The sequence below is a fragment of the Fodinicola feengrottensis genome (assembly GCF_010993775.1).
Lineage (GTDB): Bacteria > Actinomycetota > Actinomycetes > Mycobacteriales > HKI-0501 > Fodinicola > Fodinicola feengrottensis.
Map to the genome: position 1 here is coordinate 1 of NZ_WOTO01000075.1, position 40,660 is coordinate 40,660.

Sequence of the window (40,660 nt, forward strand, 5' to 3'; positions counted from 1 at the left end):
GGTGGACGGTACGGGTCCGATGCCCGGGTTTAAGGGCGGGGATATGGGCGGTACGGGGACGGAGCCCCTGGTAAGTGCGGTGAAGCGAGGGTGCGGGTATCGTCTAACAGCCATCGGAAAATCCCGCCCCGCCACCAAAGACCGGTGGACGGGGCGGGCTTTTCCGATGGTTTACTGCCGATCGGCCCTGTGTTTCTTCTGGCGCCTTCGGCGCGGGCGCGTCCGACTACGGCTACGAGAGTCCGCCTTTGTAGGCCCGCGAAGACCGCGGGCCTGCAAACGGACGCTCCGGCCGGAGGGGCGCAACATCGGGCCTGGCGGCCGATGGCGCCGGACGGGGCTGGGTCCCGTCTAAGTTGACCGACTTGGGTGTGAAGGTGACGGGTCCGCACGGGGTGGGGACAGCGGGGTTGGGTTTCGTCGAAGGTGACCAACTTGGTGGAGATGGTGACGGTTTCGCGCGGGGTGGGCACGCGGGGTTGGGTTTCGTCGAAGTTGACCGACTTGATGGGAATGGTGACGGTTTCGCGCGGGGTGGGCACGCGGGGTTGGGTTTCGTCGAAGTTGACCGACTTGATGGGAATGGTGACGGTCTCGCGCAGGGTGGGCACGCGGGGTTGGGTTTCGTCGAAGTTGACCAACTTGATGGAGATGGTGACGGTTCCGCGCGGGGTGGGCACGTGGGGTTGGGTTCCGTGCAAAGTTGGCCGACTGTGGTGTGAAGGTGACGGTCCCGCGCGGGTGGCGCGTCTGGGTGTGGAGGCGAGCGTCCTGGCGTTTTCGCGACCGAGCGGGCAGGGGTTACGGGTGTGCCAAGCCGACTAGGGTCGGGTAACCCTGCGCGAACTTGACGTTTTCGTTGTGACTCTCGGCGTGTTGACGACGAAAACGTCGGGTTCGCGGGCCGGCGGGACAGGAGCGGACGATGAGTGACTTGGGTGAGCGGCTGGAGCGGGCGCACCTGATGCCGGCTGGGCCGGCGCAGGTGGCGGCGATCGAGGAGGCGGTCCGCGAAGCCGACGCCGAGGGGCTGACCAACCTGCAGTATCGCGGCAGGTTACAGGCCACCGTCGCCTACCACCACAGCGCCGAGTCGGCGAAGGCGTTCGACACGTTCTCCTGGTGCCTCGCCGCGTACGACCGCGGTGACGGCGACCCCGAATACGACATGAACCTGTGCTGGCAGTTCAAGTGGATGGTCAGCTCGCTGACCAAGTTCCCTGACGTGCCCTTGGATCGTACGTACGCGGTGCTGGACGACATGGAGCGTCTTTATCGGCTCGCCGGCCAGTCGATGAACCCGGTGCACCAGCACCGAGAGTTGGTCGCCGAGCACATCGGCGATGTGGCCACCGCCGATGAGCAATATCAGCTGTGGTGCGCGGCGCGCGCGCGGCGACGTGTCCGACTGCGTTGGCTGCGAGCCCACCTCCCAGTTGTCCTACCTGGCTTGGCGAGGCCGCGACGAGGAAGCCGTGGTCCTTGCGCTGCCGGTGCTCAGTGGCGAGTTGACCTGCTCGGAGCAGCCGCAGGACATTCTCACTGAGCTGCTGCTTCCTTTTCTTCGTACCGGAAGAGTGCAGGAGGCCGCGCAGGCGCACCGGCGGGCATACCGGGCCATTCAAGGGAACCGGGCCAAGCTCGGCACGCTGGCCCAGCACCTGGAGTTCTGTGTGGCCAGTGGCAACGAGGATCGCGGGCTGGAGCTGCTGGAGCGGCATTTGCCGTGGCTGGACGAGCCGTCGACGCCGTCCGCCGAGATGCGGTTCTCGGCGGCCGGCGCGGCCGTCCTGCGCCAGGCCGTCGACGCCGGCTTTGCGGAGCTGGCTCTTGGGCGCGGCGACACCGAGATCACCGCTGGTGCCTTGTACGACGAACTGACTGAGCGCGCGCTCGCGCTGGCCGCCCAGTTCGACGCCCGAAACGGCACTGACGAGCAGGGCAACCAGATCCGGGCGCTGTTGGCCGCTGAGCAGTTGGTTGAGCGGGTGCCGCTGTCTGGTGCGGTACGCCAAGCGGCTCCTTCAGTCGTACCAGCGGCACCGCCGACACCCGACCTGCCGGCGTCCGCCCAGGAGCTGGCCGACCTGGCCGAGCGGGCTGGGGTGCTGTGGAACTTCGTCGAGGCGGAGGCGATCTGGGCGCGCTTTGACGAGGTGTGTCCAGAGCCGTCACCCGCCCTGCTTGGCCGGCGGTTGAACGCGCGCGCTGGAATGGAATCCCGCCGAGAGCCGGAGGCGGCTGAGCGCACCTGGCTGGCCTCGATCGAGGCCTTCGCGGCGGCCGGCGACGAGGTCGGCCGGCAGCTCGCGGTGGGCCGGCTGGCGTTGCTGCGCTGTCACCTCGGCCAGGCCGAGGAGGGCTTCGCCGAGCTGACCGCGAGCGTCGCGAGGATCGACGAGCTGGGGGATCCGAAGCAGCGAACCCGCGCGCACCTGCGGCTGCTGACTGGCCTGCAGGCGATCCACCGCCCGGACGATTTTCCGGCTGAGCTGGCCGAAATCCAGCGGCTGGCCGAGGCGGCGACGACGACGTGCCGCTGGCGGCGCAGGCGGCGATGGACTCGGCAGAGGTGACCGGGGAGCGGGCGAGCGCCGAGCGGGCCGTCGAGCTTTTCCGGAGCCTCGGGCCGAGCAACGTGCTGTGTGAGGCGCTGATCCTGGCCGCCCGGCTGCGGGCCAGCGACGGTGACCTCGAAGGCGCGTACGCGCTGCTGCCCGACGCGTTGACCGCCACTGAGCAGGCGATTCGCGGCCGGGCCTGGCACCTGCGCGGCCAGCTCGCGATGGATCTGGAACGGGAGGCGGAGGCGTACGAGTCGCTCGGTCGGAGCGGTCGCCGCGCTCGCCACCGCCGACCAGCCGGTGCCGGCCGCTTTCGCCCGCGTCGACCTCGCGTCCGCGTGTCTGGTGACCAGCCGGCCGGACGAGCTGGCCGACGCGGCCGAGGACGCGCTGCCGGTACTGGCCGAGATCGGCGCGGACGGTGAGCTGGCCCGGGCGAAGTTCCTGCTGGCTCGCGCGTACCGGGACCTCGGACAGCCCGAGCAGGCGCTGGAACTGCTTGATCAGGTGGCCGATTTCTGTGCTACCGAACGGAATCAGGGTGGTCTTGGGCAAATGCGCGAAGGCGCCGCAGAGATCCTTGACGAGCTCGACCGGGACGCCGAGGCGGCGCAGCGGTTCGCCGACGCGGCTGCTGCGTACGGCGCCGCCGACATGGTGTTGGAGCAGCTTGGCTGCCTGCGCCGAACCGCCCTGTCGTGGCTGTGGGCGGCCGAGGCCGAGCGGGCCGTCGGCGCGTTGAACGGCGCCGAGCAGCTGGCGTCGGTCATCCCGGACACCGAGCCGCCGGCGGTCTGGGCGCTGGCCATGCTCGGCTACGACGCGGCTCGGATCCTGGCCAACACCGGCTCGGCACCGGAGGCCCTCGTACGGGTGACCCCGGCGGCCGAGCGCTTCCGGCAGCTGGGCAAGACCATCGAGGCCGCCGTCGCCGACGTACTCCGCCGCGGCCGGCTCCTGCTGGACATGGGCCGCCACCTCGAAGCCCAGCGCGTCCTCACCGCCGCCCTCAAAACCGTCCCCGCCGAAGCCGACGGCCCCCGCGGCGAGCTCACCGAACTCCTTTCCCGAGTCGTCGTCTCCTGACCTCGCGAACTCGGCGTTTTCGCTGGCGACACGCCGGGGTTGAGGACGAAAACGTCGAGTTCGCGAGGGTCTGGTGGCGGAGATGACAGGTGGCGTACGCCCAGAAGTCAGAGATCTTTGGCAGTCTGGTGGCATGGGTGATCTTGCGGACGACCTGGAACTGGCGCTGCGACTGGCAGATGCGGCCGACGAGCTGACCCGGCGGCACTGGCGGGACCCGGCGCTGGACATCCAGCTGAAACCGGACAACAGCTTCGTCACCAACGCCGACAAAGAGGTCGAGGCACGGCTGCGCGAGGAGATCGCCGCCGCCCGCCCGACCGACGCGGTGCTCGGCGAGGAGGAAGGCCTGATCGGTGACCCGGCCGCCAGCCGGCGCTGGATCATCGACCCGGTCGACGGCACCGCCAACTTCGCCCGCGGCCGGCACGGCTTCGCGACCCTGATCGCGCTCGCGGTCGACGACGTGCCGGTGGTCGGCGTGATTTCCATGCCCGCGTACCACGAGCGCTGGTGGGGGGCCGTCGGCGTCACCGCCGACTCGACCGGCGGACCGCTGCATGTGTCCACCATGGACACCCTGACCGAGGCTCAGGTCGCGTACAGCGGCCCCTCTGTCTGGCGTCGCCGTGGCTTCGGTGACGGCATCGAACGCATCCGCGCCGCCTCGTACGAAATGTTCACCGCGTCCGACGCCAGCGTCTCCGGTGACGTCGCCGCCGGCCGGTACGAGGCCGCGCTTTGCCCCGCCGGCAAAATCTGGGACTTCGCCGCTTCGTACGCCGTGATGGTCGCCGCCGGCGCGAAGGTCACCGACATCACCGGCGCCGCCCGAGTGGACACCGGCACCATGGTCGCCGCCAATCCCACTCTGCATGCCGAGGTTCTCCGACTCCTTGGTACGGCTGACGGTTCCTAGCCCAGCGACCGCTCCAGGTGCCGTCGTCCGGGCGTAAGGTGCATCCGTGGCCATCAGAGATCTTCTCTACAAAGTTTACGAGCGGCGGCTGGCCACCTCGCTCAGCGGTAAGACCATGCCGCGGCACATCGGACTCATCATCGACGGCAACCGCCGGTGGGCCCGCGATGTAGGCCTGACCACGCCCAGTGGGCATCGGGCCGGCGCGGCCAAGGTCGAGCAGGTGATTGGCTGGAGCCACGACGCCGGCGTCGAGGCGGTCACCGTGTGGCTGCTTTCCACCGAGAACCTGTCGCGCCCGGCGGAGGAGCTGCGGCCGCTGCTGCAGATCATCGAGGGCCTCGCCACCGACCTCTCCGAAGACGGGCAGCCGTGGCGGCTCACCGTGCTGGGTGCTCTGGATCTGCTGCCCGACCAGACCGCGGCGATCCTCAAAGAGGCCGCGCGAGCCGTACGGACGAGCGCACCGGCATGCGGGTGAACATCGCGGTCGGGTACGGCGGCCGGCGGGAGATCGCGGACGCCGTCCGGTCGCTGCTGCTGGAGCACGCCAACCGGGGCAGCTCGATCGAGGAGCTGGCCGAGATCCTGTCCGCCGACCACATTGCCGAGCACCTCTACACCCGCGGCCAGCCGGACCTGGACCTGATCATTCGTACGTCCGGTGAGCAGCGCCTTTCCGGGTTCCTGCTGTGGCAGAGCGTCTACTCGGAGTTCTACTTCTGCGACGCGTACTGGCCGGCTTTTCGGCGCGCGCACTTCCTGCGCGCGATGCGGGACTACGCGAACCGGCACCGCCGCTACGGCGGCTGACCGGCTCGTACCGTAAGCGCCTTTTGTGCGGTTCGCTGAACCGCGGATGTCGGCCATGTGTCCAGTCGATGCCAGTGGTGTTTCGGCAGGTCGTCGACGCGTACCCGCACACCGCGGCACGGCGTGTCAAGGGCTTGATCTCTGCTGCGCACGGCGTAACTTCGGTAGTGGCGGACCGGGTCTTCCGGACCGCCCGGGTGGCCCCTTGTAAGGAGCCTTCTTGGTCCGACCGCTGCACGCCCTGGACGCAGGTTCATCCAGTGGCTGCGATAAGCGAGGGGGCCGGCACCCGGCCCCCTCATGGGGTCAGGTCCCGGCCGAATCCTCACCGCGGGTCTGGGGTGCAGACCTGCTGGAGCGGCGCCGTGACTACACAATCCGCGACATCCGCCCCGGAAATCCGGACGTTCGTCATCGACACGTCGGTTTTCCTCTCTGATCCGGGCGCGCTGGCTCGCTTCGCCGAGCACGAGGTCGTCCTCCCGCTGGTGGTGATCAGCGAGCTGGAGGGCAAACGACACCATCCCGAACTGGGCTGGTTCGCCCGCCAAACCCTGCGAACTCTCGACGAACTCCGCATCAAATACGGCCGATTGGACGCGCCGATCCCCGTCAACGACGAGCGGGACCGTACGAATCGAGCTCAACCACTCCGATCCCAAGGTGCTCCCGCCGGGCTTTCGGGCGGACGCCAACGACCACCGGATCCTCGCCGTCGCGCTCAACCTCGCGGCCGAGGGCAAGGACGTCGTGCTGGTCAGCAAGGACATGCCGCTGCGGGTGAAAGCGGGTTCGGTCGGCGTCGCCGCCGACGAATACCGGCACGAGATGACCTCCGGCGACGGCTGGTCCGGCATGGTCGAGCTGGACGTGACCGAAGAGCAGATGGCGACGCTGTACGGCGAGGTGTCGCTGGACCTGCCGGCGGCCGCCGGGCTGCCCTGCCACACCGGTCTGGTGCTGCTGTCCGGCCGTGGCTCGGCGCTGGCCCGCGTACAACCGGACAAGACCGTCCGGCTCGTACGAGGTGACCGCGAGGCCTTCGGGTTGCACGGCCGGTCCGCCGAGCAGCGGGTCGCCTTGGACCTGCTGATGGATGACGACATCGGCATCGTGTCGCTCGGAGGCCGGGCTGGTACGGGCAAGTCCGCGCTCGCGTTGTGCGCCGGCCTGGACGCGGTGATGGAGCGCCGCAAGCACAAGAAGGTCGTCGTTTTCCGGCCGCTCTACGCGGTTGGCGGCCAGGAACTCGGCTACTTGCCGGGCACTGAGGCGGAGAAGATGTCGCCGTGGGGCCAGGCGGTCTACGACACGCTCGGCGGACTCGTCAACGACACCGTGCTGGAGGAGATCCACGCCCGCGGGATGCTCGAAGTGATGCCGCTGACGCATATCCGTGGCCGAAGTCTCCATGACGCGTTCGTCATCGTCGACGAAGCCCAGTCGCTGGAGCGAAACGTGCTGCTCACAGTGCTTTCGCGGCTCGGCCAGCGGTCCCGCGTCGTGCTCACCCACGACGTCGCCCAGCGGGACAACCTCCGGGTTGGTCGGCACGACGGCGTCGCGGCGGTCATCGAGGCTCTCAAGGGCCACCCGCTGTTCGCCCACGTGACCCTCACCAGGTCCGAGCGTTCGCCGGTAGCCGCCCTGGTCACAGAGATGTTGGAGGGTCTGAACATCTAGTTCGCGGCCGCTTTCCAGAGGCCGGATTTCAGGGGTCGACACGCCCGTGTCGACCCCTGAAACGCGTCCGTACCAAAGCGGGTTAAAATACCTCAGTACGGACGAACGGGTGATGAGTTCGACCGTGGGTGTGACGTTTTGAGCCGGACGGACGATGGGTTAACGTACGACCGCCCAGGCGCTTGAAACGAGCTCGGCCATATTCTTCCCCGGGCCGAGTTGTCGACGCGGCGACAGTGACCGCGCCGGTGACAGGGTGGTGGAGCCGTTCGCGGGCTGCCTTTATGGGCGGCTTGGTGCGCACGACGAAGGGAAGTTCGCAGGTGAACCGGATCGTTGTCCGGGGGTCGAGCGTGGTGGTCCGCAGTTTCGCGGTCGCCGTCCTGATGCTCGGCGTCGGAGCCGCTTATTTCGCCGGCTCGATGAAACAGCCCGAGCAGATCACCGCGGTCAGCCAGCAGACCCGGCCGGTCGATGACGACCGCGCGGACCAGGCCGGAGCGCTCGCCGACGCCAAGCGCGCCGGCACGACCGCGCAGGTTCAGGCCCAAGTCCAGGCGGCGGCAGCCGCGGACGCGAAGGCGGCGGCAGCCAGAGCGGCCGCCGCGAAAGCCTCCCGATCCCAGGCTCGTACAGACGACGGCACCGGTGCAGGTCTGAGTGTGCCCCCGCCGTCAGTGGACTGCATAAAGAACTACAGCGGTAACCGCCGGATCGCCTGCGGCATGCTTCCTCAATGGGGATTCTCCACGGGCGAGATGACCTGCCTTAGCCCTATGTGGGATAAGGAGAGCGGCTGGTCAACGCACGCGACCAACAGTGCGGGTACTGCCTGGGGTATCCCGCAAGCCGTTCCGAAAGACCGTCTTGCTGAGGCAGGTCCCGGCTGGAGGGACGACCCGGCCACCCAGATCAAGTGGGGCCTCGACTACATCAAGAAGCGATACAGCACCCCTTGTAAGGCTTGGGCGATCTGGCAGACCCGAGGTTGGTACTGATCGTTCGTTGACGACGCCGTCTCCGCTACGCGGGGGCGGCGTTTTCGCGTTTCTGTCCCGTTGGGTGAGTAGTAGTACTCAGCGGGGTTGAGTATCAGGGCAGATTCGGCTGGGTACGGATTTCGGGACGCTTCACTCCAACGAGGAATCTCTCTTGGAGCTGAGTGATGGCGAGTCCCCTGCCGTTGGCGCGATGCCCGTTGTGTGCCGTCGAGAATCCCCAGGTGTTGCCGCATTGCCGAGGCTGCGGCCTGCGGTTGGTCGGCCCGGCGGCCGACGAGATCAGTTCATCGACCAGGAGCTGACCGGCGTCGACCAGCAGCTGCGGCGGCTGCGCGATGCCCGCCATAACTTCGTCCACCGCCGGCGGGTGCTGGTCGCGCAGCTGGAAGCCGAGCTGGCCGCGGCGGCGCTCGTGCCCGCCGGTCCGCCCGCGCCCACGGTCGTACGGCCGTCGATCCCGCCGGCTCCTTTGGGCGTACGCGGCCGACCTGCCGTCACGTCCTCACAGCCCATGCCGCCGGCCGCGCCACAGCCGTCGTCTACCCGTACCGAAGCGCGCGCGGTCGACGAGAACTCACCGTGGACCGTGCAAAACGTCTTGCTCAGCCTCGGCGGCCTGCTGCTCAGCGTTGCCGCGGTCGTCTTCACCGTCGTCGCGTGGGGACGAGTCGGCATTGGCGGCCGGGCCGCGATGCTGGCCGCGTTGACAATCGTCGTGCTGGCCGTGCCGGCGCTGCTGAACCGGCACGGCTTGCGTACGACCGCGCTGGCGGTCGCGAGCGTCGGGCTGGTGTTTCTTGGCCTTGACGCGTACGCGGCCCGGGCGTCCGGACTGCTGCCGGACAGTCTGGCCGCCAGCACGTACGCAGGCTTGGCCGTTGCCATAGTTGCGGCGATAGCGGCCACTTATCCGGCGCTGGTGCCGAACCGTTTCATGCGACCGCTCGCGGTGGTGCTGGCGCAGGCCGTGCTGCCGCTGCTGGTGGTCGCCGACCTGCGACCCGGCGCTACCGGCTGGGCGGCGGTCGCGCTGCTGGTCGCGGCGGCCGATGGCGCGCTCGGCTGGCGGCGCAAGGACGAAGTGATGATCGTGGCCTGCGGCTGCGGAGGGCTTGCTCTGGTGGCCGCGGGCGGGCGGCTCGCTGCTGGGGTTGGCGTTGGCTCGTACGGCCACGACGTCCGCGTTGGCGGCCGGCGTCCTGGCGCTTGGCGCGGCCGTTCTGCTGGCCAGCGGGCTGGTGTTCGGGCAGCGGACGGTCGCCGATCTCGGGGCGGGTGCGGTGACGGCCGCGGTGGCGATCGGGCTCGTCGTCATGCCCGCGCGAGTGGCCGTTCACCCGCCGGTCGCGGCCCGCGATCGCGATCGCGCGCGGTGGTGGTGGCGGCGCCGCGTCGGCGGCGCTGCCGGCCCGATGGCGGCGGTCGTCGATGCTGGGCGCTCTGCCCGTGGTGGTCATCGGCGCTGTGGTTCCGGCCGCGAACGCGCTGCTGGTGATGGTGGGCGACAGCGCGGCCGCGGCCGCGGTGTGGCTCGGACATTACGAGCTGTCAACCGCCGCTCGTACGGCCATCCGGCTGTTTGGTGGCATCGACGTGTGGACCGTGATTGCCGCCGTTTTCATCGCGGTGGCCGGCACCGCGCTGGCCTACCGCGCGCTCGCCGCCTGGACGGCCGCCGCGATCGGGGCCGGCGGCTTCGCGGTGGTCGTACTGCTGCTGCCCGCGGGCCTTCGGCTGGACTGGCCGGCCGCGCTCGCCGTCCAGCTGGTCGCGATCGGTGCCTTGGCCGGGGCTGCGCTAGCCCGCCGGAGTGCGCCGGCTGGGGCGAGCGAGCCGTCGACGGCTGCCCCGAGAAAGGACTGGCCGGGAGCTCGGCGGCTGTTCACGGCGACCGCGGTGATCAGCGCGTTAGCGCTGGTAGCGGACCTGGTCTGCTGGTCAGCGCAAGGGCAGCACGCGGCCATCGCCGCGCTGACCGCGCTGGCCTCCGGCGCCGTCGTGGTAGCCGTACCGGCCCATCAGCGGGAACTGAACTGGCTGCCGGTCGGGATCGCGGTCGCGGCTGCCGGCGCTGACAGCCTGACCATCCTTTCGGGCGTACCCACCTGGTGGGCGTCCCTTGGCCCGCTGGCCGTTGTCGTGATGACTCTTGGCGTCGCCGGCTTGCTGCGTGGCGGGCAGCGGTTGGCCGCTGAGCTCTCGGCGCTGCCCTGGGCCCTGGTCGCGCTCGGCCTGACCTCCGGCCATCCGTGGCAGTCCGGCCTGGTCCTGGCGATCTGCGGCGCCGGGGCCGGCGTGGTGGCGGTCCACCGCGATCGGCGGGCCGTCCTGGTCGCCGTCGGGGTGCTGGAAGTGGCGCCTCGCCTCGTGGTGCTGGCTGTTCGCCGCGGACGTACGAGTGCCGGAGGCGTACACACTGCCCGCGTCGTTGCTGCTCGCGGGGGCCGGGCGCCGTTCTCTGCGCCCGCGGCCTTCATCGCGATCCGGCTGGTGCCGCGGTCGGGTTCGGTCTCGCCGGGATGTTGCTGCCAAGTCTGGCGTGGTTGCCCGTCGAACCCGGCCAGGCGTGGATCCGGCTGACCGCGATCACGCTGGTCGCGGTGGCCGTGACCAGCGCCTTGCTGCTCGTACGGCGGCCGTGGGGGGAACTCGCGGGATGGCAGGCGGGTGGTGCGTTCGCGGCCGTACTCGCCATTGGCGGTGCGGCCGGCGACGCGATCGCGCTGGGCTACCGGCTCGGGTGGGAGCAGCGCTGGACCGCCTTCGCGGTCGTCGCCGTGGTGGCGGTCGCGGTGGGAGCCGCCGCCGCGATCGTCCACCGATCCGTCCCGATTTCGGTCGCGCTGGAGGTCACCGCGATCCCGGCCGCAATGGTCGCCATCGGGTTGACGGGCGGCCATCTGTGGCAGAGCGGTCAGATCTTTGCTCTTATAGCGGCGATTTCCGCGGTGGCTGCGCTGCGGGCGGACCGGCGCTTCCTGGGATATGTGGCCGCTGTCGCGCTGATGGTCGCGTCTTGGTACTGGCTCGACGCGGCGGCCGTCCACCTTCCGGAGGCGTACACACTGCCCGCCGTGCTGGCGCTGCTCGGTTTCCGGCTGGCCTGGGCGACCCGCCGGCCACCGTCGCTCAGCGCGACCCTGCAGGTGGCCGCCGCCGGGATTCTCGCGGTGCTGCCGAGTGTGCTGTGGCTCTCGGTCGCGCCGACCGAGGCGTGGATCCGGCTGACCGCGCTGGTCATTGCCGCTCTGCTGCTGGCGGTGGTGGGTGGTTTCGTACGGTTGCCGTGGCCGGTGCCTGGCACGCGGGTGAGCGGATGGCAGCTGATCGGTGAGCTCGCCGCCGGCGCGGCCGTACTCGCCGCCACCCTCGACGCGGTCGTCGCCGGCTTCCACTTCGGCTTCCCAGCGTCGGCGATCGCGTACGCCGTGCTGATGGTCGGCGGCGCGGTCGCCGTGGCTGTGGCGGCCTTGGTACGTCATCCGTGGTACTCCAGTGCCCGAGCCCCAGACTCCGGTGCCGTGGCTGCTTCGGCGCGGGTCCGGCTGGCTTTGGTGCTGGAGGCCGCCGCGCTGCCCGCGGGGCTCGCCGCTGTCGGGCTGACCGTCGGCCAGGCTTTCCACACCGGGTTGGTGCTGTTCCTCGCCGGGCTGGTGGTCGGGCTGCACGGCCTGCGGCCGGACCGCCGGATGGTCTGGTTCGTGGCCATCGGGTTGGAGCTGATGGCCACTTGGAGTTGGCTGGTGGCCGCTCGGATTGGTACGCCCGAGGCGTACACGCTGCCGGCCGCCGGGCTGGCGATCGCCGGCGGCTTCTGGATGAGCCGGCGGTGGCCGCAGCTGCTGTCGTGGGTGACCTTCGGGCCGGGCGTGACTGGGTTGCTGCTGCCCAGCCTCGCGATGACGTTCCTGGTGTCGACCGAGTCGTGGCGGCCCTTCGCGCTGGGAGCCGCCGCGCTGGCCGTCACTCTGCTCGGCGCGTACCGCCGCCGCCAGGCCCCTTTCCTGATCGCCGCCGCGATCCTCGCCGTACTAGCGGTCCACGAGCTGTCCCCCCGCTGGTCGCCGATGTCGTCACCGCCCTGCCGCGCTGGGTCCCGCTCGCCGTCGGCGGCGTGGTGCTGCTGGGCGTCGGCGCCCGCTACGAACACCGCCGGCGGGACGTCTTACGCCTCAGCCGAGCCGTCGCCCGCATGCGCTGACCCGGAGATCAGGCTGGGGAGGTGGGTTCGCGGGGTTCCTGGTCGTCGAGGAAGCGTTCGATCAGGCCGCGGACGACGGCGGCCATGGTGAAGTTGTGGCTGGAGCACCAGTCGCGCAGCCGGGCGTGCTGGTCGGTGGGCAGTCTCACGGTCACCAGCTGGCTGTTCTCGCCGCTGGGCAGCGTGCTGGTGAGCTGCCGTCGCCAGTCCGCCGGCATGCCGGTCCAAATCGACGCGCGGACGCATCCGCGGCGAGTCGAACTGGTGGGTTGGTGGGACGACGCTCGGCGGCTGGGCGACGGCCCGGGTGGTCTCCAGCAGCCAGGCGGTGACTTCCTGGCGGTCGGCGGGGGACAGCGATTCCAGCGCCGCGGCGAGCTTGCCGGCCGGGCTCGGTGACGGGCTCATGGACGTACGATAGCGCGCGCTATCGCCGCCACGATAGTGCTAGCTAGCCTTTGAGGGCGCTGACGATGTCGGCGGTGGTGGTCACGGTGGCGAAGTTGTGGTGCAGGTTCGCCGCGGTGATCCGGGCGAACTCGTCGGCGGTGACCGTGCTGCCGTCCGGGCCGACCTCGTCGAAGGTGTGCGTCGCGTCGAGCGCGAACAGCACTCGATAACCGAGGTCGCCGCCCATCCGTGCGGTGGTTTCGCAGCAGCGGTTGGTCTGGATGCCGCAGACCACGATCTCCCCGATGCCGGCCGCCGACAGCCAGGCGTGCAGCTCCGGCTTGCCCAGGAAAGCTGAATGCACGGACTTCTGCAGAGTCAGCTCGGCGGTGACATTTTCCAACAAGGGCTGGAAATCATTGCCTGGCTGACCGGGGCGCAGCGGAGAATCGGTCTTCGTGGAGTGGTGTCGTACGAGCACGATCGGGCGGCCGGTGCGGTGCCAGCCGGCCAGCAGCTCGGCAATGTTGGACTCGAAGTCGGGGTTGTTGCGGGTGCCCCAGGACGGGTCGGAGAATCCTTGCTGGACGTCGACGACGATGAGGGCCGCGTTGGGCGCGATGATTGTCATGCCTTCTATCGTTCGCCGCCGAACCGACGGGAACTAGTGGCAAGAATGTCACCATGGGGTAGATTCCAGCCATGCGGACGATCGCGCTTCTCCTGCAGCCGGGCAACAACGCTTTTGATGTCGGCGTCGCTATCGAGGTCTGGGGCCGAGACCGCACCGAGCACGGCGTGCCGCCGTTCGAGCTGCGGACCTGCGCTCGTACGCGCGAACCGGTGGCGTTGGAGAGAGCGGCCTGCAGGCGGTGCCCACCCACCCGCTGGCCGGGCTCGCCGGCGCTGACCTGGTGGTGGTGCCCGGCCGGAAGGACTGGTTCGCTCCAGTGGACGAGGAGGTGAGTCGCGCGCTGCGGTCCGCGGTGCGCCGCGGGGCGACGGTGGCCGCGCTGTGTTCGGGCGCCGCCGTGCTGGCCGAAGCCGGTCTGTTGGACGGCCACCGGGCCACCACACATTGGTTGCTAGCCGACCGGTTGGCCGTCGATTTTCCTGATATCAAAATGGAAACCGACGCACTGTTCATCGGCGACGGTCCACTGTGGACCTCGGCTGGCACGGCCGCCCGGCATCGATCTCTGCCTTCATCTCGTACGCCTCGCGCACGGCTCGGCGGTGGCCGGCACCATCGCCCGCCGGATGGTCACCCCGCCACACCGGGACGGCGGTCAGCGCCAGTATGTGGACGTGCCGGTCCCGCCCGTACGCCCGCCGGCACCGTCGATAGCGGCCCGTCCAAGACTGGGCCCGTGACCGGCTTGATTCCGCGCACACTGTCGCCGGTCTGGCTGGGAGAGTCGGTGTCAGCGAGCGTACTTTCGCGCGCCGGTTCGTCGCCGAGACCGGCGTCTCGCCGCTGCAGTGGCTGCTCGCCGAACGGGTTCGGCGGGCCGCGGAGTTGTTGGAGCGTACCGATCTTTCCGTCGATCGGGTGGCGACCCGCTGCGGTTTCGCGGACGCCGGTGTGCTGCGTACCCATTTTCGCCGGCAAATCGGCACCACGCCGGCCGCGTATCGCCGAACTTTCGCCCGGTCAGGCTGAAACTCAGCAGGGAGCCGGCTCCGGGTGCATGCGGAAGTCGTAGCGGTAGGGTAGTGGCTCGTCGGTACCGGCGGCTCGCTGGTAGTCGGACCAGAGCCGGCCGAGGCTGTCTTCGCCCTCCTTGAGGTCGCTGATTTCCCACGGACCGCGCAGAATCGCGCCGGCTCGCTGGGTGTCGCCAACGGCCAGCGCTGCCCGGCATTCGCACAGCCGGATCCGGCCGTGCGCTCGCTGCGCCGAATCGAGCCCGCTGATCAGGTCCAGCGCGTCCGAGGCCAACCCGGCTCGTAGCAGCGCGGCCAGGGTTTCGTTGGTGAGCTGCCAATTTCCGGGCAGCAGCGCATGCGCATGAGTCAGCAGCGCGGCCGCCGCGGTGGCGTCCTGCTCCACCACCGCCAGGTTGCGCAGGCTCCACGGGTTTTCCTTCAGCGCGGACGATTTCTGCCAGGCCGCGCGGGCGCCGGCGTGGTCGCCGGTGGAATGGCGCAGTAGACCCAGGTGCAGGAGGGCGTGCCAGTCGTCGCCCAGGGTCAGCAGTTTATCTGTCCACTGTGGACCAACGTTTGTGCTGACCGGCTGAGTTTGAGCAGGGAAGGCGCCAGTTTCCCAGAGCTGGAGCCACGGTTGCTGATCCGGGCCGAGGGTGTCGTCGGCGAACGCGGCGCGGCGGCCTCGGCGGGCAGGCCACCGTGTGCGTACCTCCAGCGCACCCCAACCGGACCCCACCGACAGTCGGTCAACTGGCGCTTGCGCCGCCCCACCGCGCGGCTTCGGTGTCCACAGTGGACAGGTCGGTGGCCGGGATCACCCGCGCGACCGCTTCGCCGGCGGCTTGGCTAGCGCGTGTCCAGTCGCCGTGGGCCACTTGGGCGTCCACCGCGATCGGGCCGTACGCCTCGGTCCAGGACCAGGTTTCGCCGGCGGGCATCGGCACGTGCTCCAGCTGCGTACGAGCCAGGCCCGCCTGGATTTCCAGATAGCGTCCGTCGCCCAGCCATTCCTGCCAACGCCGGCCACCCTGGCCAGTGCCCCAGAAGAAGAGTTTCCGGCCACGCATCGGACGCGTCGACGTCTGGAAAAATCCGTCGCCGTTCTCGTCGACGGCGGCGATCCAGCCGGCCCTGTCATCGGGAATATCGTAAAAATAGTCCGCCGCGGTGGCTGCCCGGGCCGGATATCCGTCGGTGGGACCGGGAACCGGAGTTTTCCTTAGCTCCGCCTCATAGCCGAACTGCCAGGCGGTGTCGGCCGGCGCCAGCACCCGGGTCGCGTCGGTTTCCGGTACGGCCACATTGGACCACCAGTAAACTGGAATTGTTTCCCGGTGCGGATTGTGCAGCCGCGGGCGTACGAACAGAACCCTGGAATCGGGCGGCAGCCACGCGTCCAGCTGGACGACCATCCGGCGCAGTCGCTCGTACTCCCACATGCGCAACACCGGCACGCCTTTTGGCCCGGACACCCAGCCAGCGCATGGGGCGCACACGTCAGCGGCCAGTGCCCGGTGGTGCCGAGGTTCCACTCCACCCCGCCGGCGAACCAGGCGTTGCGCAGCGCGAGGTTCGCGGTCTGCAGCACCGATGGCCGGTGCAGAAGTTCGCGGCCGTTCGTACGATCGACCAACGACCACAGCCGGCCGCCGAACTCCAGCAGGAAAGTCGCGGTGAGCCACTCGTTTTCCAGTACGGCAACCGAACCGAAAGTTCACGGTCGACTGGCTCGCGGCTGTAGTCGTCCTGGGCGTGGTACGGCAGCAGGTGGCTGATCCGCCCGTACTCGACGTCGAGTTCCCCGCCGCGAACGCTGGCGTGGATATCGGTGCCGCGCAGCATCGGCAGCGGGCTCTGGGCCTGCGGCGAGGCCACCGGCATGCGCAGCTTTTCCAGTCTCAGAGTGGAACTCACCGGACTCCTCCGTCGGGACCTGTTCTAGTGCTATAGGGCTACTCAAGCGGCGATAGCCGAGCCCAAGCGCCGCCTGACGGCACGGCGAAACCGCCCACGTGGCGCTGCCACGCCAGGCGGCCCCGCCGCACCGTCAGACGACACTTGGATCTCGACTCTCATCCGCATGAGTAGCCCTGTAGTACTAGCGGGTTCCGACGCTACCGGCGGGTGTACACCGAGACAGTGACGCAGGCCACTACTGGCCCACCGTGTGGCCTTTGACCGCCTGCAGGGTGTAGCTGTGCGGGAGAGCCGCCACGGCCGGTCGGTGAGCCGGTATTCGCCTTCGCCGACGTAGTCCATCTCGCCGGGCCGCGCCGGCCACGGCACGCTGTCGTGCTCTTCCAGCATCGTCAGCCGCAGGTCGTTGGCCAGCAACGCGGTGACGATCTCACCGAGGCCGTGGTTCCACTCGTGGGGGGTGGTGTTCGCGGTGAAGACCGCGTCGGTCTCCACGTACGTGCCGCCCCCAGTCCAAACTGTGGATTCTTCCCTTTCGAAATAGGGAAACTCGACCGCCAGTAGGCCATGGTCGCGGGGGTCGTCCAGCGCCCACAGCATCGGGTGCCCTTCCCGGATGAACAGTCGGCCGCCGGGCTTGAGCAGGCCCGCCACCACGTCAGCCCATCGGCGTATGTCCGGCAGCCAGCACAACGCGCCGATGCCGGTGAAAAAAACCAGGTCGAACTGGCCAGCGCCCAGCAGTTCGACCGCGTCGTACACGTTGCCCTGCACGAAATCCACGTCCGCCCCGAGACCGCCGGCAAGCTTGCGAGCCTGGTCGAGGGAGGCGGCCGAGAAGTCCAGCCCGGTCATCCGGGCGCCGAGCCGGGACAACGAAATCGTGTCGGTGCCAATGTGGCACTGCAGGTGTACGCCGCGCAGGCCCTCGATCGAGCCCAGCCGCGGCAGGTCGAACCGTACGACGCCGCTCAGGAACGCTGGATCGCTCTGGAACTTCTCCAATGAGTAGTCCGGCGAAGCCGCGTGTGCCGCCGCCCGGTCGTCCCAGTTGGCTTTGTTAACGGCGATATAGTCGTCCACGTCCGGCACGATCTCACGCCGCCGACCACCGCGCGACCCAATTTGCCCTTAAGAGAACCGGTACGGGTCGAAGGGATCGCCGTCCTCGACGATGGCGTAGGTCGCGATCTGTTCCACGAAGAAGCCAAAATGTGGTGCGATGACCCGAAAAAAACCAGCGCCTCGGCGTCGTCGGCCTGGTATGCGCCGTCGACGATCGGGGCCGCGGCAGCACCCAGACCGGGCCGTCCTCCGGCACCGGGATCGCGTAACGTACGCCGTTTCCGGTGGTCGCCACGATCATCACGTCGTGTAGTTTCCCGGCGTGCTTGACGAACTGCGGCCGGCGCGCCCGGTGGACGTCGGCGATCTGTTGGGGCGAGCCGATGAAATAGCCGTTCCAGAGGTCCGGAAGGTGCACTTCGTCGACAGCGCTGAAGAACTCGGTGACCTCAGGCGGCACCCGCTCCTGGAACTCGGCCCGCAGCCCGTCCAAAGTGGCGGGGCCGCTGGCCAGCGTGACCTCGTTTTTCCCACCCGCCTGCGCGGTCTCCTCCACCACCACCCGCGCGCGGCCTGCTGCAGCCGGCTGACGACACGGTCGATGTTCACAAGGCATCCCAACGGATTCCGGCCCGCGACTCGTGGGCCGAAATCACCTGTCGAATGAACAAAGGCTACGGATGGGTCATCGAGAGCAGGTCCAGGGCGGCGTCGAGCTGGGCTTCGGTGACGACACCTTCGCCCGGCTGGTCGGCCACGAAACCCAGATCGAAGACGGCTTCCCGGATCGTCTGCCCCTGCGCGATCGCGTGCTTGGCGACCTTGGCGGCGCTCTCGTACCCGATGTAGCGGTTCAGTGGAGTGACCACCGACGGCGACGAGCCGGCCAGCTGATGCGCGCGATCGACGTTCGCGGTGATGCCGTCGACGCACTTGTCCGCGAACAGCCGGGAAACGTTGGCCAGCAGCCGGATGGACTCCAGCAGGTTGGCCGCGATCACCGGCAGCATCACGTTCAGCTCGAAGTCACCGGTGGCGCCGCCGAACGCGACGGTCGCGTCGTTTCCGATCACCTGCGCGCACACCTGCCGCACGGCTTCGCAGATCACCGGGTTCACCTTGCCCGGCATGATCGACGAACCCGGCTGCAGGTCCGGCAGCGAGATTTCCCCAAGGCCGGTACGCGGACCCGAGCCGAGCCAGCGGATGTCGTTGGCGATCTTGAAAAGTCCGACCGCGATCGTACGCAGCTGGCCGGACGCCTCGACCAGGCCGTCGCGGGCGCCCTGCGCCTCGAAGTGGTCGACGGCCTCGGTCAGCGGCAGCTCGGTGGCCTCGGCGAGTTCGGCGATGACGGCCGCGGAGAAGCCGGGCGGGGTGTTGATGCCGGTGCCCACCGCCGTACCACCCAGCGGCAGCTCGGCGAGTCGGGGCAGCGACGCCGCCAGCCGCTCGACGCCCCGCTCGACCTGGGTGGCATAGCCGCCGAACTCCTGGCCGAGGGTCACCGGGGTCGCGTCCATCAGGTGCGTACGCCCCGGCTTGACGACGTCAGCGAACTTCTTTTCCTTGCCCCGCAACGACTTCGCCAAGTGCTGAAGGGCCGGGATGAGGTCCCGTACGACAGCGTCGGTGGCGGCGATGTGGATGGAGGACGGGAACACGTCGTTGGACGACTGGCTCGCGTTGACGTGGTCGTTCGGGTGCACCGCACGGCCCAGCTTCTGGCTCGCGAGGGTGGCCAGCACCTCGTTGGTGTTCATGTTGCTGGAGGTGCCCGAGCCGGTCTGGAAGATGTCGATCGGGAACTGGGCGTCCCACTCGCCGGCCGCCACCTCCGCCGCGGACTCCTGGATCGCCGCCGCCATGTCCGCGTCGATGACCTTGAGCTTGGCGTTCACCTTCGCCGCCGCGGCCTTGATCCGGGCGAGCGCGGCGATGTGCGCCGGCTCCAGGGTCCGCCCGGAAATCGGGAAGTTCTGCACCGCACGCTGCGTCTGGGCCCGCCAGCGCGCGCCGATGGGCACCCTGACCTCGCCCATCGTGTCGTGTTCGATCCGGTACTGCTGCTCGCCGTCCTCGGCGGAAGTGTTCGTCGCCATGTCCCCTAGCCAAGCACGAACGGCGCGGCCAAGGCAGACTGGGATGACCACAAGATGGACTCAAATCGGAGGCGCCGTGTCAGTGCTGGCCAAGAAGACGGACCACGTGCTGATGTCCTGCTGCTGCAGCGCGCGGTGGACGCCGGCATCGACGGCGTGGGGCCGTTCCGGGGGGCCCGTGACCTCGTCGACCCGTTGCAGCGCAAGGGAATGACCCCCAGCCAGATCGCCGACCGGCTGGTGCGTACGCAGTGCGGCCACGCGGCCGTGCAGGGCGCGGTCACCAGCGTCGGCGGCATCGCGACCGCGGCGGTCGGCGCCCCGGTCGGGCTCGCCGCCACCCTGCTCGTGCAGGCCCGGCTGACCGCGGCGATCGCGTACGCGCACGGCCATGACCTCGCTGACCTGGAAGTACGCAGCGCCGTCGAGGCGTGCGTGAGCGGCACCACAGAGGCCGCCGCGGCCAAGAGCACCGGCATCACCGCCGGCAAGAAGGCGGCCGGCGTGGTGCTGCCGCGGATCCAGGCCCGCGCCGCCGCCCGGGTGGCGACCCGGGTGGCCGCCGGCAAGACAGCCGGCGCGATCGCGTCCCGGGTGGCGGCCGTCGGTGCCAGCCGGGTGTGCCGGTGGTCGGCGCGTCGTCGTCGGCGGCGCCTTCGACCTCATCTCCACCAAACGCGTCGCCGACCGCGCCCGCCGGATGTTCGTACACACCCACCACACGCACGTCATCGACGGCGAAGTCGTCGAATAGAGGCTCAGCCCGAGTGTTCGCCGATGCAGAACTCGTTGCCCTCGGGGTCGACCAGCACCGACCACCGGAGCCCCGGCTGCCGATATTCGGTCTTGTAGGTGGCGCCGAGAGCCACCAGGCGCTCGGTCGCTCTCGGCGCGGGGTTCGCCGCCGAGATCGACATGGACGCGGTTCTTGCCCGTCCGCGGCTCGGGCACCTTCTGCAGGCCAAGGTTCACCGCGGCACCTTCGCGGCCCAGGAGCACGAACTCGCCGTAGTCGCCGAGCACCTGGAGATCCAGCGCCGGTGCCCAGAACCCGGCGAGCCGCTGCGGATCCTCGCAGTCAATGGTGACCATGCTGATATCAAGAGTCATAGCCGGACCGTACCGGCCACCTACGACATCGCAGCGGTGCCAGTGAGCGGGCGTTAGCGGCCGGTCCAGGTGGGGCGTTCCTTGGCGAGGAAGGAACGTACGCCGGTGGCGAAGTCGGCGCTGCCGTAGACGGTCGCGAGGATGTCCTCGTCGGCGGGCAGGTTCGCGTTGCGGATCCGGCGCAGCGACTCGCGGGTCGCCCACATGGTCAGCGGGGCGTGCGAGCTGACCGTGCGTACGAGGTCTGCTACCACCGCGTCGAGCTCGGCGGCCGGTCGCACCTCGGACAGGAAACCGGCCGCCTGCGCCTCGGCGGCGGAGATAAGCCGGGCCCGCACCACGATGTCCAGCAGCAGGCTCGCGCCGAACCGGGAGACCAGCAGCGCATACGTCTTGGCCGACAGGCAGTTGCCGAGTGTACGGGCGACCGGGATGCCGATCTTGGTGTCGTCGCTGGCGACCCGCAGGTCGCAGGCCGATGCGAGTGGCACGCCGGCGCCGACGCAGAAGCGGTGAGAACGGCGATGGTCGGCACTCGTACGGACTCGACCCGGTCGAGCACGTCGCCGACCTTTTTCTCGTACCCGATGCCGTCGGTGCCGTCGGAGGAAAAGCCAGCGAATTCCCCGATATCCGTGCCGGCGATGAAAGCCTCACCGCCGGCGCCGCGCAGCACGAGGACTTTCACGTCCTCGTCGCGGTCGGCCCGATCGCATGCCTCGACCAGGCCGTCGTACATTTTCGCGGTCATCGCGTTGCGTTGCCGCGGCCGGTCGAACGTGACGGTCAAGGCCGGACCGTCCCGCTCGACCCGCAGGTTTTCGGTCATGACTAACGGTTGCCGACGCCGACGTAGTCGCGCTCGCCGGGGCCGGTGTAGATCTGCCGGGGACGGCTGATCTTGAATGCCGGGTCCTGCATCATTTCCCGCCACTGGGCGATCCAGCCGGGCAGCCGGCCGAGCGCGAACAGCACGGTGAACATCCGGTTCGGGAAACCCAGTGCCTGTAAAATGAGACCGGTGTAGAAGTCCACGTTCGGGTAGAGCTTGCGTTCGATGAAGTAGTCGTCGGACAGCGCGTGCTGCTCGAGCTCCATCGCGATGTCCAGCAGCGGGTCCGAAACGCCGAGCTTGGTCAGCACGTCGTCGGCCATCTTCTTCACCAACGCGGCGCGCGGGTCGTAGTTTTTGTAGACGCGGTGGCCAAAACCCATCAGCCGGACGCCTTCTTCGCGGTTCTTCACCCGCTTCACGAAACCATCCACGTCGTCCGAGCTGCGGTGGATGTTCTCCAGCATTTCCAGCACCGCCTGGTTGGCGCCACCGTGCGACGGGCCGGACAGCGCGTTGATGCCGGCGGCGATCGACGCGAACATGTTGGCCTGGGCCGAACCGACCGTACGCACGGTTGACGTCGAACAGTTCTGCTCGTGGTCGGCGTGCAGGATCAGCAGCAGGTCAAGGGCGGCCCGCGCGGTTTCGTTGACCTCGTACGGCTCGGCCGGGAAACCGAACGTCATCCGCAGGAAGTTTTCCACCGTACCCAGCGAATTGTCCGGGTAAAGGAACGGCTGGCCGATCGACTTCTTGTACGCGTAAGCGGCGATGGTCGGCAGCTTGGCCATCAGCCGGATGGTGGTCAAATCCACCCCGGCGGGGTCGGTCGGATTAAGATTGTCTTGATAGAAGGTGGAAAGCGCGTTAACAGCCGACGCCAAAACGGGCATCGGATGCGCGTCCCGGGGGAAGCCGTCGAAGAACCGCTTCATGTCCTCGTGCAGCAACGTGTGGTGCCGGATCGAGGAATCGAACGCGGTCAGCTGCTCGGTGGTCGGCAGCTCGCCGTAGATCAGCAGGTAGCTGGTTTCCAGGAAGGTGGAGTTCTGCGCGAGCTGCTCGATCGGGTAGCCGCGGTAGCGCAGAATGCCGGCGTCACCGTCGATGTAGGTGATCGCCGACTGGCACGAACCGGTGTTCACGAAACCGGTGTCCAGGGTCACGTAGCCGGTTTTGGCCAACAGCTTGGAAGAGTCGATCCCGGCATTACCCTCCGTCGCCGGGATGATCGGCATCTCGAGCTCGCCGCCCGGATAACGAAGGACGGTGGTGCTCTGGTCAGTCATCAAGGGGCCTTTCGTCCGGGGGGCGGGGAGCGCCCAGGTCATGGGTGCGACTCCCCGAGGGAGACCGATACAAGCCGGTAGATTGAACGCTACTCGTCCGTACAGACTCTCGGCACGTCCGTGGCCGCCGCTGGTCCGCTTTGCCGGTGTGATTTTTCTCCAACTACCCGACGATATGCCTGCTGGTAGGGGACTAGTACTACAGGGCTACTCATGCGGATGAGAGTCGAGATCCAAGTGTCGTCTGACGGTGCGGCGGGGCCGCCCTGCGTGGCAGCGCCACGTGGGCGGTTTCGCCGTGCCGTCAGTCGACACTTGGGCTCGGCTATCGCCGCTTGAGTAGCCCTGTAGTAGTACTAGCTGAGTGCGTCCTGTGGATAACCGGCCAGTGCGGTTTCCAGCTCGGTCCGGGTGGGCGGATCGGCGCCCTCCCGAGTGCACGTCAGCGCGGCCGCGACGACGGCCGCTCGTACGACCGGACCGATCGTCGCCGTGAGATCCGCGCCCGCGAGGGCCTTGGGCAGTGCGCTTCCGAGCAGCCCGGCGGCGGCCAGCCCGTGCAGCAGCGCGCCGGCGAAGCTGTCGCCGGCGCCAACGGTGTCTACCAGCGCGATCTCCGGTGCGGACACGGTCAGCCGCTGGTCGCCGGCGAGCGCGACCGCGCCGTCGCCGCCGCGAGTGACCACGACGAGTGACGGCCCGCTGGCAGCCCATCGTGCCGCGACCTCCAGGGGGTCACGGCCGGGGTGCAGGTGGTCGAGGTCCTCGTCGCTGACCTTCACCAGCTGGCACAGCCGGACCAGTCGCTCGACCGCGGCGGTGACCTCCGGCCCGGAGCCGACGATGGAGGGCCGCAGGTTCGGGTCAAGACTGAGCGTGACCTCGTCGTTACTGGCCTGCTCCCGGGCGAAGGCCTCGATGGTGGCCGCGCCCGGGGCCCGCAGCGCCGCGATCGAGCCGAGGTGCAACGCTCGTACGGACGCGGGCAGCCGGGCCGGCAGCTCGCCGGGCCGCCACTGCCAGTCGGCCGTGCCGGTGACCCAGAAGTCGTACGACGCCCGGCGCCGCTCGTCGAAGGACACCACTGCCAGTGACGACGACGGCTCGGCGGCGTCGACCAGGAACCGCTCGTCGACGCCGTCTTCGCGGAGCCGGCGGCGGATCTGCCGGCCGAAGGCATCGGCGCCGATCCGCGCCAGCAGTGCCGTCGGCGAGCCCAACCGGGCCGCCGACACGGCGATGTTCGCCGGGCTGCCACCGGGGATCGGACGCAGCAGACCGTCGTCGCCGTTGGGCACCAAATCGACAATGTTCTCGCCGATCACGGCAATAACTGGGTCCACTGTGGACAATCCTGTTTTCACGGCGCCTGGTCGAAATCAATCATCAGTGAGTACGCCTTCAGCTTGGTCAGCGAATGCCAGCTGTCGATCACCCGGATGGTGCCGCTCTTGGAACGCATCACGAGTGAGTGGGTGGCCGCGCCGCCGCGCCGGTACGTGACTCCCGGCAGCAGGTCGCCGTCGGTGACGCCGGTCGCGAAGAAGAACACGTTGTCGCCGCGTACCAGATCGTCGGTGGACAGCACCCGGTCCAGGTCGTGGCCGGCATCCAGCGCCTTCTGCCGCTCGGCCTCGTCCCGCGGCCACAGTCGGGCCTGGATCTCGCCGCCCATGCACTTGAGCGCGCAGGCCGCGATGATTCCCTCAGGTGTGCCGCCGATGCCCATAAGGACGTCGACCGCGCTGGTGTCGCGGGCCGCGGAAATGGCGCCGGCCACGTCTCCGTCGGAGATGAAATGGATCCGGGCGCCGGTCTGGCGGACCTGGTTGACCAGCTCGCCGTGCCGGGGACGGTCCAGGATGCAGACCGTCACGTCACCGACGCCGGTGTCCTTCGCCTTCGCGATCCGGGCAATGTTGTCCGACACCGGCGCGGTGATGTCCACGACGCCCGCGCAGTCCGGCCCGACGGCGAGTTTTTCCATGTAGAACACCGCGGACGGGTCGAACATCGCGCCTCGCTCGGCCAGCGCGAGAACGGCGATCGCGTTCGGCATGCCCTTCGCCATCAGGGTCGTACCGTCGATCGGGTCGACCGCCACATCGCACTGCGGGCCCGTACCGTCGCCGACCCGCTCGCCGTTGTAGAGCATCGGCGCGTGGTCTTTTTCGCCTTCGCCAATGACGACCACGCCGTTCATCGAGACGCCGTTGATCAGTTTGGCGCATCGCGTCCACCGCGGCGCCGTCGCCGCCGTTCTTGTCGCCCCGCCCCACCCATCGGCCGGCCGCCATCGCGGCCGCCTCGGTGACCCGAACCAGCTCGAGGGCGAGGTTGCGGTCGGGGGCCTGCGGGCCAGTCGTGGTGGGCATCGGGTGTACTGGTGCGACCCGAGCTCCGCCGGGTCCGGTCCGGCGCCGCCCATGCGGCCGTGCTCGTTCACGTGTGCCTCCCTGACGCCGCGCTGGGTGTCGCGGCGACGCTCCCTCGTCGGTGCGTCTCATGCTACTGGCGGCGGTGGCCCCGACCGCTGGTCGGCCTCGTTCGTACGCTCGCTGGAAACGTCCGGTCCGGCAGGGGCGGACCGGGGTCAGTCGGCCAGCGCCGATGGCGGACGATGGGGGGGAGTGAGTAGCTCTTCCGCGCCGTCCCGCGCCAATCCACTGCCGCGCAACATGGCGATCAGCCTCGGCGTGCTGCTGATCCCGATCGTGGCCGTCGTGCTGGTGGTCCAGTGGCTGTCCGGTGGCCCGGCCGCGGTGGACCCCTCGTCCGCGTACGAGTCGGCCCGGGCCGTGGACCGCTTCCCGGTGCTGCAGCCGCAGGGGCTGCCGACCGGCTGGACGGTGACGCGTGCTGATGTGGACCACGGCAACGGTGGTACGGCGACGCTGCGGATCGGTTACGTGAGCCCGAGCGGCGGGTCGGCGCGGATCGTTGAGAGCGACGTGCCGGTGACCAGCCTGCTGCCGGACGAGCTTGGTGGCGTACGCCCGCCGGTCGGTGACCGCACCGTCGGCGGCCGGGACTGGCAGATCTACTCCGGCCGCGGCAAGGAGCGCGCGCTGGTGTGGCAGCAGCCCAAGGTCACCATCCTGGTCATCGGCCAGATGCCCGATTCCGAGCTGAACGCCCTCGCCGCTTCCCTCCACCCAGCCAGGTAGCCCCTCGCCGCCTCCGCCGACCACCCTCGGTCACGCTCCGCGACGCCCGTTGGTGGTTACTCAGGGGTGGATTCGCGGGCGGCGCGGGCGGCTTCGAGTTTCTTGCGGGCGCCGTCCAGCCAGGCCTGGCAGGCGTCGGCGAGCGCCTCGCCGCGCTCCCACAGGGCCAGCGACTCCTCCAGGGTGGCGCCGCCGGTCTCCAGTTTCTGGACGACCTGGGTGAGTTCGGCGCGGGCCTGCTCGTACGACAGGTCGCGGACATCGGCGTTCACGGACGGTTTGGCAGCCACCGGCCGATCGTACGTCCCCCCCCCGTCGACACCGCGTTGGTACGGCCTGCCGCCGACACGGCAGGTGGGGAAGGTCCGCCGGCGGCACGGCAAAGTCAGAGGGCGGCCTCGATTTTCTTCGCGGCACTCTCGGCGTGCGCCTGCCAGCTGGGATCGTGTGCCCCGCCTGGTGTCAATGCGAAGTCGACCAGGATTTCGGCATTCCCGTGGGAAAAGATCAGTTGAGCGGTGCCCGGGGGGGGCAGCCAGCCGCCGTACGCGGGCGAGTGAAAGCCAGGCACCGACACGGATCCGGTCAGGTCCTGCCCGTCCTCTCGCGCGGCGGCTTTGGCCGCGTCTGCCCCCGAGCCCTTGCTTTGGTAGCTGCTGGGAAAGACGTCGACTTCGACGTAGAACCGGGAATGCTTCCCGTCCGCTCGGTTGGCCCCACCCATGCGCAGCCGCGAAACAGCGAGTGTTTGTTTTCCTTGCGGTTACACGTCTTAGTGGTGGGGCCGGTGGCACCGTCGCTGATCATGACCGGGGTGACGAGATTCTCCACCTGGAAGTAGCCGGAGTACTGGTCCGTGGACCGGTTACTGGTCAGGAAGAACACGACCCCTCCGGCCAGCACGACCAACAGGATGACGGACGATAAACCGACGAAGATCCAGGGACCGGTCCGGCGGCGCCGAAGCGGCATGTACGGCCCGTACGAGCCTGGCGGTGGAGGCATTGCTGCCATGCTGAAGACCCCGTCTTTGAGCGGTGTTCCGCTACTGAGCCGACTGTTATCAAGGAGACCAGGACTAGCTGTTTTGGCAGGTCTAAAGGCTGTATAAGTCCAGCTACTCCTGGCCTCCTTGATAAAGGTACGAAGGCGGCCAGCTGTTGGCATCGCCAGCGCCGAAATTCTGCCCATCCGGGCCACCGTGGTTCCTGAACGGATTCGGCACGCGCGTACACGTCAGCGCATTCGCGCGCTGTCTTGCCGATCCGGGATCGGTGGACCGGACATGGGTCTGGACGGTTGGTCAGCCTTGATGTGCGTCCCCGTTCAGTAACTCCAGGGACAGTCATTACTCGTACGAGCGGCCCCGCGGTATCGGCCGACTGGCATTTTTCGGTTACCGCTCAGGTGCGGTCACGGTCGCGTGCAGCTCGCCCTCGGCGAGCCGCAGCCGCACCTCGTCGCCAGTGTCCACATCGGACGGTTTGCGGACGACCTGGCCGTCTTTCCTTTGTACGACAGCGTATCCGCGCTCCATGGTGGCCGCTGGTGACAGCGACACAACGCGGGCGCGCAGATGGGCGATGTCGTTGCTGGCGGAGTCGGTGCGGTGTCGCAGAACGCGGGTCGCGCGCTCGGTCAATGCCTTGACCTGCTCGGCGAGCTGGTCGAGCAGCGTCTGCGGCCGGGCCAGCGCGGGCCTGGACAGGGTGCCGGTGAGCCAGGACTGCTCGCGGTCCAACCGGCCGGTGATGGCCGCGGCCAGCCGGGACCGGGCGATCGCGATCCGGTCGCGTTCCTCGGTCCAGTCCGGCACGATCCGCTTGCCGGCGTCGGTCGGGGTCGAGCAGCGTACGTCCGCGACCAGGTCGAGCAGGGGACTGTCCGGCTCGTGGCCAATTGCCGAGACGACCGGCGTACGACACTGGAAGACCGTACGAATGAGCGCCTCGTCCGAGAACGGCAGCAGGTCCTCGACGCTGCCGCCGCCGCGGGCCAGCACGATCACATCGACCTCGGGGTCCGCTTCCAGTGCGTTCACGGCCTCGATGAGCTGCGGGACCGCGGTCACGCCCTGCACGGCGACATTGCGGATCCGCATCTCCACAGCAGGCCAGCGAGCGCGCGCGTTGGTGACGACGTCCCGCTCGGCGGCGGACGCGCGGCCGGTGACCAGACCGACGCAGCTGGGCAGGAACGGCAGCCGGCGCTTGAGCTCCGGCGCGAACAGGCCCTCGGCGGCGAGCGCGCGCTTAAGTCGCTCGATCCGGGCCAGCAGCTCGCCGACCCCGACGGCCCGGAACTCGTCCGCACGCAGCGACAACGTGCCGCGCGCCGGGTAGAAGTCGGGCCGGGCGTGCACGATCACCCGGACGCCCTCAGCCAACGGTGTCTCGCAGGCGTCCGCGACGGAGACCTTGCAGGTCACCGGCAGGCTCATGTCCACGCTCGCGTCCCGCAGCGTCAGGAAGACGACGCCGCCGCCGGGCCGCCGGGACAGCTGGGTGATCTGGCCCTCCACCCAGACGTCACCGAGCCGGCCGATCCACTGGCCGATCTTGGCGCTGACCAGCCGGACCGGCCCAGGGGGCTGGTCGGGGGGTGCTGCGGGTGCTGTCACTCACGCTCCTCAGCCTATGGGGAACGTACGACCTACGATGGTGGCCATGTCGTCGCCGAGGAAGCGTGTCCTGCTCGCCAAGCCGCGCGGTTACTGCGGCGGCGTCGACCGCGCGGTGATCACCGTGGAGAAGGCGCTGGAGCTGTACGGCGCCCCGGTGTACGTACGCAAGCAGATCGTGCACAACAAGCACGTGGTCGAGACGCTGGAGAAACGCGGCGCGATCTTTGTGGACGAGACTTCCGAGGTGCCCGAGGGCGCCATGGTGGTGTTCTCCGCGCACGGCGTGTCTCCGGCCGTACACGCCGAGGCGCAGGCGCGGAACCTGACCACGATCGACGCCACCTGCCCGTTGGTCACCAAGGTCCATAAGGAAGCCAAGCGGTTCGCTGACGACGGCTATCAGATCCTGCTGATCGGGCACGAGGGTCACGAGGAGGTCGAGGGCACCGCCGGCGAGGCGCCGGAGGCGACTCAGCTGGTCGACGGCGTGGCCGGCGCGGACGCGGTCAACGTGGTGGACGAGAGCAAGGTCGTGTGGCTGTCCCAGACCACACTGTCCGTGGACGAGACGATGGAGACTGTCGATCGGCTGCGTCAGCGCTTCCCGAACCTGGAAGCGCCGCCGTCCGACGACATCTGCTATGCCACCCAGAACCGGCAGGTCGCCGTCAAGCAGCTGGCCCCGGACTGCGAGCTGGTGCTGGTGGTCGGCTCGACGAACTCGTCCAACTCGGTCCGGCTGGTCGAGGTCGCGAAGGAAGCCGGCGCCGACGACGCCCGGCTGATCGACTACGCGCACCAAATTGAGGACTCGTGGCTGGACGGCGTGACCACCGTCGGCCTGACCAGCGGCGCGTCCGTACCCGAAATCCTGGTCGCCGAGGTCCTCGACCGACTCGCGCGGCACGGCTTCGACCTGGTCGAGGAAGTGACCACCGCGGACGAACGGCTCACCTTCTCGCTGCCCCAGCAAATCAAACGCGACCTCCGCGCCGCCCAGGCCTAACACCTGTCCGCCGTCGCCGTTGTGACAATCGGATTCCGATTGTGTCGGTCTACATAGGGTGCGGCGCGAAATTGTGTCGTACCGATGCTGTTTTCTAGCCCCCTCCCTTTGAACGGGCGGGGGGTGGGTTTTTGAGGACCGACGTCCAACTTATAATTCAGCCCTTGCCTCTCGACCCCCCCCCCCGCCCGTCACTGGGGGGGGGGCAACTTTTGCGGTTGGGTACGACAGTTTCGCGCCGCACCTGGGTCTTTTGGCTGCTGAGTTTCCAGATGGCCCTCCACCGACGGACACCTTTGTTGATCATGGGCCAATCCCGCACTTTCCTCGACGAGTGACACCAGAAATGTGCCGCTCGACGACCGGCCCGGCATGGTTTTGTCGGTGCCAGCGAGGATTCTCGAATTCGGGGGCGGCATTTTCGGCAGCCGAAAATGGCGCCCCCGAATCGAGTATTCGCGTGCGGGCCGACAGTTTCGGCAGCTACGTACGGGCTGGGCGGCGGTGGGTGAGGACGGTGAGGGTGCTGACGCCCAGCAGGGCGGCTCCGATGGCGAGGCCGGCGGGTACGCCGCCGACGCGCGGTCCGACAGGGTGCCGGCCAGCACCGGTCCGACGCACTGGCCGATGGCGAAGGCGATGGTCAGCGCGGCGATCGCGGCGGCCCAGCGATCCGGGGGCAGCATTTTGTTGCGCGCAGCCGGTGATCGCGGTGACGACGGTCAGGAACGAGCCACCGAAGAGCACCGCGGACCCGAACCACGCCACCGGGCCTGGCACCAGGACGAGCAACGCGGCGCCGGCCGTCGTGCCACCGAGCAGGATCGCGGCGATGACCTGGCCGGGCAGCCGCTGCAGCAACGGGGGGTCCATACGATGCTGGAGGCGACCCCGCAGCCACCCAGGACCAGCCAGAACAGGGTGATCACCGAGCCGCCGCTGGCTGCGGTCAGAAAGGCGATCACGAACGTCATGTACGCCGTGTAGCCAGCGCCGTAGATCGCGTACGTCACCAGCACCGACACCAGTGGCCGTAGCGGGGCACTCCGGCGCTTGGGCCGGTCGCGGGCGACGGGGTTCGGCCGGCAGCCGGCGGACCGCGGCCGCGGTCAGGACCAGGCCGGCGAGACAGAGCGCGCCCAGCGTCACCCAGCCGAGCCGCCACCCGTACGCGCTGACCAGCGGCGGGATCGCCACCGCCGACACCACGATGCCGGCTCCGGGGCCGGTGAAGTAGAGCCCGAGGCACAACACCGCGCGACGCGGTGGCAGGTCGGCGGGTGAGAGCGGCGGTCAGGGCGCCACCGGCGATGAAGGCGATCGCACCGGCGATGCCGCTGGTCAGTCGCAGGATGAGCAGGACAGGCACGAGTCCGCTGACGGACGCCGCGAGGACCGCCAGCGCACTCACCACCAACGCGGCGAGCAGCGCCCGCCGGTGGCCCAGCCGGGCCGCCACTGGTGCCGCGAGCAGCGCACCGGTCAGGTAGCCGGCCGCGTTGACCGTGTTCAGCAGCCCGGCGGTCGCGTACGACCAGTGCAGGTCGGCCCGCATCGACGGCAGCACCAGCGCGTACGCGAACCGGCCCAGTCCGTTGACCGCCGCCGAGGCTGCCGTCAACCCCGCGATCAGCAGGACAAGGGCACCGCCCCACTGCGATGCGGCCGGCCTCGTACTCGCGTGGGCCACCATCTCGTCAGGTTAGGAGCCGATTCATCCCATGACTCGACGCCGTGGTCCAGATCACCCCCGTCATCACCCGCGTGTCGCCACCGAAACGCCGAGTTCGCGAAGGTCAGGACACTCGGTGATGGTCGAGTTCCTCGAAGGCGAGAAGCTGGTCGCTGGCGGACGCGACCAGCTCCGGAGCGGAGACGGCCCGCGGGGTGCGCTCGATCTGGGTGGGCTCGGGCAGCAGCTCCTCGCTGACCTTCAGGTCGGCCAGCTTGCGGGCGGACACCAGCACCCGGCCCTCCAACGAGCCGACGCTCTGGTTGTACGCCTTCACCGCGCCATCCAGCGCGTTGCCAAGCCGCTCGACGTGGCTTCCCATGGTCGCCAGCCGCGAATACAGCTCCTTGGCGCGATCGCCTGCACCAAGTGGGCGTTCTTCGCGAGACCGTCCTGTTTCCAGGTGTAGGCGATGGTGCGCAGCAGCGCGATCAGCGTGGTCGGGGTAGCGATCACCACGTGGTTCTCGGTCGCATACTCGACCAGACCTGGATCGGCCTCCCATGCGGTGGCCAGCAGCGTCTCGCCGGGCATGAACATCACCACGAACTCGGGGCTGTTCTCGAAGGAGTTCCAATATGCCTTGTCCGCGAGCTTCTTGACATGGTCGCGGACCGCTTTTGCGTGCTGGGCGACCTTCGCCTGCCGGGTCTGGGTGTCGCCTGTCTGGGCCGCGAGGAACGACTCATACGGCACTTTGGCGTCGATCACCACAGACTTGCCGCCGGCCAACTGGATCACCACGTCCGGCCGGAGCACGCCGTCGGACGTACGAACAGTGTGCTGCTCTTCGAAGTCGCAGTGCTCGACCATGCCGGCGCTCTCGATGATCCGGCGCAGCTGCATTCTCCCCCAGCGGCCGCGGATCTGCGGCGGCGCCCGCAGCGCGGACACCAGTTGCGCGGTCTCGCTTCGGACGCCCTCGCTGGTCCGGATCATCTCCGCGACATGCGTCTTCAGCCCGGCGTATTCGCTCGTCCGCTCCTGCTCGAGCCGACGGGCCCGCTCGTCCAGCCGGCGCAGCTGGTCGGCCAGCGGATCGACCAGCGCCTTGATGGCCTGCTCCCGCTGCGCGAGATCGCCCTTGGCCGCCGTCGTCGCCTGCCCGAACCGCTCGCTGGCCAGCCGGATGAAGCTGTCGTTGTTGGACCGCAGCGCGTCCGCCGCCAGCGACCCGAAGGCCTCCCGCAGCCGCTGCTCGACGTCGGCGGCGCTCTGCCGCTCGTGTTCCAACGCGGTCTGCAGCGCGTCCGCCTGTGCCCCGGCGGCCGCGGCCCGCTGTTCGGCGACGCCGGCCCGCTGTTCGGCGGCCCCGGCCCGCTGGTCCGACGCCAACACCGCCGTCCGCCCCGCCTCCAGCTGAGTGCGCAGCGCGTCCCGCTCGACGCGCACGGCGTCACGCTCAGCGGTCAGAGCAGCCGACACTCCGGCTTCCTTCGACCGGCCGGCCAGCAATCCGAACGCCACCCCGGCGACCGCGCCGAGAATCAGCCCGACAACGACAGCGGCGACAATGTCCATCCCCCGATCCTGAACCGAGGGACCGACAGAATCGACGACCTAGCCCGGCGTGTTGCCCGCCGCGAGAGTGACATTGTGAGGCGATAAATCGGGGCAAAGCGTACCCACGACGTCACCCTCGCCGAGGTCAGGAGTAGATCGTCTTCTGCTGCTGGTACGCCCGGATGGCGTCCGGTCCCAGCTCACGGCCGATCCCGCTGGCCTTGACGCCACCGAAGGGAGCGCCCGGGTCGACCATGTAACGGTTGATGCCGATCGTGCCGGTGCGGACCCGGTTGGCGACGGACTTGCCGCGCTCCGCTCCGGGTCGCTTGTCCAGACCGAGCCGCCGAGCCCGTAGTCGGAGTCGTTGGCGAGCCGTACGGCGTCATCGGTGTCGCCGTAGCGGATAACGGACAGTACCGGGCCGAAGATCTCCTCCTGCGCGATCGTGGATCCGTTGTCCACCTCGGAGAAGATCGTCGGCTGGACGAACCAACCGGCGTCCAGACCGTCCGGACGGCCGCCGCCGGTGACCAGCTTGGCGCCGTCGCCGACGCCCTTGGCGATGTAGCCCTCGACCCGGTCGCGATGCGTGGTCGACGCCATCGCCCGATCTGGGTGGCCGGGTCCAGTGCGTCACCGACGGTCAGCGAGGTGGCGAAGGCCGCGAGGATGTCCACCACCTCGTCGTACCGGGAGGCCGGTGCGAGCACCCGGGTGCCGAGATAGCAGGTCTGGCCGTTGTTCATAAGTGTCGCCGCGAACAGGTCGTTGCCGATCTTGGCGAGATCCAGCTCGGCGTCGTCCAGGATGATCGCGGCGGACTTGCCGCCCAGCTCCAGGGGTGACCGGCCGCAGCAGCCGGCCGCAGGTCTCGGCGATCTGCCGGCCAGCGGCGGTGGAGCCGGTGAAGGCCACCTTGTCGATGTCGCGGTGTTGGACCAGATACGCCCCGACCTCGCGTCCACCAGGCACGATGTTGATGACACCGGCCGGGATGTCGGACGCGGCGACCGCTTCGGCGAAGAGCATGGCGTCGAGTACGGTCTCGGGCGACGGTTTGAGAACGACGGTGCAGCCGGCGGCCATCGCCGGGGCGTGTTTGAAGGCGGCCAGCGTCTGCGGGTAGTTCCAGGGCGCGATGGCGCCGACCACGCCGATCGGTTCGCGCCGTACGGTCGTCGTACCGCCGAGCATGTGCGGGCGTTCCTCTTCGAACACCGAGTCCCTCGCCTGGCCTGCGAAGTAACGCAACAGCAGGACCGGGAAAGCGGCTTCCAGTTGGGTCGCGATGGAGATCGGCATGCCGTTCTGCGAGCTGACCCGGCGGGCCATCTCCTCGCCGCGGCTTTCCAGCTGAGCGGCCAGGCTCTCCATTGCCGCGGCCCGGCGGGCTGGCTCCCACTGGGACCAGCCGGAGGGGTCGTCGAACGCCCGGCGGGCGGGCCGCGACGGCGGCGTCGACGTCGGCTTCCTGCGCTTGCGCGACAGTGCCGATGACCTCGCCGGTGCTCGCCGACGTCACGTTGATGACCGCCGCCGAACTCGGGCGGATCCATTCCCCACCGATGAACATCTGCTCGTAGTCGGTCGTCATGGCGTCCTTCCTCGCGGGAGTGTCCCTGACCAGCCGGTCAGTTCGCCGGTCATGATGTGACCCGGCCCACTCCATTCAAACGCTTGTGCGTTCACAAAGCGAGGAAAAGATCCGTGAATGCGGCTGGCAGCTGATCATCCACCCGTATTTGCGGGCGTACGCCCCGGTCTCGTGGTGAGGTCGAGGCGTACGTCAGCTGGCTACGACTTGCGGGAGTTCTTCAGCTCGTCGATTTTCGTCTTGGCCGCGTCGACGCCCTTCGCGACCACGGGTTTGGCCTTCTGGACCGCGTCGGCGACCACTGGTTTCGCCTTTTCCACGGCGCCGGCCACCACTGGTTTGGCCTTGTCCACCGCGTCCGCGACGATGGGTTTGGCCTTGTCGACGGCCTCCTTCGCCTTGGCCATGCCCTGGTTGACCGCCGGGCCCGCCTTGTCGGCGATGTCCTTGGCGGCTTCTTTTGCCTTGTCCAGGAAGCTCATCGTGCGCTCCTCATCAACCCCGTCGTGGTGGGCGCCCAGTCTACGAGGTCCACCGGCGCATGATCACAGCTCAACAGCCGTTTCTCAGCTGGCTTCACTGTGCCAAAGGTGCATCAGAGCGTACGCCCGCCAAGGCCGCCACGCCTTTGCGCGCTCGGTGAGCGCGGCTGGATCGGTCGGCAGGCCGTTGAGGTCAGCGGCCCGCTTCACGCCGAGGTCGGTAGGCAGGAACGAGTCAGGGTCGGCCAGCGCGCGCATCTCACATAGCCGGCGGTCCATGGGCCGACGCCGGGCAATGCGCAGAGCGCCTCGGTGACCTCGTCGGCGGCCGCACCCGGATGCAGCTGGACGCGGCCGTCCGCGACCGCGGCCCCCAGCTCTCGGATCGTCCGACGCCGTGCGGCCGGCATCGGCAGCGCCTCATCTGGCGCTGCCGCGAGTGCTTGCGCGGTGGGGAAGACGTGGGTCAGGCCGCCGTCTGGTTCGGCCAGCGGCTCGCCGAGCGCCTCGACGATCCGGCCGAGAACCGTACGCGCCGCCGCCACCACCGATCTGTTGACCGACCACCGCCCGTACGGCGATTTCCAGTCCGTCGACAGCGCCTGGCACCCGGATCCCGGGTCGCTTGAGGACCAGCGGCTCCAGCGCCGGGTCGGTCGCGAGCGCGGCGTCGATGGCGGCCGGGTCGGCGTCCAGGTCGAGCAGCCTGCGGGCCCGCCAGACCGCGGTCGACAGGTCACGCAGGTCGGCCAGCCGCAACGTGCACTCGACATATCCATCGCGTACGGCCAAGGCCATCGTTCCTGTGCCGTGCGGGAGCCGGAGCGCGCGCTTGTACGTGTCCGCGTCCCACTCCTCGATGCCGGTCACCCGCCGTGACCTGAGGAAACCCATCAGACCCTCGGCGTCCATCGGCGGCCGGTATGGCAGTCGTACGGTGATCGTCCCCCGGCGCCGACTCGCTGCCGTTGCCGTGGAACTTCGCCCGCAGCTGGGTCGGAGTCGCCGCGAACACCTCGCGGATCGTGTCGTTGAACTGCCGGATGCTGGCGAACCCGGACGCGAACGCGATGTCGGCGAAGGACACCTTCGTCGTCTCGATAAGCACCCGAGCCCGTCTGCGCCCCCGCTGCGCCCGCGCCAACGCCCACGGCCCAGCTCCCAGCTCGGCCACCAACTGGCGATGCAGGTGCCGCTCGGTGTAACCCAGCCGCGACGCCAACCCGGCCACCCCATCCCGCTCCACCCACCCCGTCGCCGATCAGCCGCATCGCGCGAGCGACCAGGTCAGCCCGGGTATTCCACTCCGGCGACCCAGGCGCGGCATCCGGCCGGCAGCGTAGGCACGCCCGGAACCCAGCCCGCTGAGCCGCCGCGACCGTCGGATAGAAACGCACGTTCGCACGCCGCGGCGTCATCGCAGGACAGGACGGCCGACAGTAGATGCCGGTCGTCTGCACCGCCATCACAAACCACCCGTCAAACCGGGCGTCGCGACTGCTGACCGCCCGGTAACACACATCCAACTCCGGCAAAGGACTCACGCGGTTAATGGTCGCTCGACTGGCGGTCGTTAGCTAGCGGGAAAACGGACGTCTGTGTTCGGTTGCCCGGGTACGGCTGCCTGGGCCGTCCCGGTCCCGAAAGTCGACCGCCGGAGCCAGATCGCCTTCAGCCGGGTTGCCTATTACAGGCTGTAGCAGCGCGAAATTGTCGTAGGTGTCTGTTTTTCTTTCCCCCTCCCTTTGAACGGGCGGGGGGTGGGGGGTTGAGAGGTGGACCTTAAATTTTTTGTTTGGACATTGGTCCTCGAACCCCCCCCCCCACCCGTCTTTGGGTGGGGGTGATTTTTGGGGGTGGGTACGACAGTTTCGCGCCGCACCCTATGTAGAGCCTGCGCAATCGGAGTCCGATTGTGCAGTCAGGCCGCTAGCGGACCGGCGGGGTGACGGCCGTCGGTCTTTCGGCGGCGCTCGCCGAACGCCACACTTTTGGCGCCATTGGGAAACCCGCGACTCGTCGACGGCGAGCGCACTGGCCCGTACTCACCGAGCCGGACAAACACGACAGTCGCCTCAGTCGTCACGGATAGTCACGACACCGACGTGCTACCCATCAAGCCGCGGGAAGCGAGGTATCCAAACGGCAGGGGAGATGGGTGGGCGGCGACCGAGCGAGGGCGAAACGTAGACTGGACCGTTGTGAGTCTCACCCTGGGCATTGTCGGCCTGCCGAATGTCGGCAAATCCACCCTCTTCAACGCGTTGACGAAGAACAACGTGCTCGCGGCGAACTATCCGTTCGCCACCATCGAGCCCAACGTTGGCGTCGTGCCGTTGCCGGACGAGCGGCTCGACAAGCTGGCCGAGCTGTTCAAGTCCGCCAAGATCGTGCCGGCGACGGTGTCGTTCGTGGACATCGCGGGCATCGTCAAGGGGGCCAGTGAGGGCGAGGGGTTGGGGAACAAGTTCCTCGCCAACATCCGCGAGGCCTCCGCGATCTGCCAGGTGATCCGGGCGTTCTCGGATCCGGACGTGGTGCATTTCGCCGGCAAGGTCTCGCCCGTCGACGACATCGAGACGGTGAACACCGAGCTGATTCTGGCCGACCTGCAGACGCTGGAGAAGGCGCTGCCGAGGCTGGAAAAGGAAGCCAGACTTAAGAAAGACACCGTGCCTTATGCGGAGGCCGCCAAGAAAGCCAATGAGGTGCTGGAAAAAGGCATCACGCTGTTCTCCGGCGCGCAGGCCGCGGGTGTCGATGTCGACTTGTTGCGTGAGCTGAACCTGCTCACCACCAAGCCATTCTTGTACGTGTTCAATGTGGACGAAGAAGAGCTCGGCGACGAGACTTTCCTTGACTCACTGCGCGAACTCGTCGCGCCGGCCGAGGCGATCTTCCTGGACGCCAAGGTCGAGTCGGAGCTTTCCGAGTTGCCGGCCGACGAAGCTGCTGAGTTGCTGGAGGCGATCGGCCAGCCTGAGCCAGGGCTGAGCCAGCTGGCCAGGGTCGGGTTCGCGACGCTCGGACTGCAGACCTATTTGACCGCCGGCCCGAAAGAGTCGCGGGCCTGGACGGTGCCGATCGGGGCCACCGCACCGGAAGCCGCCGGAGTCATCCACACCGACTTCCAGCGCGGCTTCATCAAGGCCGAGGTCGTCTCGTACGACGACCTGATGGCCGCCGGCGCGATGGCCGCCGCGAAGGCGGCCGGCAAGGTCCGCATCGAAGGCAAGGACTACGTCATGGCCGACGGCGACGACGTCGTGGAGTTTCGGTTCAACGTGTAACCGGCTCGCCCGGTCCATCGGCATTTTGTGCAGCGGTCGGTGCGGATTCCGCTTAGCGGCGAGGTTGCTCAGCGCCGTCCGATCGGGCGTTCTCGGCTATCGCCTGAAGCGCGGAGATGTGTCCGGCCAGGGTCTGCCGGCCGGTGTTTGTGAGGTTGAGCCAGGTACGCGGACGTTTGCCGACATAACCTTTGCGGACCTCTACGTAGTCGTTCTTGGACAGGGTGGTGACCTGTTTGGACAGCGCGGAGTCGGACAGCTTCACCGAGTCTCGGACGAATCCGAACTCCGCCCAATCGGCGGCGGCGAGCAGGGCGACGATGGCTAGTCTGGTCGGGTCCAGCAGGAGTTGGTCGAGCTCGGCCACGACTCAATCCTTGCCTTGCCTGCGCAGCAGCCACAGCTGGAACCTGGGGCCAATGGTGGCGATGTAGAGCCCGGCCAGCGCACCGTAGTAGATCTGGCCGTACGGCACGTGGAGCAGCAGGACGACCAGGGCCACCACGATCCCGATCCCCAACACCGGAGCCATCCGCAGCAGACGCCAGGAGAAGCTGAGCGGAAGGCTTCGGCTCGACACCGTGACCGGACGGCCGAGCAACGCACTTCCCACCCGGGTGCGCAGAGCGAGGGTGAGCGCGACGGTGAAGGCCACCAGCACCCAGATCAGCCAGACCTGTGTCGCTGGGAACAGGGCGTTGACCGCGCAGTAGAGGAAAATGACCAGACCGCTGACGATCCACAGCCACCGGGACCCCGCGGCGGAGTTGATCACCCGCTCCTTGCCCTCGTGGACCGAGCGTAGCGCTGCCGCCGCCTCTTCCGGCGTTGGCTCGTTCACCGTGCCGCTCCTTCGCATGTTATTTGTTCACGGTGCGCAGAATGAGCCACTGATCAAACCATGCGCCTGTTGTGGTCAGCACCATCAGGACCAACCCCATGATCAAGTGTGCGTAGCTGTGCAGCGGCGCCGCGCTGTCGGTCAGCCGGGTCAGGCCCAACTGGAGTAGGACGCGAACGCCGACCAGCAGTATGACCCAGCATCCGGGCCCGCGGTGACCGCCACACCGCGCGAATGTACTGACGGCGACGCGAGAGCAACGTGAACCAGAGCGTGAGGTGCGCCGCGACAATGACCAGCGGCAGCAGCCCGACCAGCGGGTACTGCGAGCTGAACTGCTGGCTGATGTCGAAGCTGGCCACCAGCAGTCCGGCCAGCACGAAGTATCCAACAGGCAGGCCTTTGACCTGCTGTTGTGTCGATTCCAACGGTAGTTGGAGTTCTGTTGCCGGCATCACTTTAACCTCCTCGGAAAATACTTGCCTGAAGAGAAAGTACCTCACGCTTTCCGTTCAGGCAAGTACTTGCCTGAGACGCCGGCCAGGCTGGGCGTCGCCTTCCCTTCCGGCTCGACAACACCGATGACCACTGGGGTCAAGCTCTAACGTTTTGAGCCCCTGCGCTCCCGTGTCGGACTCGGTTAATGGCTAGTAGGCTAGCCATTAGGGCGTATAATGGGGTTTTTAGTCGCCGTTATAGCAAGGGAGGCCGTGGTGGCGAGATCTTCTGTCCCGGCGCGAACGCGTCTTGCTGCCCAGCGAATCGGTGAGTACCTCACTGTATGGCGCAAGTTGCAGGGCCTTACGGCTGAGCAGGTGGCCGATCGGGCTGGTATGTCCCGAGACACTCTGCGCAAGCTGGAACACGGTGAGGTGACCGTCGGTTTTGACGTGTTTCTCAACGTTGCCCGGGTCCTGGGCACGCTCGATCGGGCTGTCGAGGCGCTCGACCCGTATGAGACCGATCTGGGTCGCGCCCGTGCTGATCAGGCTCTGCCGAAGCGGGTCCGGCGATGAGCGAAGCCGTCTTGGTGTCCGTCGAGCTCGCGGGGCGAGCCGTCGATGCTGGTGTCGCGTATTTCAGTCGACGCCGCAACGTGTTGTCGACGACTTTTCGTTATGACGAGGAGTATCTGGCTCGACGGAATGCGTATGCGATCGACCCCGCGATGCCGCTGACGCAGGGCACCCATGTCATCGCCGGTCTACCGGGATCGTTCGCCGACTGCTCTCCGGACTGTTGGGGAAAGAACCTGATCGCGAAGCGCGTACGGCTTCGGGCGCTCCGCGGGGGAAAGACCAGCTCGTCACTCAGTGAGAATGACTACCTCCTGGGTGTGAGCGACCTGACTCGTCAGGGAGCACTGCGCTTTCGTACCCAGCCTGACGGCCCGTACCTGAACCCGGATCTGACTGTCGCCACGTTGGTGGAACTGCCGAGGCTGTTGCGTGCCGCCGATGCGGTGGCACGCGATCCCGACGACCTGTCGGCCGTCAAGGACTTGCTGGACGCCGGCTCAGGTTCACTCGGCGGTGCTCGGCCCAAGGCTTCCGTGCGCGACGGTGGCCGGCTGTTCATCGCCAAGTTCCCTCATCACAGCGACGAATGGGACGTCATTGCGTGGGAGAAGACCGCGCTCGACCTGGGCTCAGCGTGCCGGTATCGACGTTCCGGCCCGCCGGCTCACCGCCGTTGGCGGCAGATCCGTACTCATGTTGGAGCGATTCGACCGCGAAGCCGATCGCCGGATGGGGTACATCAGCGCGATGACATTGGTGCGAGGTCAGGATG

General features: G+C 68.4%; 39 protein-coding genes and 10 pseudogenes. 23 read left to right on the plus strand and 26 right to left on the minus strand.

Annotation, left to right across the window (positions count from 1 at the left end):
- Positions 1-925 precede the first annotated feature (925 nt).
- The 13 genes and pseudogenes from GNX96_RS42930 (at position 926) to GNX96_RS42985 (ending at position 12,666) form a co-directional block, all read left to right on the plus strand.
- Positions 926-1,546 (plus strand): hypothetical protein, encoded by a 621-nt coding sequence (locus tag GNX96_RS42930; RefSeq protein WP_163573276.1) that lies wholly within the window; start codon positions 926-928, stop codon positions 1,544-1,546.
- A complete protein-coding gene (locus tag GNX96_RS42935) occupies positions 1,476-2,576 on the plus strand; it encodes a coiled-coil domain-containing protein (RefSeq protein WP_163573277.1) in 1,101 nt (366 codons plus the stop codon). The genes GNX96_RS42930 and GNX96_RS42935 overlap by 71 nt, the downstream gene beginning before the upstream one ends.
- Positions 2,534-2,989 carry a hypothetical protein gene (locus tag GNX96_RS42940; protein ID WP_279583025.1) on the plus strand — a complete coding sequence of 152 codons (456 nt, stop codon included), beginning with the start codon at positions 2,534-2,536 and terminating at the stop codon, positions 2,987-2,989. The genes GNX96_RS42935 and GNX96_RS42940 overlap by 43 nt, the downstream gene beginning before the upstream one ends.
- On the plus strand, positions 2,910-3,650 hold the full coding sequence (locus GNX96_RS42945; RefSeq protein ID WP_163573279.1) for a hypothetical protein: 741 nt from the start codon (positions 2,910-2,912) through the stop codon (positions 3,648-3,650). The genes GNX96_RS42940 and GNX96_RS42945 overlap by 80 nt, the downstream gene beginning before the upstream one ends.
- Before the next feature lie 82 nt (positions 3,651-3,732).
- Positions 3,733-4,569 carry an inositol monophosphatase family protein gene (locus GNX96_RS42950; protein WP_279583037.1) on the plus strand — a complete coding sequence of 279 codons (837 nt, stop codon included), beginning with the start codon at positions 3,733-3,735 and terminating at the stop codon, positions 4,567-4,569.
- Between the two features lie 46 nt (positions 4,570-4,615).
- Positions 4,616-5,382 (plus strand): annotated as a pseudogene (locus GNX96_RS42955) (isoprenyl transferase).
- A 341-nt stretch (positions 5,383-5,723) separates the two neighbouring features.
- A pseudogene (locus GNX96_RS42960) lies at positions 5,724-7,065 on the plus strand (PhoH family protein).
- Positions 7,066-7,388: 323 nt separating this feature from the next.
- Positions 7,389-8,063, plus strand: coding sequence for an aggregation-promoting factor C-terminal-like domain-containing protein (locus GNX96_RS42965; RefSeq protein WP_279583026.1), 675 nt, complete (start codon positions 7,389-7,391; stop codon positions 8,061-8,063).
- Positions 8,064-8,298: 235 nt separating this feature from the next.
- On the plus strand, positions 8,299-9,561 hold the full coding sequence (locus tag GNX96_RS42970; protein WP_163573282.1) for a hypothetical protein: 1,263 nt from the start codon (positions 8,299-8,301) through the stop codon (positions 9,559-9,561).
- Positions 9,516-10,646: a hypothetical protein gene (locus GNX96_RS42975; protein WP_279583027.1), complete on the plus strand. Its 1,131-nt coding sequence runs from the start codon at positions 9,516-9,518 to the stop codon at positions 10,644-10,646. Before GNX96_RS42970 ends, GNX96_RS42975 begins: the two co-directional genes overlap by 46 nt.
- Positions 10,647-11,500: 854 nt before the next feature.
- Positions 11,501-12,103, plus strand: a pseudogene (locus GNX96_RS66430) (SCO7613 C-terminal domain-containing membrane protein); the annotation flags it as partial.
- Between the two features lie 80 nt (positions 12,104-12,183).
- Positions 12,184-12,267, plus strand: a complete 84-nt coding sequence (locus GNX96_RS66435) for a hypothetical protein (RefSeq protein WP_390624298.1) — start codon at positions 12,184-12,186, stop codon at positions 12,265-12,267.
- A gap of 84 nt (positions 12,268-12,351) precedes the next feature.
- A complete protein-coding gene (locus GNX96_RS42985; RefSeq protein WP_163573285.1) occupies positions 12,352-12,666 on the plus strand; it encodes a hypothetical protein in 315 nt (104 codons plus the stop codon).
- Positions 12,667-12,718: 52 nt separating this feature from the next.
- On the opposite strand, the gene GNX96_RS42990 is transcribed toward GNX96_RS42985, so the two are convergent.
- A complete protein-coding gene (locus tag GNX96_RS42990; RefSeq protein ID WP_163573286.1) occupies positions 12,719-13,288 on the minus strand; it encodes a cysteine hydrolase family protein in 570 nt (189 codons plus the stop codon).
- Positions 13,289-13,359: 71 nt separating this feature from the next.
- Here GNX96_RS42990 and GNX96_RS61885 point away from each other — a divergent pair, with 71 nt between their 5' ends.
- From GNX96_RS61885 to GNX96_RS61900, 4 genes and pseudogenes are all read left to right on the plus strand, one after another.
- Complete coding sequence (locus GNX96_RS61885) at positions 13,360-13,623, plus strand: type 1 glutamine amidotransferase family protein (protein ID WP_313885932.1); 264 nt, start codon at positions 13,360-13,362, stop codon at positions 13,621-13,623.
- Positions 13,530-13,778: pseudogene (locus GNX96_RS61890) on the plus strand (DJ-1/PfpI family protein); the annotation flags it as partial. The gene GNX96_RS61885 and the pseudogene GNX96_RS61890, both read left to right, overlap by 94 nt.
- 115 nt (positions 13,779-13,893) lie before the next feature.
- The gene (locus GNX96_RS61895) at positions 13,894-14,031 is read left to right on the plus strand and encodes a hypothetical protein (RefSeq protein WP_313885934.1); all 138 of its coding nucleotides are present in this window, start codon (positions 13,894-13,896) and stop codon (positions 14,029-14,031) included.
- 31 nt (positions 14,032-14,062) lie between these two features.
- Positions 14,063-14,320, plus strand: coding sequence for a helix-turn-helix domain-containing protein (locus GNX96_RS61900; RefSeq protein ID WP_313885933.1), 258 nt, complete (start codon positions 14,063-14,065; stop codon positions 14,318-14,320).
- 3 nt (positions 14,321-14,323) lie between these two features.
- Here GNX96_RS61900 and GNX96_RS43000 read toward each other — a convergent pair whose 3' ends face one another.
- The 11 genes and pseudogenes from GNX96_RS43000 to glpX all read right to left on the minus strand — a co-directional run bounded on the left by GNX96_RS43000 (position 14,324) and on the right by glpX (position 25,003).
- The gene (locus GNX96_RS43000) at positions 14,324-15,046 is read right to left on the minus strand and encodes a hypothetical protein (RefSeq protein WP_163573287.1); all 723 of its coding nucleotides are present in this window, start codon (positions 15,044-15,046) and stop codon (positions 14,324-14,326) included.
- 10 nt (positions 15,047-15,056) lie between these two features.
- Positions 15,057-15,749: a DUF5107 domain-containing protein gene (locus tag GNX96_RS43005; protein WP_390624299.1), complete on the minus strand. Its 693-nt coding sequence runs from the start codon at positions 15,747-15,749 to the stop codon at positions 15,057-15,059.
- A gap of 53 nt (positions 15,750-15,802) precedes the next feature.
- Positions 15,803-16,003: pseudogene (locus GNX96_RS66440) on the minus strand (DUF5107 domain-containing protein); the annotation flags it as partial.
- 263 nt (positions 16,004-16,266) lie between these two features.
- Positions 16,267-17,319 (minus strand): class I SAM-dependent methyltransferase, encoded by a 1,053-nt coding sequence (locus tag GNX96_RS43015; protein ID WP_279583029.1) that lies wholly within the window; start codon positions 17,317-17,319, stop codon positions 16,267-16,269.
- A 4-nt stretch (positions 17,320-17,323) separates the two neighbouring features.
- Positions 17,324-17,851, minus strand: a complete 528-nt coding sequence (locus tag GNX96_RS43020) for a hypothetical protein (protein ID WP_279583030.1) — start codon at positions 17,849-17,851, stop codon at positions 17,324-17,326.
- Positions 17,852-17,966: 115 nt separating this feature from the next.
- Positions 17,967-19,394, minus strand: coding sequence for a class II fumarate hydratase (locus GNX96_RS43025; RefSeq protein ID WP_163573291.1), 1,428 nt, complete (start codon positions 19,392-19,394; stop codon positions 17,967-17,969).
- Between the two features lie 60 nt (positions 19,395-19,454).
- Positions 19,455-20,504, minus strand: coding sequence for a VOC family protein (locus tag GNX96_RS67500; protein ID WP_452124508.1), 1,050 nt, complete (start codon positions 20,502-20,504; stop codon positions 19,455-19,457).
- 53 nt (positions 20,505-20,557) lie between these two features.
- A pseudogene (locus GNX96_RS43040) lies at positions 20,558-21,333 on the minus strand (enoyl-CoA hydratase).
- A gap of 2 nt (positions 21,334-21,335) precedes the next feature.
- On the minus strand, positions 21,336-22,628 hold the full coding sequence (locus GNX96_RS43045; RefSeq protein ID WP_163573293.1) for a citrate synthase: 1,293 nt from the start codon (positions 22,626-22,628) through the stop codon (positions 21,336-21,338).
- A 356-nt stretch (positions 22,629-22,984) separates the two neighbouring features.
- The gene (locus tag GNX96_RS43050) at positions 22,985-23,992 is read right to left on the minus strand and encodes a carbohydrate kinase family protein (protein WP_279583032.1); all 1,008 of its coding nucleotides are present in this window, start codon (positions 23,990-23,992) and stop codon (positions 22,985-22,987) included.
- Positions 23,989-25,003: pseudogene (gene glpX / locus GNX96_RS43055) on the minus strand (class II fructose-bisphosphatase). The gene GNX96_RS43050 and the pseudogene glpX overlap by 4 nt, the downstream one beginning before the upstream one ends.
- Before the next feature lie 255 nt (positions 25,004-25,258).
- Between glpX and GNX96_RS43060 the strand changes: the two are divergent.
- Entirely contained in the window at positions 25,259-25,795 is a 537-nt protein-coding gene (locus GNX96_RS43060) for a DUF4245 domain-containing protein (RefSeq protein ID WP_163573295.1), read from the plus strand.
- A gap of 56 nt (positions 25,796-25,851) precedes the next feature.
- Here GNX96_RS43060 and GNX96_RS43065 read toward each other — a convergent pair whose 3' ends face one another.
- The 3 genes from GNX96_RS43065 to xseA form a co-directional block, all read right to left on the minus strand.
- Positions 25,852-26,085, minus strand: a complete 234-nt coding sequence (locus GNX96_RS43065; RefSeq protein WP_163573296.1) for an exodeoxyribonuclease VII small subunit — start codon at positions 26,083-26,085, stop codon at positions 25,852-25,854.
- A gap of 95 nt (positions 26,086-26,180) precedes the next feature.
- Positions 26,181-26,519 (minus strand): hypothetical protein, encoded by a 339-nt coding sequence (locus GNX96_RS43070; RefSeq protein WP_163573297.1) that lies wholly within the window; start codon positions 26,517-26,519, stop codon positions 26,181-26,183.
- Positions 26,520-27,191: 672 nt separating this feature from the next.
- Positions 27,192-28,415 carry an exodeoxyribonuclease VII large subunit gene (gene xseA / locus GNX96_RS43075; RefSeq protein ID WP_163573298.1) on the minus strand — a complete coding sequence of 408 codons (1,224 nt, stop codon included), beginning with the start codon at positions 28,413-28,415 and terminating at the stop codon, positions 27,192-27,194.
- A 16-nt stretch (positions 28,416-28,431) separates the two neighbouring features.
- On the opposite strand from xseA, the gene GNX96_RS43080 reads away from it, so the two are divergent.
- A complete protein-coding gene (locus tag GNX96_RS43080; RefSeq protein ID WP_452124509.1) occupies positions 28,432-29,424 on the plus strand; it encodes a 4-hydroxy-3-methylbut-2-enyl diphosphate reductase in 993 nt (330 codons plus the stop codon).
- Between the two features lie 191 nt (positions 29,425-29,615).
- Here the strand turns inward: GNX96_RS43080 and GNX96_RS66450 are convergent, their stop codons facing one another.
- The 8 genes and pseudogenes from GNX96_RS66450 to GNX96_RS43115 all read right to left on the minus strand — a co-directional run bounded on the left by GNX96_RS66450 (position 29,616) and on the right by GNX96_RS43115 (position 36,282).
- Positions 29,616-30,110 carry a YbfB/YjiJ family MFS transporter gene (locus GNX96_RS66450; protein WP_390624297.1) on the minus strand — a complete coding sequence of 165 codons (495 nt, stop codon included), beginning with the start codon at positions 30,108-30,110 and terminating at the stop codon, positions 29,616-29,618.
- Positions 30,111-30,146: 36 nt separating this feature from the next.
- A complete protein-coding gene (locus GNX96_RS66455; RefSeq protein ID WP_163573300.1) occupies positions 30,147-30,449 on the minus strand; it encodes a hypothetical protein in 303 nt (100 codons plus the stop codon).
- Positions 30,434-31,117 (minus strand): YbfB/YjiJ family MFS transporter, encoded by a 684-nt coding sequence (locus GNX96_RS43090; RefSeq protein ID WP_163573301.1) that lies wholly within the window; start codon positions 31,115-31,117, stop codon positions 30,434-30,436. Before GNX96_RS43090 ends, GNX96_RS66455 begins: the two co-directional genes overlap by 16 nt.
- A 103-nt stretch (positions 31,118-31,220) precedes the next feature.
- Positions 31,221-31,478, minus strand: coding sequence for a DNA recombination protein RmuC (rmuC, locus tag GNX96_RS43095; RefSeq protein WP_163573302.1), 258 nt, complete (start codon positions 31,476-31,478; stop codon positions 31,221-31,223).
- Positions 31,430-32,677, minus strand: coding sequence for a DNA recombination protein RmuC (rmuC, locus tag GNX96_RS43100; RefSeq protein WP_163573303.1), 1,248 nt, complete (start codon positions 32,675-32,677; stop codon positions 31,430-31,432). The genes rmuC (GNX96_RS43095) and rmuC (GNX96_RS43100) overlap by 49 nt, the downstream gene beginning before the upstream one ends.
- Before the next feature lie 127 nt (positions 32,678-32,804).
- A pseudogene (locus GNX96_RS43105) lies at positions 32,805-34,256 on the minus strand (aldehyde dehydrogenase).
- Positions 34,257-34,456: 200 nt separating this feature from the next.
- Entirely contained in the window at positions 34,457-34,738 is a 282-nt protein-coding gene (locus GNX96_RS43110; protein WP_163573304.1) for a hypothetical protein, read from the minus strand.
- A gap of 84 nt (positions 34,739-34,822) precedes the next feature.
- Positions 34,823-36,282, minus strand: a pseudogene (locus GNX96_RS43115) (AlkA N-terminal domain-containing protein).
- Positions 36,283-36,939: 657 nt separating this feature from the next.
- On the opposite strand from GNX96_RS43115, the gene ychF reads away from it, so the two are divergent.
- Complete coding sequence (gene ychF / locus GNX96_RS43120; RefSeq protein ID WP_279583034.1) at positions 36,940-38,028, plus strand: redox-regulated ATPase YchF; 1,089 nt, start codon at positions 36,940-36,942, stop codon at positions 38,026-38,028.
- A gap of 52 nt (positions 38,029-38,080) precedes the next feature.
- Here ychF and GNX96_RS43125 read toward each other — a convergent pair whose 3' ends face one another.
- From GNX96_RS43125 to GNX96_RS43135, 3 genes are read right to left on the minus strand one after another with little or no spacing between them, the layout of a single operon-like run.
- Positions 38,081-38,395, minus strand: coding sequence for a transcriptional regulator (locus GNX96_RS43125; RefSeq protein ID WP_163573305.1), 315 nt, complete (start codon positions 38,393-38,395; stop codon positions 38,081-38,083).
- 3 nt (positions 38,396-38,398) lie between these two features.
- A complete protein-coding gene (locus GNX96_RS43130; RefSeq protein WP_163573306.1) occupies positions 38,399-38,869 on the minus strand; it encodes a hypothetical protein in 471 nt (156 codons plus the stop codon).
- A 53-nt stretch (positions 38,870-38,922) separates the two neighbouring features.
- Positions 38,923-39,324 carry a hypothetical protein gene (locus GNX96_RS43135; RefSeq protein ID WP_279583035.1) on the minus strand — a complete coding sequence of 134 codons (402 nt, stop codon included), beginning with the start codon at positions 39,322-39,324 and terminating at the stop codon, positions 38,923-38,925.
- Between the two features lie 219 nt (positions 39,325-39,543).
- Here GNX96_RS43135 and GNX96_RS43140 point away from each other — a divergent pair, with 219 nt between their 5' ends.
- From GNX96_RS43140 to GNX96_RS66465, 3 genes and pseudogenes are all read left to right on the plus strand, one after another.
- Positions 39,544-39,885 (plus strand): helix-turn-helix domain-containing protein, encoded by a 342-nt coding sequence (locus GNX96_RS43140; protein WP_163573307.1) that lies wholly within the window; start codon positions 39,544-39,546, stop codon positions 39,883-39,885.
- Positions 39,882-40,088, plus strand: a pseudogene (locus GNX96_RS66460) (hypothetical protein); the annotation flags it as partial. The gene GNX96_RS43140 and the pseudogene GNX96_RS66460, both read left to right, overlap by 4 nt.
- 238 nt (positions 40,089-40,326) lie before the next feature.
- Positions 40,327-40,660 (plus strand): HipA domain-containing protein (locus GNX96_RS66465; RefSeq protein ID WP_390624300.1); only part of this gene is annotated, 334 nt, incomplete at its 3' end.

Excerpts from the sequence above, each read along its gene's own strand:
- GNX96_RS43005 (WP_390624299.1), bottom strand. The coding sequence starts at position 15,749 with ATGTGGGAGTACGAGCGACTGCGCCGGATGGTCGTCCAGCTGGACGCG.
- GNX96_RS42930 (WP_163573276.1), top strand. The coding sequence starts at position 926 with ATGAGTGACTTGGGTGAGCGGCTGGAGCGGGCGCACCTGATGCCGGCT.
- rmuC (WP_163573302.1), bottom strand. The coding sequence starts at position 31,478 with ATGGGAAGCCACGTCGAGCGGCTTGGCAACGCGCTGGATGGCGCGGTG.
- GNX96_RS61885 (WP_313885932.1), top strand. The coding sequence starts at position 13,360 with ATGCGGACGATCGCGCTTCTCCTGCAGCCGGGCAACAACGCTTTTGAT.
- rmuC (WP_163573303.1), bottom strand. The coding sequence starts at position 32,677 with ATGGACATTGTCGCCGCTGTCGTTGTCGGGCTGATTCTCGGCGCGGTC.
- GNX96_RS66450 (WP_390624297.1), bottom strand. The coding sequence starts at position 30,110 with ATGCTGCCCCCGGATCGCTGGGCCGCCGCGATCGCCGCGCTGACCATC.
- GNX96_RS43110 (WP_163573304.1), bottom strand. The coding sequence starts at position 34,738 with ATGAGCTTCCTGGACAAGGCAAAAGAAGCCGCCAAGGACATCGCCGAC.
- GNX96_RS42985 (WP_163573285.1), top strand. The coding sequence starts at position 12,352 with ATGGTGAAGTTGTGGCTGGAGCACCAGTCGCGCAGCCGGGCGTGCTGG.
- GNX96_RS43090 (WP_163573301.1), bottom strand. The coding sequence starts at position 31,117 with ATGGTGGCCCACGCGAGTACGAGGCCGGCCGCATCGCAGTGGGGCGGT.
- GNX96_RS42990 (WP_163573286.1), bottom strand. The coding sequence starts at position 13,288 with ATGACAATCATCGCGCCCAACGCGGCCCTCATCGTCGTCGACGTCCAG.
- GNX96_RS43140 (WP_163573307.1), top strand. The coding sequence starts at position 39,544 with ATGGGGTTTTTAGTCGCCGTTATAGCAAGGGAGGCCGTGGTGGCGAGA.
- GNX96_RS43135 (WP_279583035.1), bottom strand. The coding sequence starts at position 39,324 with ATGCCGGCAACAGAACTCCAACTACCGTTGGAATCGACACAACAGCAG.
- GNX96_RS43070 (WP_163573297.1), bottom strand. The coding sequence starts at position 26,519 with ATGGGTGGGGCCAACCGAGCGGACGGGAAGCATTCCCGGTTCTACGTC.
- GNX96_RS42950 (WP_279583037.1), top strand. The coding sequence starts at position 3,733 with ATGACAGGTGGCGTACGCCCAGAAGTCAGAGATCTTTGGCAGTCTGGT.
- GNX96_RS67500 (WP_452124508.1), bottom strand. The coding sequence starts at position 20,504 with ATGACTCTTGATATCAGCATGGTCACCATTGACTGCGAGGATCCGCAG.
- GNX96_RS43045 (WP_163573293.1), bottom strand. The coding sequence starts at position 22,628 with ATGACTGACCAGAGCACCACCGTCCTTCGTTATCCGGGCGGCGAGCTC.
- GNX96_RS43025 (WP_163573291.1), bottom strand. The coding sequence starts at position 19,394 with ATGGCGACGAACACTTCCGCCGAGGACGGCGAGCAGCAGTACCGGATC.
- GNX96_RS43080 (WP_452124509.1), top strand. The coding sequence starts at position 28,432 with ATGGGGAACGTACGACCTACGATGGTGGCCATGTCGTCGCCGAGGAAG.